General features: G+C 64.9%; 53 protein-coding genes and 1 pseudogene (1 of these 54 running past the window's edge). 16 read left to right on the top strand and 38 right to left on the bottom strand.

What is annotated here, in order from left to right; translation table 11 throughout:
- Window positions 1–269 carry the final stretch of a TIGR01777 family oxidoreductase gene (locus NQJ30_RS04160; RefSeq protein WP_255768479.1) on the top strand. It extends 622 nt beyond the left edge of the window, so only the last 269 of its 891 coding nucleotides appear in the window; the start codon falls outside the window, past its left edge; it ends in the stop codon at window positions 267–269.
- A 44-nt stretch (window positions 270–313) separates the two neighbouring features.
- Here NQJ30_RS04160 and NQJ30_RS04155 read toward each other — a convergent pair whose 3' ends face one another.
- Window positions 314–2173 (bottom strand): protein kinase domain-containing protein, encoded by a 1860-nt coding sequence (locus tag NQJ30_RS04155; protein ID WP_255768478.1) that lies wholly within the window; start codon window positions 2171–2173, stop codon window positions 314–316.
- Window positions 2174–2316: 143 nt separating this feature from the next.
- On the opposite strand from NQJ30_RS04155, the gene lipB reads away from it, so the two are divergent.
- The 4 genes from lipB (at window position 2317) to NQJ30_RS04135 (ending at window position 5285) form a co-directional block, all read left to right on the top strand.
- Complete coding sequence (lipB, locus tag NQJ30_RS04150; protein WP_255768477.1) at window positions 2317–2985, top strand: lipoyl(octanoyl) transferase LipB; 669 nt, start codon at window positions 2317–2319, stop codon at window positions 2983–2985.
- Window positions 2982–3989 carry a lipoyl synthase gene (gene lipA, locus NQJ30_RS04145; protein ID WP_255768476.1) on the top strand — a complete coding sequence of 336 codons (1008 nt, stop codon included), beginning with the start codon at window positions 2982–2984 and terminating at the stop codon, window positions 3987–3989. Before lipB ends, lipA begins: the two co-directional genes overlap by 4 nt.
- An 87-nt stretch (window positions 3990–4076) precedes the next feature.
- Window positions 4077–4829, top strand: coding sequence for a DUF4191 domain-containing protein (locus NQJ30_RS04140; protein WP_255768475.1), 753 nt, complete (start codon window positions 4077–4079; stop codon window positions 4827–4829).
- Between the two features lie 99 nt (window positions 4830–4928).
- Window positions 4929–5285, top strand: coding sequence for a DUF3817 domain-containing protein (locus NQJ30_RS04135; protein ID WP_374113214.1), 357 nt, complete (start codon window positions 4929–4931; stop codon window positions 5283–5285).
- Window positions 5286–5306: 21 nt separating this feature from the next.
- Here the strand turns inward: NQJ30_RS04135 and NQJ30_RS04130 are convergent, their stop codons facing one another.
- Window positions 5307–5744, bottom strand: a complete 438-nt coding sequence (locus tag NQJ30_RS04130; RefSeq protein WP_255768473.1) for an RDD family protein — start codon at window positions 5742–5744, stop codon at window positions 5307–5309.
- Window positions 5745–6005: 261 nt separating this feature from the next.
- On the opposite strand from NQJ30_RS04130, the gene glnA (NQJ30_RS04125) reads away from it, so the two are divergent.
- Window positions 6006–7430: a type I glutamate--ammonia ligase gene (gene glnA / locus NQJ30_RS04125; protein WP_255768472.1), complete on the top strand. Its 1425-nt coding sequence runs from the start codon at window positions 6006–6008 to the stop codon at window positions 7428–7430.
- Window positions 7431–7793: 363 nt separating this feature from the next.
- On the opposite strand, the gene NQJ30_RS04120 is transcribed toward glnA (NQJ30_RS04125), so the two are convergent.
- Window positions 7794–8099: a hypothetical protein gene (locus tag NQJ30_RS04120; protein ID WP_255768471.1), complete on the bottom strand. Its 306-nt coding sequence runs from the start codon at window positions 8097–8099 to the stop codon at window positions 7794–7796.
- 651 nt (window positions 8100–8750) lie between these two features.
- On the opposite strand from NQJ30_RS04120, the gene NQJ30_RS04115 reads away from it, so the two are divergent.
- Both NQJ30_RS04115 and NQJ30_RS19110 read left to right on the top strand, forming a co-directional pair.
- Window positions 8751–9128, top strand: a complete 378-nt coding sequence (locus tag NQJ30_RS04115; protein WP_255768470.1) for a hypothetical protein — start codon at window positions 8751–8753, stop codon at window positions 9126–9128.
- A gap of 276 nt (window positions 9129–9404) precedes the next feature.
- Window positions 9405–9746, top strand: coding sequence for an HNH endonuclease (locus NQJ30_RS19110; protein WP_374113216.1), 342 nt, complete (start codon window positions 9405–9407; stop codon window positions 9744–9746).
- Window positions 9747–9908: 162 nt separating this feature from the next.
- Here the strand turns inward: NQJ30_RS19110 and NQJ30_RS04110 are convergent, their stop codons facing one another.
- A complete protein-coding gene (locus NQJ30_RS04110; RefSeq protein ID WP_255768469.1) occupies window positions 9909–10637 on the bottom strand; it encodes a hypothetical protein in 729 nt (242 codons plus the stop codon).
- A 1654-nt stretch (window positions 10638–12291) separates the two neighbouring features.
- Here NQJ30_RS04110 and NQJ30_RS04105 point away from each other — a divergent pair.
- Window positions 12292–12855 (top strand): annotated as a pseudogene (locus NQJ30_RS04105) (polysaccharide deacetylase family protein); the annotation flags it as partial.
- Between the two features lie 221 nt (window positions 12856–13076).
- On the opposite strand, the gene NQJ30_RS04100 reads toward NQJ30_RS04105, so the two are convergent.
- The 5 genes from NQJ30_RS04100 to glnA (NQJ30_RS04080) all read right to left on the bottom strand — a co-directional run bounded on the left by NQJ30_RS04100 (window position 13077) and on the right by glnA (NQJ30_RS04080) (window position 20380).
- Complete coding sequence (locus NQJ30_RS04100; protein ID WP_255768468.1) at window positions 13077–13634, bottom strand: GNAT family N-acetyltransferase; 558 nt, start codon at window positions 13632–13634, stop codon at window positions 13077–13079.
- Window positions 13631–14380 (bottom strand): amino acid ABC transporter ATP-binding protein, encoded by a 750-nt coding sequence (locus tag NQJ30_RS04095; protein WP_255768467.1) that lies wholly within the window; start codon window positions 14378–14380, stop codon window positions 13631–13633. Before NQJ30_RS04095 ends, NQJ30_RS04100 begins: the two co-directional genes overlap by 4 nt.
- Complete coding sequence (locus NQJ30_RS04090; protein ID WP_255768606.1) at window positions 14377–15816, bottom strand: amino acid ABC transporter substrate-binding protein/permease; 1440 nt, start codon at window positions 15814–15816, stop codon at window positions 14377–14379. Before NQJ30_RS04090 ends, NQJ30_RS04095 begins: the two co-directional genes overlap by 4 nt.
- A gap of 202 nt (window positions 15817–16018) precedes the next feature.
- Window positions 16019–19030, bottom strand: a complete 3012-nt coding sequence (locus NQJ30_RS04085) for a bifunctional [glutamine synthetase] adenylyltransferase/[glutamine synthetase]-adenylyl-L-tyrosine phosphorylase (protein ID WP_255768466.1) — start codon at window positions 19028–19030, stop codon at window positions 16019–16021.
- Between the two features lie 9 nt (window positions 19031–19039).
- Entirely contained in the window at window positions 19040–20380 is a 1341-nt protein-coding gene (gene glnA / locus NQJ30_RS04080) for a type I glutamate--ammonia ligase (RefSeq protein WP_255768465.1), read from the bottom strand.
- Between the two features lie 277 nt (window positions 20381–20657).
- Here glnA (NQJ30_RS04080) and panB point away from each other — a divergent pair, with 277 nt between their 5' ends.
- On the top strand, window positions 20658–21563 hold the full coding sequence (gene panB, locus NQJ30_RS04075) for a 3-methyl-2-oxobutanoate hydroxymethyltransferase (RefSeq protein WP_255768464.1): 906 nt from the start codon (window positions 20658–20660) through the stop codon (window positions 21561–21563).
- A 26-nt stretch (window positions 21564–21589) separates the two neighbouring features.
- Here panB and NQJ30_RS04070 read toward each other — a convergent pair whose 3' ends face one another.
- Entirely contained in the window at window positions 21590–22165 is a 576-nt protein-coding gene (locus NQJ30_RS04070) for a YceI family protein (protein WP_255768463.1), read from the bottom strand.
- A 132-nt stretch (window positions 22166–22297) separates the two neighbouring features.
- A complete protein-coding gene (locus NQJ30_RS04065; RefSeq protein ID WP_255768462.1) occupies window positions 22298–22462 on the bottom strand; it encodes an SPOR domain-containing protein in 165 nt (54 codons plus the stop codon).
- Window positions 22463–22581: 119 nt separating this feature from the next.
- Here NQJ30_RS04065 and map point away from each other — a divergent pair, with 119 nt between their 5' ends.
- Window positions 22582–23460, top strand: coding sequence for a type I methionyl aminopeptidase (map, locus tag NQJ30_RS04060; protein ID WP_255768461.1), 879 nt, complete (start codon window positions 22582–22584; stop codon window positions 23458–23460).
- A gap of 63 nt (window positions 23461–23523) precedes the next feature.
- A complete protein-coding gene (ppgK, locus tag NQJ30_RS04055) occupies window positions 23524–24327 on the top strand; it encodes a polyphosphate--glucose phosphotransferase (RefSeq protein ID WP_255768460.1) in 804 nt (267 codons plus the stop codon).
- Between the two features lie 36 nt (window positions 24328–24363).
- On the opposite strand, the gene nrdR is transcribed toward ppgK, so the two are convergent.
- The 3 genes from nrdR to NQJ30_RS04040 all read right to left on the bottom strand — a co-directional run bounded on the left by nrdR (window position 24364) and on the right by NQJ30_RS04040 (window position 26936).
- Window positions 24364–24870 carry a transcriptional regulator NrdR gene (gene nrdR, locus NQJ30_RS04050; protein WP_255768459.1) on the bottom strand — a complete coding sequence of 169 codons (507 nt, stop codon included), beginning with the start codon at window positions 24868–24870 and terminating at the stop codon, window positions 24364–24366.
- Window positions 24871–24998: 128 nt separating this feature from the next.
- Entirely contained in the window at window positions 24999–26375 is a 1377-nt protein-coding gene (hisD, locus tag NQJ30_RS04045) for a histidinol dehydrogenase (protein WP_255768458.1), read from the bottom strand.
- Window positions 26376–26384: 9 nt separating this feature from the next.
- The gene (locus tag NQJ30_RS04040) at window positions 26385–26936 is read right to left on the bottom strand and encodes a hypothetical protein (RefSeq protein ID WP_255768457.1); all 552 of its coding nucleotides are present in this window, start codon (window positions 26934–26936) and stop codon (window positions 26385–26387) included.
- A gap of 133 nt (window positions 26937–27069) precedes the next feature.
- Here NQJ30_RS04040 and NQJ30_RS04035 point away from each other — a divergent pair, with 133 nt between their 5' ends.
- Window positions 27070–27567, top strand: a complete 498-nt coding sequence (locus NQJ30_RS04035; RefSeq protein ID WP_255768456.1) for a flavin reductase family protein — start codon at window positions 27070–27072, stop codon at window positions 27565–27567.
- Window positions 27568–27590: 23 nt separating this feature from the next.
- On the opposite strand, the gene dnaE is transcribed toward NQJ30_RS04035, so the two are convergent.
- The 23 genes from dnaE to dinB all read right to left on the bottom strand — a co-directional run bounded on the left by dnaE (window position 27591) and on the right by dinB (window position 54657).
- A complete protein-coding gene (gene dnaE / locus NQJ30_RS04030) occupies window positions 27591–31148 on the bottom strand; it encodes a DNA polymerase III subunit alpha (RefSeq protein ID WP_255768455.1) in 3558 nt (1185 codons plus the stop codon).
- Between the two features lie 30 nt (window positions 31149–31178).
- Window positions 31179–32105, bottom strand: coding sequence for an RluA family pseudouridine synthase (locus NQJ30_RS04025; protein ID WP_255768454.1), 927 nt, complete (start codon window positions 32103–32105; stop codon window positions 31179–31181).
- Window positions 32098–32670 carry a signal peptidase II gene (gene lspA / locus NQJ30_RS04020; protein WP_255768453.1) on the bottom strand — a complete coding sequence of 191 codons (573 nt, stop codon included), beginning with the start codon at window positions 32668–32670 and terminating at the stop codon, window positions 32098–32100. Before lspA ends, NQJ30_RS04025 begins: the two co-directional genes overlap by 8 nt.
- A gap of 91 nt (window positions 32671–32761) precedes the next feature.
- The gene (locus NQJ30_RS04015) at window positions 32762–33454 is read right to left on the bottom strand and encodes a DivIVA domain-containing protein (protein WP_255768451.1); all 693 of its coding nucleotides are present in this window, start codon (window positions 33452–33454) and stop codon (window positions 32762–32764) included.
- Window positions 33455–33632: 178 nt separating this feature from the next.
- Window positions 33633–33920, bottom strand: a complete 288-nt coding sequence (locus tag NQJ30_RS04010; protein ID WP_255768450.1) for a YggT family protein — start codon at window positions 33918–33920, stop codon at window positions 33633–33635.
- A 121-nt stretch (window positions 33921–34041) separates the two neighbouring features.
- Window positions 34042–34572, bottom strand: a complete 531-nt coding sequence (locus tag NQJ30_RS04005; protein WP_255768449.1) for a cell division protein SepF — start codon at window positions 34570–34572, stop codon at window positions 34042–34044.
- Between the two features lie 90 nt (window positions 34573–34662).
- Window positions 34663–35403, bottom strand: a complete 741-nt coding sequence (locus NQJ30_RS04000) for a YggS family pyridoxal phosphate-dependent enzyme (protein ID WP_255768448.1) — start codon at window positions 35401–35403, stop codon at window positions 34663–34665.
- Entirely contained in the window at window positions 35396–36088 is a 693-nt protein-coding gene (locus tag NQJ30_RS03995; protein ID WP_255768447.1) for a polyphenol oxidase family protein, read from the bottom strand. Before NQJ30_RS03995 ends, NQJ30_RS04000 begins: the two co-directional genes overlap by 8 nt.
- Window positions 36089–36096: 8 nt before the next feature.
- On the bottom strand, window positions 36097–37329 hold the full coding sequence (gene ftsZ, locus NQJ30_RS03990; protein ID WP_255768446.1) for a cell division protein FtsZ: 1233 nt from the start codon (window positions 37327–37329) through the stop codon (window positions 36097–36099).
- Window positions 37330–37532: 203 nt separating this feature from the next.
- Entirely contained in the window at window positions 37533–38444 is a 912-nt protein-coding gene (locus NQJ30_RS03985) for a cell division protein FtsQ/DivIB (protein WP_255768445.1), read from the bottom strand.
- On the bottom strand, window positions 38437–39813 hold the full coding sequence (gene murC / locus NQJ30_RS03980) for a UDP-N-acetylmuramate--L-alanine ligase (RefSeq protein ID WP_255768444.1): 1377 nt from the start codon (window positions 39811–39813) through the stop codon (window positions 38437–38439). The genes NQJ30_RS03985 and murC overlap by 8 nt, the downstream gene beginning before the upstream one ends.
- On the bottom strand, window positions 39810–40910 hold the full coding sequence (gene murG, locus NQJ30_RS03975; RefSeq protein WP_255768442.1) for an undecaprenyldiphospho-muramoylpentapeptide beta-N-acetylglucosaminyltransferase: 1101 nt from the start codon (window positions 40908–40910) through the stop codon (window positions 39810–39812). Before murG ends, murC begins: the two co-directional genes overlap by 4 nt.
- Window positions 40911–40916: 6 nt before the next feature.
- On the bottom strand, window positions 40917–42290 hold the full coding sequence (gene ftsW, locus NQJ30_RS03970) for a putative lipid II flippase FtsW (protein WP_255768441.1): 1374 nt from the start codon (window positions 42288–42290) through the stop codon (window positions 40917–40919).
- Window positions 42291–42292: 2 nt separating this feature from the next.
- Entirely contained in the window at window positions 42293–43870 is a 1578-nt protein-coding gene (gene murD, locus NQJ30_RS03965) for a UDP-N-acetylmuramoyl-L-alanine--D-glutamate ligase (protein WP_255768440.1), read from the bottom strand.
- Window positions 43852–44961, bottom strand: a complete 1110-nt coding sequence (gene mraY / locus NQJ30_RS03960; RefSeq protein ID WP_255768439.1) for a phospho-N-acetylmuramoyl-pentapeptide-transferase — start codon at window positions 44959–44961, stop codon at window positions 43852–43854. The genes murD and mraY overlap by 19 nt, the downstream gene beginning before the upstream one ends.
- On the bottom strand, window positions 44958–46439 hold the full coding sequence (locus tag NQJ30_RS03955) for a UDP-N-acetylmuramoyl-tripeptide--D-alanyl-D-alanine ligase (RefSeq protein WP_255768438.1): 1482 nt from the start codon (window positions 46437–46439) through the stop codon (window positions 44958–44960). Before NQJ30_RS03955 ends, mraY begins: the two co-directional genes overlap by 4 nt.
- A gap of 6 nt (window positions 46440–46445) precedes the next feature.
- Window positions 46446–48083 carry a UDP-N-acetylmuramoyl-L-alanyl-D-glutamate--2,6-diaminopimelate ligase gene (locus NQJ30_RS03950; RefSeq protein WP_255768437.1) on the bottom strand — a complete coding sequence of 546 codons (1638 nt, stop codon included), beginning with the start codon at window positions 48081–48083 and terminating at the stop codon, window positions 46446–46448.
- Between the two features lie 81 nt (window positions 48084–48164).
- Window positions 48165–49967 carry a peptidoglycan D,D-transpeptidase FtsI family protein gene (locus NQJ30_RS03945; protein ID WP_255768436.1) on the bottom strand — a complete coding sequence of 601 codons (1803 nt, stop codon included), beginning with the start codon at window positions 49965–49967 and terminating at the stop codon, window positions 48165–48167.
- Between the two features lie 94 nt (window positions 49968–50061).
- A complete protein-coding gene (locus NQJ30_RS03940; protein WP_255768435.1) occupies window positions 50062–50736 on the bottom strand; it encodes a hypothetical protein in 675 nt (224 codons plus the stop codon).
- Window positions 50733–51725 carry a 16S rRNA (cytosine(1402)-N(4))-methyltransferase RsmH gene (rsmH, locus tag NQJ30_RS03935; RefSeq protein ID WP_255768434.1) on the bottom strand — a complete coding sequence of 331 codons (993 nt, stop codon included), beginning with the start codon at window positions 51723–51725 and terminating at the stop codon, window positions 50733–50735. Before rsmH ends, NQJ30_RS03940 begins: the two co-directional genes overlap by 4 nt.
- 167 nt (window positions 51726–51892) lie before the next feature.
- A complete protein-coding gene (gene mraZ / locus NQJ30_RS03930) occupies window positions 51893–52321 on the bottom strand; it encodes a division/cell wall cluster transcriptional repressor MraZ (RefSeq protein WP_190988940.1) in 429 nt (142 codons plus the stop codon).
- 479 nt (window positions 52322–52800) lie between these two features.
- Window positions 52801–53169 (bottom strand): DUF3040 domain-containing protein, encoded by a 369-nt coding sequence (locus NQJ30_RS03925; protein ID WP_255768433.1) that lies wholly within the window; start codon window positions 53167–53169, stop codon window positions 52801–52803.
- A 264-nt stretch (window positions 53170–53433) separates the two neighbouring features.
- Complete coding sequence (gene dinB / locus NQJ30_RS03920; protein ID WP_255768432.1) at window positions 53434–54657, bottom strand: DNA polymerase IV; 1224 nt, start codon at window positions 54655–54657, stop codon at window positions 53434–53436.
- A 74-nt stretch (window positions 54658–54731) separates the two neighbouring features.
- On the opposite strand from dinB, the gene NQJ30_RS03915 reads away from it, so the two are divergent.
- Together NQJ30_RS03915 and NQJ30_RS03910 are read left to right on the top strand one after the other, a co-directional pair.
- The gene (locus NQJ30_RS03915) at window positions 54732–55259 is read left to right on the top strand and encodes a hypothetical protein (RefSeq protein WP_255768431.1); all 528 of its coding nucleotides are present in this window, start codon (window positions 54732–54734) and stop codon (window positions 55257–55259) included.
- On the top strand, window positions 55256–56350 hold the full coding sequence (locus NQJ30_RS03910; RefSeq protein WP_255768430.1) for a polyprenyl synthetase family protein: 1095 nt from the start codon (window positions 55256–55258) through the stop codon (window positions 56348–56350). The genes NQJ30_RS03915 and NQJ30_RS03910 overlap by 4 nt, the downstream gene beginning before the upstream one ends.
- Window positions 56351–56444: 94 nt before the next feature.
- On the opposite strand, the gene NQJ30_RS03905 is transcribed toward NQJ30_RS03910, so the two are convergent.
- Window positions 56445–56798, bottom strand: coding sequence for an Rv2175c family DNA-binding protein (locus NQJ30_RS03905; protein WP_255768429.1), 354 nt, complete (start codon window positions 56796–56798; stop codon window positions 56445–56447).
- A 261-nt stretch (window positions 56799–57059) separates the two neighbouring features.
- Between NQJ30_RS03905 and NQJ30_RS03900 the strand changes: the two genes are divergently transcribed.
- Window positions 57060–57671: LysM peptidoglycan-binding domain-containing protein (locus NQJ30_RS03900; RefSeq protein WP_255768428.1), on the top strand; the 612-nt coding region annotated here is incomplete at its 3' end.

Genomic DNA, 57671 nt, shown 5'->3' with positions numbered 1-57671 from the left:
TGGCCGGGACGGAGATCAGCGGTCCGGTCAATGTATGCGCCCCCGAACAGGCTGATGTGAATACGCTGACCGCGGCACTGGCTTCGGCCCTCCACCGGCCGGCAATCCTGCGCGTGCCCGCACCGGCGCTGCGCCTGGTGCTGGGGAAGCTCGCCGACGAACTGTTGCTGCCCAGCCAGCGGATGGAACCTGCAGTGCTTAAGGCAGCCGGATTCCAGTGGCAGCACCCCGCACTGAACCAGGCCGCTGCATGGCTTGCGGGACGCTAACCGGGTCACCCGGCGCGTCGCCTGGCCCGCCTGGAGGACCGACGTCAGGATCCCGGGAGCACATCGGCCAGCCGCCACTGCCCGTCCAGGGCCACCAGCACCAGCCGCAGAGCCTGCTTCGTGCCGGCCCCGCCGGCGGCCACCACCGCCCCGGAGCTGTCCTGTTCCACGTACGGTGACGTCTCCGACGTGACTCCCACTATTGCCTGGCCGGCGGGACTGCCGGGCTGAACCTGGACGTCGGCAACGGTGCTGGTGAAGCCCGCGAGGAGGCGACCGGTCCCCTGGAGTTCATCCTTGAGGCGTGCGTCAGTGGCCGCCGCCGCGGAGCCCGGGGCGTTGACCAGGTCCAAAAGCTCCAGCCGGCCCGAACTGAACGCCATGGCACGGACGGCCGCGAGTCCATGGACTGCCTCGGCCGGGTCCGTTGACCCGAGCCGGGCGGCAATGGCAGCCGGAATCCCGCTGTTGCCGGCACCTTCGAGGGCCGGCACGTCCGAGCCCTGGTCGAAGCCCTTCGGCACTGCCCGGGCCGAATCGCTGCCGGTGCCCTGTTCTTCGACGCCCGCCAGAGCCGCGAACGGTCCTCCTGGCCCGAAGGCCCCTGCCGTCCAGATGGCGCCTGCCACCATGGCCGCCGCTCCCGCGGCCAGCAGAACGGTCCCGCGGCGCCGCACCGTCTTTGGCACCCGCCTGCCGCGTCCTGCGGGACCGGAGCGCCGCCGGGCTGTGGGTTGCGGGGCCGTGGGTTCAAGAGCCGTGGGTTCAGGAGAATTGTCCGGCGGCCGGCGCTTGGCCGCCGACTGTCCGGCGTGCTTGCCGCGCGGGCTGGATTGTTCCTCCTCCGGGCTCAGCAGCAAACGTGCGGGCAGGGACGCGTCCGCCGGCTGGGGGTGCGGCCCGGGCTGTTCCTCATCTGCAGGGAACGGAAGCGCCTGCCGAACGCCGATAAGACCGGACCAGCGCGACGTCGAGAGTTTTCTGTACCAGGCCCGCAGACCGTTCCGGACAGCGCCGTCCGGCCGCTCCGGGATCCGGCGCCGGGTCAGCAACTGCGGGATGACCGTGGCATGCACAGAGGACGCGAGATCGATGGGCAACGGTGGCGCACTGCGGTAGATCGCCGTCGCCAGTTCCACGGCGGTAGGGCGCTGCCGCCGGTCTTCGTTGAGGCCCGCCTCGAGTGCTGCGGTCAGTTCGAGCGGGACGTCGGGCAGCAGCAGCGGTAGCGGCGGGCGGTCCGCACTCCGGCGCGGCGGCTCACCGGTCAGGCAGTACCATCCCAGGGCTGCCACCGAATACACATCCCGTTCCGGCTGCAACCCGGCCCGCACCGCGTCTACCGGCGACGGGTCCGTAAACCCCTCAGTCCCCTGGTCCGCCACAGCTGACACGTCCCCCACCATCCGGGCGATGCCGACGTCGGCAAGCATTGGTTTGCCGTGCCCCGTGAACAGGACGTTCCCGGGCGAGACGTCGCCGTGCGTAAATCCTTTAGCGTGCAGGTAACCCAACACCTGGGCAATAGGGGTCAGCACCGTGACAGTCTCCCCGACGGGGAGTTTGCGGCGGCTGCCAACCAGGTCGGCCAGGGAACCGCCGGGCGCATAGTCCAGGAGCAGGCCAATTCCGCAGCCGACGGCTTCCGCGGCCTCGTCCCACGGCGCAGCGAAGCGGATGGCATCGTGGGCTTTGATGAGGTGCTGGTGGTCCAGCACCGACAGGATCCGAATTTCACGGCGGACGTCGTCTTCCCCGGCGCCGGGCTCCCGGCCGAGGCATTTCAGCGCAAACTCCCTGCCGGTCCTCTCCTCGGTGACCAACCACACCGTTGAGCTTCCGCCGCGGCCCAACATGCGTCCCACCAGGAATCCCGGAAGCTCCGGCGCAGTGAAATGATCCATGAGTCATGTCTAGCGGAATCCGGGCAGGCCTGCAGAAGTTATCCACAGGCTGCCCCGGGCGCCAAATGCAGGCAAAGCACGAGGGTGAGAGGTCCGCCACTTTATATCGGCCCCCTCGCGGAGCGGGGTCTAAGCTGGAAGGCATGACTCTTCAGTTTTCACAGGTAGGTCTCGCCCCGGACTTGGTCGAATACATCCACGGTTGGGACCTGCAACGCGAAATTCATGCGAAGGTCGTCGCAGCTGAAGCACCCAGCACGGTCCTCATCCTTGAACACGCCGCGGTATACACGGCCGGCAAACTCACCGAAGAGCACGAGCGCCCCCTGGACGGAACACCCGTTGTCCCTGTGGACCGCGGGGGCAAGCTCACCTGGCACGGCCCGGGCCAACTGATCGCCTACCCCATCCTCAAACTGAAGAACCGGTCCGGCATCCGTGACTACGTGGAACGGCTCGAGGCCGTCATGATCGCTGTCATGGCCGACTACGGCATTAATGCAGAACGCATCAAGGGCCGCGCCGGCGTATGGATCACAGCCGATGACAAAGGCCCGGACCGCAAGATTGCCGCTATCGGCATCCGCGTCCTGGACGGCGTCACCATGCACGGCGTGGCCATCAACTGCAACAACGATCTGGCCCCTTATGACCAGATCATTGCCTGCGGCATTACCGATGCCGGCGTCACCACGATGTCCATCGAAGCCGGCAGAACCATCAATCCCAGTGACATTGCAGACCGGTTTATGGACGAGTTCCGCAAACACGAAGAAGCACTCGTCGCAAACCCCGAAGGAGCGCTCCTGTGACATTGGCACCAGAAGGCCGGAAGCTGCTGCGTGTTGAGCAGCGGAACTCGGCTGTCCCCGTGGAGCGGAAGCCGGAGTGGATCAAGGCCAAGGTCCAGATGGGTCCTGAGTATGTCCAGCTCAAGAACCTGGTCAAAAAAGAGGGCCTGCACACGGTGTGTGAGGAGGCGGGCTGCCCGAACATTTTCGAGTGCTGGGAAGACAAGGAAGCCACGTTCCTGATCGGCGGCTCCGAGTGCACCCGGCGCTGTGATTTCTGCCAGATCGATACCGGCAAGCCCTCCCCGGTGGACATGTTCGAACCCACCAAGGTGGCCCGGAGCGTGCAGGCCATGCAGCTGCGCTACGCCACCGTGACCGGTGTGGCCCGTGACGACCTCGAGGACGAGGGCGTGTGGCTGTACGCGGAGACGGTCCGGAAGATCCACGAGTTGAACCCGGGCACCGGGGTGGAGCTGTTGATCCCGGACTTCTCCGGCAAACCCGAGAACATCGCGGCGATCTGCGATTCCAAGCCCGAGGTCTTCGCGCACAACGTCGAGACCGTGCCCCGGATTTTCAAGCGGATCCGGCCGGCGTTCCGCTACGAGCGGTCCCTGGATGTGATCACGCAGGGCCGGAAGCTGGGCATGGTGACCAAGTCCAACCTGATCCTGGGCATGGGCGAGACCCGGGAGGAGATCTCCGAAGCGTTGCGGGACCTGCACGAGGCAGGGTGTGACCTGATCACCATCACCCAGTACCTGCGTCCGTCCGAGCGGCACCTGCCGGTGGACCGCTGGGTCAAGCCGCAGGAATTCGTGGACCTCCAGCAGGAGGCGGACGAACTCGGGTTCCTCGGCGTCATGAGTGGCCCGCTGGTCCGTTCCTCCTACCGTGCCGGGCGGCTCTGGGCCACCGCGATGCGGAAGAAGGGCTGGGAAATCCCCGCCGAGCTCGCGCACATCGAGTCCTCCGGCAGCACCCGCCAGGAAGCCAGCTCACTGCTCGCCGCACGATCCTGAGCCGTAATTCAGTTGTGCCCAAGGGCCGGCACCGGACAAGCTCCGGCGTCCGGCCCTTGGTCATAAATCACGTAGAATTGAGGCACTATGGCGAAATCCCCTGATTCCAGTAACACTGCACCGGCGGCCGGCGACGCCCCGAAGCGTGGCCTCTTCTCGCGCAAGCCGAAAGAAGCGAAGGTCAAGAAGCCCAGCCGGCTTAAGCAGATCGGCGAGGTCTTTAACATGACCCGCCGCCATGACCCAATGGTTCCGTGGCTGATGCTGCTGGTCTTCCTTGGCGTTGTGGCCATCAGCTTCCTCGTGGGCTTTGTGCTGGAAAACTGGATCACCGGTTTGCTGATCGGCATTCCGCTGGGCCTCCTGGGTGCCACCCTGATCCTCTCCCGCCGCGCTGAGCGCGCTGCGTTCGCGCAGATCGAGAACCAGCCCGGTGCCTCAGGCGCCGCCCTGGGCACCCTCAAGCGCGGCTGGGTCACCGAAGAGCAGCCCGTTGCCGTCAACCCGCGCACCCAGGACGCCGTGTTCCGCGCCATCGGCCGTCCCGGCGTTGTCCTGGTCAGCGAAGGCCCCACCGTCCGCGTCAAACCGCTTCTCGATGCGGAGCGCAAGCGGCTGGCACGGATCCTTCCGAACGTCACAGTCCATGTGATCGAGAGTGGCCGCGGTGATGGCCAGGTTCCCATCAGCCAGGTTGCCAAGAAGATGGGCAAACTCAAGAACGAACTGACAAAGCTCGAGGTCAACGCCGTGTCCAAGCGCATCTCGTCCCTGGGCAACCGCCTCCCCATCCCCAAGGGAATCGACCCCTACAAGGCGCGTCCCAACCGCGGACGCTAAGAACCTGGAACCGCCCCGGTACCGGCTCAGGCCGGCCACCGGGGCGGCCTTTTTTGTGTCGCCCGCGTGGCGCAACGCACCCTGAGATCGGAGAAGCCCATGAAAATGCCGTTGAAGACTGTTGTCATCCGTACATTCCGGATCCTGGCGGTGGCCGAGGCGTTCAGCTGGGCGGCCCTGCTGACCGGCATGTACTTCAAGTGGATTGCCAAGACCACCGAGCTGGGAGTAGAGATCGCCGGGCCAATTCACGGCGCACTGTTCGTCGGCTACGGCATGGCGGCCCTCGCGCTGTGGCGGCTCCAGCGGTGGCCCTTCGCTGTGGCGCTGTTTGCTGGGCTTTCAGCCGTCTTCCCGTTTGCCACCATCGCCTTTGAGCGCTGGGCCGTGAAGCGCGGGCTCCTCACCGACAGGGCAGCACACCCCGTCGAGGCCAAGGAAACTGCAGGCGTCTAGGACACCCTGCGGCGGCGGGTGCTAGCGCCGCACCAGAACCGTGTTCATGGCTTTGTCGTGCAGTCCGCGATGATCCGGGTCGAAGATGACGGCAGGGATCACAAGGCACAGCAGCACGCTGCGGACCACCCCGGCAAGCAGGCCGGCAGGCGCCCCGCCCAGCCGGACCACGTGGATCCCCATGATCCGGTGCCCGATGCTGTAGCCCAGGGTGCCAACCAAGACCATCTGTTCGGCGGCAAAAACGGCCAGTGTGGCCCACGAGTCAGCACTGAAGGCGAAGTTGCTGATGAGCAGGGCGATCCCCCAGTCGATCATGATGGCCACAATGCGGCGTCCCGCCCTGGCAATCGAACCTGGTCCGGATTCGGGCAACCCCAAACGTTCGCCGGGATATTTTGAAATGCCGGAAGTGTCCGGACCGGCGAGCCAGGAGCCAATGTCTTTACGATCTACCACCGTCCAATCTTACCGACTCGTCACCGCACTCGGCGTGGAACCCGCTGGACCGCACTGTGGTCAGCCGATAGCGTTGCGTGGGCAGGGCATTCTGTAACCTGCCCGAAACAATGCGGACACTGTCGGGAAATGACATGTCCATAAGGTTGGTAGCAGTTTCAAGCAATTGCCCGAGCGGGGAAACGCTGTTTCCCTGCCCTTCGGATTGCGCTGGACCAGACGGCTTGCAGCCAGATATTTACATATGCGATAGGAGCATAGATGTTCAAGAACGCGGACGAAGTCCTCAAGTTCATCAAGGACGAGGATGTTAAATTCGTCGATATCCGCTTCACCGACCTCCCCGGCGTCCAGCAGCACTTCAACGTGCCGGCCAAGAGCGTTGACGCTGACTTCTTCGTCAACGGCCAGCTCTTCGACGGGTCCTCCATTCGCGGCTTCCAGGGCATTGCCGAATCCGACATGCAGCTGATCCCGGACGTCACCACCGCATTCCTGGACACCTTCCGCATGGAAAAGACCCTTGCGTTGAACTTCTCCATCGTGAACCCGCGCACCGGTGACCCGTACCACCGCGACCCCCGCGGCGTGGCCGAAAAGGCTGAGGCCTACCTCGCCTCCACCGGCATCGCCGACACCGCGTTCTTCGCTCCCGAGGCCGAATTCTTCGTCTTCGACAACGTCCAGTACCAGTCCTCCCCGGAGGGCAGCTTCTACAAGATCGACTCCGAAGAAGCCCACTGGAACTCCGGCCGCGAAGAAGAAGGCGGAAACCTCGGCTACAAGACCCCCGTCAAGGGCGGCTACTTCCCCGTCTCCCCCACCGACAAGCAGGCTGACCTGCGCGACGCCATGTGTGTCGCCCTGGACGAGGCCGGCCTTGAGGTCGAGCGCAGCCACCACGAAGTCGGTTCCGCCGGCCAGGCTGAAATCAACTACAAGTTCACCACGCTGACCCACGCCGCGGATGACCTGCAGAAGTTCAAGTACGTCATCAAGAACACCGCTGACGCCTGGGGCAAGTCCGTGACGTTCATGCCGAAGCCGGTCTTCGGTGACAACGGCTCGGGCATGCACTGCCACCAGTCGCTGTGGAGCAACGGCGATCCGCTGTTCTACGACGAAAAGGGTTACGCCGGCCTGTCCGACACTGCCCGCTGGTACATCGGCGGCCTGCTGAAGCACGCCGACGCCGTACTGGCCTTCACCAACCCGACGGTGAACTCCTACCGCCGCCTGGTCAAGGGCTTCGAGGCCCCGGTCAACATGGTCTACTCGCAGGGCAACCGCTCCGCCGGTATCCGCATCCCGATCACGGGTTCCAACCCGAAGGCCAAGCGCATCGAGTTCCGCGCTCCGGACCCCTCCTCCAACCCGTACCTGGCCTTCGCTGCCCAGCTGATGGCCGGCATTGACGGCATCCGCAACCGCATCGAACCGCCGGCCCCCATCGATAAGGACCTCTACGAGCTCCCCGCCGAGGAAGCCAAGGATATCCCCAAGGCTCCGGGATCGCTGGAAGAAGCCCTCGAGGCACTCCGCGAGGACAATGAGTTCCTGCAGGCCGGCGGCGTGTTCACCCAGGACCTGATCGACACCTGGATCGAGTACAAGTACGAGTACGAGATCCGCCCGCTGTCCCTGCGTCCGAACCCCTACGAGTTCGAGCTCTACTACGGCGTCTAGCATGAGTTTGCGGCAGAAGCGGCCCTAACCGCGGACAGCCGGAAAGTATCGTTTCAGCAAAGGCCGGTCCCGGGTTTCACCACCCGGGGCCGGCCTTTGCCGTGCCCGGATGTGCTCAGCCGTGCCGCTCTGTCCGCGAGCTCAGCCGTTCACGCAGCACGCCGGGTCACGGCCGCTCGCGCTGAGTCTTCCTTCTCCGGCCACATATGCCCGTATGTGTCCAGCGTCGTCTCAGCTGAAGAGTGCCTGAGGCTCTTCTGCAACTTTCACGTCAAGGCCCTGGGCATGAGCAGCGAAGCGAAATAGTGCCTGAGGTCATGGAACCGGAATCCTTAGGGAAAATCCTTGACCGTGGCCCGCGCTTCACGGAAATAGTGTTCCAGCCGGTGGGGAGAGATCCCCCGGCCCCAGGCGTTGGTCACGAGCGCGCTCCCCCACTTTGTGATTCACCGAGAGCTCAAAGCTGAGGTCCTGCGGGATCAGGGTGGGCGTCATGGATTCCTTGGTCTTGAGCTCCACACCCGGACATTGAACAGCTGGCGCCACAATTCCGCGCCCGAAATCCACGTCAGACGGCCAGAGCGCCACGGCCTCAGCAACACGCAACCCGGCGAACGCCAGCAGCACCGCAGGCTGTAACCCGTCCGGCATCGCGTCGTGGAGGGCCACACCTGTTCCGTTGTCGCGACATAGGGCCGCTACTCGCCCGCCTTGGGCGCCGTGCGCCCACACTCCACCTACAAAGCAGGGATCACACGATGGGCCTATCCCTTGGACCGGTCAGCGGGCGCCAGGAGCCCGCAGGTACCCGAGGATCCTGGAATCATTCACGCGGTCAGGCCCGTCGCTAGCGAACTCAGACTTCGTGAGCCGTACTTCATCGAAGATACAGGCGACTACCGCGCAGCCATGTGCGGCGCGAAGGTGAAAGTAATCATGCCGACTAGCTTCAAGCACGATGAGGAAGGAGCATGCGGGGACTGCATCGCAGAGTCCCGCGAGCCCCAACCTTCGCGATTAACGAGACCCGGAGGAGGTGGGCTCGCCCACCACTTCGGCGACAGGTGGAGCCCAGGTGGGTGGCGCCGGCTACGCAGACAGCGCGGCAAATGACACGGATGTAACCTTCTCTGAAACTCAATACACTGGAGTCACAGCGAACAGCTGCACCCGCAACCTTACGAAGCCCCGGAGCCTCCCACTCCGGGGCTTCACTGTGTCAGGAAAACCGCGCCCTGAGGAGCTCTGCTACCCTCGTCGTGGGGCGGGCACGGTGCAGCCCTGGGGCTGGCGCCGCCGACGGGGAAATGAAGTGCACTTATGACACCAGAACAGGCCGAGTATTGGGCCAACGCCCAAGAGCAAGTCCTCGCTAACTTCAACCTGGCCGGGGCTGCGTTTGTTATCGTCGGAGCAATCCTCTGCTTCGTAGGCCCTGGCCTACGCAATGTGATGTTCCTAAAACGCAGGGATGCCATTCAAGAGCAATCCTTCCTGCAACGAGGCGACCAAGTCCTGCCCGAAACGCCGCAGTGGGAAGAAGCAGAGATCCTTCTCAGAGTGGAAATTCTTGAGGCCAAGGCCGAACCGACACGCAAGGAATCATTCGCAGAACGTCTCGGACTCGGGCTCCTCTTCCTAGGGGCACTCGTTGTATTGCTCTCCTCCTACTTCCAGTGGGTACGGGTAGGAAGCTAGGCTGAACGGCCAGGGGCACGCCGACTAACCATCGCGAACGGCGGCCGTCCATAGGGAACGAGGGATTGTCTTGGACCGCACTTTGGGAACCTGCCCGGTACAGGCCTGCGGTCTCCATGCAGGAGAGTGTTGGATCTACTTGCGGCGGTTAAACCCGCACGTCGTGCAGAATTCGTCACCGGTTCGACTGGCGAAGAGGACCTCTGCCGTGAAGTCTGGGTGATCGCATGGATTGTTGCCGGCCGCCGCCCATGCTTCACGGAGGGCGTTTGCCTCATGGTAATCCTTCATCAGCCTAGAGTCGCTGCTCATCAAAGTAACTCCTTCAGTCCCATGGCAGGTGAGTCTACCGGCCACATCACGCACCGGCACCTCCCAATGGAAGAAAGTCCGGAAGCGCGCACTCCATCTCGCCAAGCCCAAGGCATCGAGCGCTGCCCCTACTGCAAGGTCAAGCTCGACTACCTTATGAGCCGGACACCAGCGAGCGCAGAGCCCGACCACGTCTATGCACACGCCAACGACGGCCAAGACCCGCTCGACAACCTCCAAGTGTGCTGTCGGAAGTGCAATCAATCCAAAGGGAACCGCCCGGCACCAAAACCGCGACCGTTCTGAAAGCAAAACCCCTCAAAACCAGTCGGCTATGGTGACTGTGGATAACCCGGATAAGACTTTTCCTCATCCCCTGACCCCAAAAAACGGGGGTGGGGGAGGACCCTCCTCGGGGCACGGTTTCTCGCACCCCAGGCATAGCGAAAAATACCCCCCGGGACTACGTCAGGCGCTGGCAGCCACCAAATTCCGTATATCGATCTCGGCCTGACGGACGGACATCAGCGCCCGTTCCCGGCCCTCAGAGGAGTCTGATTGAAACCAGACAATAACTGCCGCGGAAACCTTTCCCGTAATCTGCAGCAACTTTTTCCGAGCGGGTTCACTTGCAGCGACCACCTCGGGGGAGGCCTCAAGCTCGCCAAGCATCGCCATCAGCGCCTGAGCAAGCACATCATGCTGATGTTCAAGCCGGAGGGTGTGGGCAGCAAGAATTATGGAGTCAATCTGCTGTCGCATCTCGTCCGGGGACGTTTTAGATGTCCTGTTGACGAGCCACAAGCCGGACATGAGGGTCGCAGCAGCGGTGTGTGACCGTTCCCTGGTCGCTTCTGTTTGATGAGCCGATAGCTGATCGGAGTGGAGGTCTTGGGCCTGTCTTAGTTGCTTCGCATGGAGGTCTGCAGCCTGCCCTAGCTGAAGTTGATGGTTAGCTTCTTGATGTTCGATGGTCCTTCTTAGGACCCAGACAGCCACGGCTCCGCCGGCCACGGAGCCGAAGAATCCGGACAGCAAGACTCCCCACTGGTGCGGTCTTACGCCGTAGACGTTCCCAAGGGCTCCGGCGTCAACCCGGAATCCGATGTTTCCGACCACGACGCCAAATCCGAAGATGAACGTTAGTGCCGCCAGAAGTGCAACCCATCGTTCGCGTCGCGTGTTGTTGTGGTTCACCCTCAAATCTCATCACATCGAATACTTGGAGCTGTGCCACGGATGAACCTGAGGGCCTTGGTGACCGTGGCGCCGCTATCTGGCAGGCCTTGTCGACGGCGGATATCCCCCGGTGCCCTTGTGGTGGCAGGCTGTGTGGCCCTTGCAGGCATTTTGGCGAAGCTCTCGCCCGCTGAGTCGAAAGCGGCCGCTCAAGCGGCGCCTGCGCCCGCGAACCTCCCGTCCAATGTTTCCCCTCTCGATAGGTGCACAAAAAACTGCAGGCCTAGGTGGTGCGGCGTGCTGATGGGTTCGCAGGTCGCACGCTTCAACACCGCCGCATCTCCCCGCGGGTACTCGATGCAGCATGCGGAGAATGCGCTCGGGTTCGCTGAGGGTTACGACTACAACGCCGATCCTTGGAGCCGGGTGCCTTGCTGGTGCGAGTGGCATAGGTTTGTGACATGAAGAAACTTGGTCTCGCGCTCATGGTCAGTCTTCTGCTGGTGGGATGCCACGACTCTCCTGCCCCGCCGGAAGCGCCAACCAGCACGGCCCCAGCACCTAACCCGACACCCTCGACACTGACCCCCGTCAAGTGAACGTGGGCCTCTTCCGATAGGCTGGCTCCGATCCTCTGCTCTCCCCCAAACCCCAGAGGATCGAATGGGGTGGACTCGTGCGGAGCCTCGCTCGGCCCACATAGGGGTCTTCTTTAGGGAGCGCCGTCCACTTCGGTGGGCGGGCGCTTTCGTGGTTAAGTGGGCGCGTGGAACGCATCGAGAAGCGCCGGCGGAGCCGCAGCTAGCCGCAAGGCTATGCCACCGACTACGTCCAGGAGTGGGCCGGTGTGGTGTGGACGGGAATTGCAGCAGTGATAATCTGCCGTTCCAGCCGAGGCCGTGGCAGGCGAATGGAGGAACGGGCTTATGGCTATCTGCACTTGCATCCGCAACTGGCAGAGGGAGGCCCTGCCGACGTCCGCCGACAACTCGCCGGGGTGTCGGCGGAAGAGCTGCGGGAGCGCGTGGCTTCGTTTCCCCATGAGCGACTCGGGTCACTCACTGCAGGGGAACTCAGGGACGAAATTTACCAAGTTATATGCCCGGTAGGAACCGGAGCATCTCTATGGTCAGGAGTAGCGTCCCTGTATACCGAGAAACTCGCTTCTTCCGCGGACGAAGAATTTTAAATGTCGAGTTGGACCTACGAACCACCTCAGATGTTTGGGCGCCGGCCCCCGACAAGGTCAGTGCCCTCGGCAGACTCAACAACGTCGGCGAGCCCACCCTTACACCTCCATCGGAACTCCGAAGACCGCGGTTCTGGAATGCCGGTTCAAAAGGGAGACACCTTCGCGATCAGCCGGTTTGAAGCTAAGTCAGACTTACAGGCAACGCTTGTCGGCCAGGACCCTCAAATGCCAGGCCGCCGGGACGAAGACAGTCAAAAGCTTCAGGTGATTCAAGGCTTTTTAGACGAAGCGTTCAGGGCCCAAGCCGGGCCGTGAAATCCCGATCCGTACCAGCTGTCTCGGTTTCTTGCCTTCGAATTGTGGGACCTTCCGCCCCAGATTTTCACTGGATGGGCATACCGATCGACGGTTGACCTCACGGGACTCGAATGGAACTTTCCTTCCGCCCGGCAGCGGGCCGGAAGGTAGGGTGTTAAGGCCACCTTCTTCCTCGAGGGTTCCCACGCACAGCAAAACCCCGACCTCGTGCAACGGATCGCGGCCGAGGGCCATGTGATCGGGAACCACTCATGGGACCACGCCAACTTCCCGGATATAACCCAGGCGCAGCAGAAGCAGCAGATCGACCTCACCAACGATGCCATTAAGGCCATCACCGGCGAGACGCCCACACTCATGCGCTTCCCGTTCGGCAACAGCACCCCGTACGCGACGGATTACCTCACGAGCCTCGGCATGAGCGGCGGGGTTCTTTGGCACTGGGACGTCGGCAACCCCGGCGACTTTGAGTGCCCGGGTGCGGCCGGCGTCCAGCAGTACGTCATGGCGGAAGCGGCCCCCGGCGCGATCATCCTGCTCCACGACGCTGAGGACGTCCTGTCCTGCCCCGCGACCCAGTGGACGTACCTGGCCGCCACCATCGACGCGCTGCGGGCCGAGGGCTACGATTTTGGCGTGGTAGTCCCGTCCGCCACGGCCAACACGGTCAACCAGGGTTCGCTCGCCGTCGTTGCCGCACCGGACGGCTCCCAGCCGCCGGCATAAACAACGGCTGCCCGCCCCTCGCGCAGGACTCCTGGCCCCCGGCGCAAGGTGGGGGCCGGCTCCAGACGTGCTGAGACCAAGAGCCAGCCCCCTGACATGTGCTCCCCCGGACGAAGACTTTTCAAGCCTTCCCCCCAACAAGGACTGAAGAACACCGCCACCCACATGATGTGTCAATGTGCGCCCCGAGGCAACCGCCGTGACGCCCGTGTCCGGCAGAATCAGCTGGTGAAGCGGCTGTACATGATCCGCTGCGGCCCGGAAGTGCCGCCGAGGTACTGTCCGTGGTCCACGAATCCGGCATGCCGGTAGGCGGCAAGCCCCGCCGGGTTGGCCTCGTTGACCGAAAGTACGACGCCGGCCTCCCGTCTTCCGTGCGCGGCCGTCAGTTTCGCCGCGGCCACCACCGCCTTGGCAGCAGCGATCCGGCCCAGTCCCCTGCCCTGGCGGTGACGGTCGATGGCAAACCCGCGCAGCAGCCAGGCCGTGTGGTCGTCGGGCCACCCGGCGAGCGTCGCAGCGCCCGCCTGCAGGGTCAGGACACCCACGGCGGTGCCGTCGGAGTCAATGACGTACGGATACCGGCCGTCTTCCGCCAGACCCGTGAGTGCCATCCGTAGCGGGTCGCCGACGAACATCCGGTGCTCGGCACTGACTTCAAGTCCGGCGATCTCACCGAGCTTGACGGCGCGGGCGTCGCCGTCGAGGTCCTTCAGCGGCAACAGCCACACGTTGTCAGCCACCACAACACCCGGCCCGGCGTTGCCGGCCCGGATCACAGGACCTTGGACAGGAAGTCCTGGGTGCGCTGCTGTTGCGGGTTTCCGAACAGCTGCTCGGGGTTTCCCTGCTCGCAGATGACGCCGTCCGCCATGAAGAGCACCCGGTCGGCGACCTCCCGGGCAAAGCCCATTTCGTGTGTCACGAGGACCATGGTCATACCTTCGCCGGCCAGGTCTTTAATGACCTGCAGCACCTCGCCCACCATCTCGGGGTCGAGCGCGGAGGTGGCTTCATCGAAGAGCATGATGTCCGGGTTCATGGCCAGCGCCCGGGCTATGGCGACGCGCTGCTTCTGGCCGCCGGAGAGCGACGCCGGGCGGGCATCGGCCTTCGCGGCCAGGCCGACGCGTTCCAGCAGTTTCAGGGCGCTGGCCCGGGCCTCGTCCTTACTCTGTTTCTTCGATTCCACCGGCGCCAGCATAATGTTCTCAATCACCGACATGTGCGGGAACAGGTTGAAGTGCTGGAACACCATGCCGATGTGGCGGCGGACCTCGTTGATGTCCACTTTGGGGTCTGACACGTCAAAACCATCGACGGTGACGTGACCGGCGGTAATGTCCTCGAGCTTGTTCAGGCAGCGCAGGAACGTGGACTTGCCCGAGCCGGAGGGGCCGATAACACAAACCACCTCACCCTCCGCTACTTCGGCACTGATGCCCTTGAGGACCTCATGTGCCCCGAAGGACTTCTTGAGGTCCCGGACCGAGATCTTGCTGGCGGCACTGACTGCTGTGCTCATTTGTTGAACCTCTTATCTGCAACGTTGGCCAGTTTGGTCAGGAGCATGATCACCACGAAGTACAGAACGGCCACGATCAGCAGCGTTTCGGTGATCCGGAAGTTGCCTGCGTAGATCTGCTGGCCCTGGTAGAGGAGTTCGGCGAAGCCGATGGCGAGCAGCAGTGAGCTGTCCTTGAGCATGATGATCAGCTGGTTGATCAGGGACGGCGTCATGATTTTGAAGGCCTGCGGAACAACCACCTTCTGCATGGACTTGGCGTAGCCGAGGCCCAGGCTGCGGCTGGCTTCGAGCTGGCCCGGATCCACGGACTGGATGGATCCGCGGACAATTTCGGTGATGTAGGCACCGGAGTTAAGGCTCAGGGTCAGCACACCCGCCACCCAGATGTCGATCGGCTGGCCCGTCAGCTGCGGGATGCCGAAGTAGAAGAAGAAGGCCCACACCAGCAGCGGGGTCCCGCGGAAGACGCTGACGAAGGTCGTGGCGATGCCACGGAGCAGCACGCTGGTGGAGATCTTCAGGAAGCCCATGAAAAGACCGATCAGCATGGCGATCGCGAAGGAAATCGCCGTCACCAGCACGGTGTTGCCAAGGCCCTTCATGAGGGCGGGGAAGCTGTTGACCAGCAGGTCCCAGAAGCTGGAAGGGGTGGCCTGAGTGGGGTCTTTCAGGTACTTATCCAGGATTTCCTGGTACTTGCCGCTGGACTTCAGCTCACCCAGACCGGTGTTGAACGCCTGCAGCAATTCCGGGTTCTTGCCTTTGTTGACCGCGAAGCCGTAGGAGCCGCCCTTTTCCTTGTCGGTCACGGCCTTGAGGCCGTTGTTCTGGCTGATGCCGTACGCCAGCACCGGGTAGTCGTCGAAGACAGCGACGGCGTTTCCGGACTTTACGAACTCGTACATCGTGGCCGACTGGTCCAGGGACTTGACCGTGAAGCCGTATTGGTCGGCGATCGACTTGGCGAACGTCTCGCCCTCACTGCCGGTCTTGGCCGTGACCGTCTTGCCCTTCAGGTCGCTGTAACTCTTGATGTCCGAGTTGGCCTTGGCCACTGCCATCTGGACGCCCGACTCGAAGTACGGGTCGGAAAAATCGTAGATCTGTTTGCGGGGCTCCGTGATGGACATGCCGGCGATCACGCCGTCCACCTGGTTGGAGGACAGTGCCTGGAGGGCCGCGTTGAAGCCGAGCGACTTGATTTCGACGGCGAATCCCTGCTTCTTGGCGATCTCCCGGATGATGTCCATGTCGATGCCCGTCAGTTCACCCCCGGCGTCGCGGAACTCGAACGGAGCGAACGTGGTATCCGTCCCAATGACGAAGGTCTTACCGGAAAGGCTCGACGGCGCGGCGGCCGGATGCGCTGATCCGGCGGTGACTGCCGGTGCGTCCGTCGGAGCCGCGGCGGCGCCAACGGCACCGAAGAGCATCGCGGCAAAGGCCAGCAACGCTCCGATGACTGTGGCCCGCCGTGGCCGGACGGCCCCGGTCTGCTGGAGTCTGGACAAGTTCTAACAACCCCTAGGTAAAGTGCGGCGACCGGTCCTTGGGCCGGCAAAACTGACCCCTAGAGGTTACCCGCATTTGGCGGCTGTGATCACGTGCGCGCCTGCGGGAGGGCCCCGTTACCCGTTAATGACCGTAGAAAACCCGCTCAAAGACCGCACGGGCCCGCCGGCTAAGGCGCAGGTAATCTTCCTCCAGCGCTGCAGCGTGGCCAGGTTCGTAGCCGCACCAGCGGGCAACGGCTTCCAGGTCACGGCGTGAGGACGGCAGGAGGTCCGAGGCCCTGCCGCTCCAGATGACGTTGGCGGACCGGATCCGGCTCGCCAGGCGCCATGAGTCCGCCAGGAGTTTCGCGTCAGCCACGTAGAGCAGCCCCAGGGACGCCGCCGCGTCCAGGGCCGCCACGGTGGAGGTCGTCCGCAGTTCAGCGTGCTGGCCCGCGTGCTGGAGCTGGAGGAGCTGAACCAGCCATTCGACGTCGCTCAGTCCCCCGCGCCCCAGTTTCAGGTGGCGTGCCGGGTCCGCCCCGCGGGGCAGCCGCTCCGCCTCCACGCGGGCCTTGACCCTGCGCACCTCGCGGACGTCGTGCTCCGAGATCTCTTCCGGGTACCTGATCGGATCGATGAGGGCCACGAAATCGGCCGCCAGGGCGTCGTCGCCGGCCATCGGGCGTGCCCGCAGCAGTGCCTGCGCTTCCCAGACCAAGGACCAACGGCGGTAATACTCGGCGAAGGAATCCAGCGAACGCACCATGGCGCCGTTCTTGCCCTCTGGACGGAGGTCCGCATCCATCTGCAGGACCCGCTCGGCCATAATCGCGGGTTTCAGCGGCTGCGTCAGGAGGCTGGAGACCTTGGAAACGATCCGGGCGGCCTGTTCCTGGGCTTCCTCGTCCGTGTAGCCGGGGAGGGCCCGGTGGACGTACATCACATCGGCGTCCGAGCCGTACCCGATTTCGCGTCCGCCCTGCCGGCCCATGGCAACGATGAGCATGGCGGTCTTCAGGGGACCCTTCGCAGATACAATCCCTTCGGCCACCCGCAGGGCGCCCAGCACGGCCGCCCGGTCCGTGTCCGCCAGGGCTGCGCCCACCTCGTCCTGGTTCAGTAGGCCCGCAGAATCGGCGATGGCGATCCGCAGGATCTCGCGGCGACGGATCAGCCGGATCAGGCGCATGGCATTTTCGGGGTCTGAATGGCGCGACATCTTGGCCGTAATCTCCTGCCACTGGGCTTCAAAAGCCAGCGGCGCGAGGTCCTTGTCGTTGCCCAGCCAGGCCACGGACTCCGGCGACACTTCCAGCAGGTCCGCAATCAGGCGTGAGTTGGAAAGGACGTGGCACAGCCGCTCCGCGGCGGCCGTGGAGTCACGGAGCATGCCCAGATACCAGTGGGTGGTTCCGAGCGCTTCGCTGACCCGCCGGAACGCCAGGAGCCCGGCGTCCGGATCAACCCCTTCGGCGAGCCAGTCCAGCAGGATCGGCAACAGCTGGCGTTGCAGGGCGGCCCGCCGGCTGACACCCGCGGTCAGTGCCTCGATGTGCCGCATCGCGCCCTTCGGGTCAAGGTAACCGAGGGCGGCCAGCCGGCCCTGGGCTGCCTCCGGCGTCAGCTTGGCGTCTTCGGTGCTGAGCTTGGCGGCCGTGTTAAGGAGCGGGCGGTAGAAGATGCGTTCATGCAGCTCCCGGACGGACCGCTTGGTTTTCTGCCACTGCGCGAGCAGCGCGTCCGAATGCGGGCGGTCCGTGGAAGACGGGCCAAGCACTGCTTTGGCGAGTGCGCGCAGGGCCGTTTCGCTGACGGGCATGAGGTGCGTCCGGCGGAGTTGGAACAGCTGGATCCGGTGCTCCAGGAGCCGGAGATAGCGGTAGGCCCGGTCGAAGGCAGCGGCGTCGGACCGGCCAATGTAGCCTCCGGCTGAGAGCGCCGCAATGGCGGAGGTGGTGTCCCTGCGACGCAGTGACTCGTCGGATTTGCCGTGCACCAACTGGAGGAGCTGGACGGTGAATTCGACGTCGCGCAGGCCGCCCCGGCCCAGCTTGATCTGGCGCTGCTCCTCGGCGGCGGGAATGTGTTCGGTAACCCGACGCCGCATCGCCTGCACTGATTCGACGAAGCCCTCCCGCCCCGCGGAAGTCCAGATGAGCGGAGCCACCGCGTCTTCGTAGCGTTCCCCGAGCTCCCTGTCCCCCGCGATGGTGCGGGCCTTCAGCAGGGCCTGGAACTCCCAGCTCTCCGCCCAGCGCGCATAGTAGCTCTCGTGGGAGGCGAGGGTCCGCACCAGTGGCCCGGACTTCCCCTCCGGCCGGAGGTTGGCGTCCACTTCCCACAGACCCGGCTCCCGCGCCACCGAGGAAATCGCTCGAGAGATCCCGGCGGCCAACGCTGTGCCGATGGTGCTGGCCCGGGCATCGTCCAGGTCCCCGGCGTCGATCACATAGATGACATCGACGTCGGAAATGTAGTTCAGCTCCCGCGCTCCGCATTTGCCCATGCCGATGACGGCGAGGCCGACGCCGGCAACTTCCACGGCACTGAACTTGTCTGCGGCTTCCGCCCGGGAAACGGCCAGGGCAGCCTCGATGGCAGCTCCTGCCAGATCGGCAAGTTCAGCGCCGACGGCGGGCATGAAGTCCAGCGGGTCCGCCGCGCACAGGTCCTTGATGGCCAGGTCCACCACCCCGCGGCGGTATGCCGTCCGCAACGCGGCATAGGCTTCGGAGCCGGTGATCCCGGCCAGCGGCCTGGAGGACTTCGAGTCAGCCCGGACGGAGGAGAGCAGGGTGGCCCGAAGCTGCTCCGGATCCGCCTGCAGCGGTTCCGGGCTGGCAGTGACATCAAAGGCCACCAGGTGTTCCGGATGCCGGATCAGGAACTCACCCAGGGCCTCCGAGGCGCCCAGGACGCGGTACAGCGGTTCGCTGGTTTCCGGGTCGGCGGCAGCCAGCTCCCTGAGGGCCGGATGCTTCTCGATCAGGCGGACCAGGGACTGCAGCGCGATGTCGGGGTTCGCGGCCATCTGCAGTCCCGCGAAAATCCTCTCCTGGTCCAGGCCTTCCAGTTCGGGGGCAGCCAGAAACCTCTCGCCCTTCTCCAAGTCGCTGAAGCCGGCCGAGATGAGGCGGCGGGCGAGGCTCACCGCTGCCGCCTAGAGGATGCCGAGATTGCGCTGCAGTTCGTAGGGCGTCACCTGCAGCCGGTAGTCCTGCCACTCAGCCCGCTTGTTGCGCAGGAAGTGTTCGAAGACCTGTTCGCCCAGAATCTGCGGCATCAGTTCCGAATCCTCCATGGACCGGATGGCGTCGTGGAGGCTGGCCGGCAGCGGATCATGCCCCATGGCGCGCCGCTCAGCCGAGCTCAGCGACCAGACGTCGTCCTCTGCTGCTGCGGGGAGCTCGTACCCTTCTTCGATGCCCTTCAGGCCCGCGCCCAGCAGGACCGCGTAGGCGAGGTAGGGATTGGCTGCGGAGTCGATGCCGCGGTATTCGATCCGGGCTGACTGGCCCTTTCCCGGCTTGTACAGCGGTACGCGGACCAGTGCCGACCGGTTGTTGTGGCCCCAGCTCAGGTAGCTGGGTGCTTCACCGCCGCCCCACAGGCGCTTGTACGAGTTAACGAATTGGTTGGTCACCGCCGTGAACTCGGGGGCATGCTTCAGGATGCCGGCGATGAACTGGCGCGCCGATTTAGACAGCTGGAACTCTGCGCCGGCCTCGTAGAACGCGTTGGCGTCGCCTTCGAACAGCGAGAAGTGGGTGTGCATGCCGGAACCCGGGTGCGCCGTAAAAGGCTTGGGCATGAAGGTTGCATACGTACCCTGCTGCAGGGCCACCTCCTTGATGACCGTCCGGAACGTCATGATGTTGTCAGCGGTCTGGAGCGCATCGGCGTAGCGGAGGTCGATCTCGTTCTGTCCCGGGCCGCCCTCGTGGTGGCTGAACTCCACCGAGATGCCCACCGACTCCAGCATGGTCACCGCGGTGCGGCGGAAGTCCTGGGCCACGCCGCCCGGAACGTGGTCGAAGTAGCCGCCCTCGTCCACCGGCACGGGCGCGCCGTCAGGGCCGGGTTCCTGGGACTTGAGCAGGTAGAACTCGATCTCCGGATGGGTGTAGCAGGTGAAGCCCATGTCCGCGGCTTTGGCCAGGGTGCGCTTAAGCACGTTGCGCGGGTCGGCGGTGGAGGGCTCGCCGTCGGGGGTGAGGATGTCGCAGAACATGCGCGAGGTCTGTTCCGTCTCGCCGCGCCACGGCAGGATCTGGAAGGTTGCCGGGTCGGGCTGCAACAGCATGTCGGACTCGAAGACGCGGGCCAGTCCCTCAATGGAGGAACCGTCAAAACCCAGCCCTTCCTCGAAGGCGCCTTCCACCTCGGCCGGCGCCAGGGCCACTGACTTGAGTGATCCCACGACGTCGGTGAACCACAGGCGCACGAACCGTACGTCGCGCTCCTCGATAGTGCGCAGGACAAACTCTTGCTGGCGGTCCATGATGGCCTCTTCTCCGGTCAACGTTCACGCTCCGGGTCCGCGGAAGCGGCAGCCGGCAGCAGTTCACCATCACTTTACTAAGCAATCCACCCCGATGCGGGAGCCGCGGCCCCGCGTAACACAGGGTTAACATGGCAACCGGGTGAGATCGTGTCCCCTGCGGCAGAATCACCCTGCGCTGCGTCGCCCTGTCCGCCGATAGGCTATGACGCGTATCACAGCACACGGGGCGGCGGCCGGGTGGCTAGGACCGTCCGTGCCGCACTACGCTCTTGGCATGGCGACCTCCAATAATCCGGACCCGAGCGTGTCCGCTGAAGTACCCGCACCTTACGGAAACGGCCCCGCACGGGAGGAAGCGCCGTCGTCCGCGGCTGCTGCGAAACCTCCAGCCAAAGTCCGCGTCCACCACCTGCAGCAGGCCAAGCGGGACGGCACCAGGTTCGCCATGCTGACCGCCTACGAGCAGTACAGCGCCGAGATCTTCGACCAGGCCGGCATTGACGTACTCCTGGTGGGAGACTCCGCCTCCAATAATGTTTTCGGCAACGAGACCAGCCTGCCGGTGACCGTGGATGAACTCCTCCCGCTCTGCCGCGCAGTGGCCCGTTCGGCCAAGCGCGCCATGGTGGTGGCGGACCTGCCCTTCGGCAGCTATGAGGTCTCCCCCCAGCAGGCTGTTGCCACGGGCGTCCGGTTCCTCAAGGAGGGGCTGGCGCACGCCGTCAAAATCGAGGGCGGCAAGTACTACGCGGAAACCGTCCGGGCCATGGTGCAGGCCGGCGTCCCGGTCATGGCCCATATCGGGTTCACCCCGCAAAGCGAACATGCCCTGGGCGGCTACCGGGTCCAGGGGCGCGGCGACGACTCCCGGCGCCTGATTGACGACGCCGTCGCGCTGGCTGAAGCGGGTGCGTTCAGTGTCCTGATGGAAATGGTCCCCGCGGAGACCGCCGCAGCCGTCGACGCTGCCGTTGACGTGCCAACGGTGGGCATCGGCGCCGGCAATGCGACCACTGGACAGGTTCTGGTGTGGCAGGACATGGCGGGGCTCAGGGGTGGCCGGATGGCGAAGTTCGTGAAGCAGTACGCCGATCTCCGCACCACTCTTAGCGACGCTGCCAAAGCCTATGGCGAGGACGTCCGGTCAGGCCAGTTCCCGGGCGCTGAGCACTCGTTCTAGCCTGCGGCGCCCTCCAGGCCGGAGCCTTATCCCCCTTGCCTGGAAGCGGCGTCGTCGACCTTGATGGCGGAGACCTCGAATTCCAGGGTGATCTTGTCCGACACCAGGACTCCGCCGGAGTCCAGCGTGGTGTTCCATTTAAGGCCAAAATCCTGGCGGTTGATGCGGCGGGATCCTTCGAAACCGGCCCGGAGGTTGCCCATCGGGTCCCGTTCGACGCCGACAAAGTCGATCGGAATCGAGATTTCCCGTGTGACGCCCCGAATGGTCACGCTGCCGCTGACGATGAAGTGTCCCTCGTCCACCTGGTCAACGCGGTCGCTCGCGAACGTGATCTCCGGGAAGTTGGGAGCGTCAAAGAAGTCGTTGGTCCGCAGGTGCTGATCGCGGTCCGCGTTGCGGGTATCGATGCTCGCGACCTTGATGGCCAACTGCACGGCTGAGCGTTCGGGGGCATCCGGGTTGACGGTGATGGTGCCCTCGAAGTCATTAAAAGCGCCGCGGACTTTGGTGACCATGGCATGCCGGGTAGAAAAGCCGATGCGCGTGTGTGCCGGGTCGAATCGCCACTGACCTGCGTATTCGGGCTTTATCTCAGCCATGTTGTGCCTCCTTGCGGTACCAGCCGGTCCGTTGCACCGACATATTGTAGTAACTCTCGCAGACGGAGACCGCATTGGGGAATGCCAGCGGATCAGAAAGTGGCCGCGCACCCCGGTGCGCGGCCCTTCCGTTCAGTCCTCTTCGCCCTTATCCCAGGCTTCGTTGCGGGCACGGACCTTCTCCAGCGCGTGCTCCGCCTCTTCACGTGTCTTATACGGGCCGATCAGCTGGCTCCAGTCAGAGAGCGCGTCCTCTTCCACTTCGTGGGTGTTCACGTTGTACCAGTACTCAGTCATCGATGCTCCTCGTTCCGGCTTGAAGAATGCCCCGCTGTGATCCGCGTAACTTAACAGCCGATGCGGACAGGTTGGGACTTCCATTACTTGCGTTCTGCAGCGCCTTATATGATCAATGTATGCCTTCCCTCACCACCACTGCACCTACCGGGACCCTGACCAGGGGAACCGTCAGCCCGCAGCTCCCGGTTCCTGCGTCCATACCGCGGCCGGAGTATGTGGGCAAGCCCGGCCCGGCCAAGTTCACCGGCTCCGAGGTCAAGTCGGCTGAAACTGTCGAGAAGATCCGGATCGCCGGCAGGATCGCTGCCCAGGCCATCGTGGAGGTGGGGAAGCATATCCGGCCGGGAGTCACCACAGACCAGCTGGACAAGGTGGGACACGAGTTCCTGTTGGACCACAACGCCTACCCGTCCACCCTGGGCTACCGGGGGTTTCCCAAGTCCCTGTGCTCATCGCTGAACGAAGTCATCTGCCACGGCATCCCGGACAGCACGGTGGTCCAGGACGGCGACATCATCAACATCGACATCACGGCCTTCATTAACGGCGTGCACGGCGATACCAACTACACGTTCCTGGTCGGGGATGTCGACGAGGAATCACGCCTCCTGGTGGAACGCACCCGGGAGTCGCTCAACCGGGCCATCAAGGCGGTGGCTCCGGGCCGCGAGATCAACGTGATCGGCCGTGCCATCCAGTCCTACGCGAAGCGCTTCAGTTATGGCGTGGTGCGGGACTTCACCGGCCACGGCGTGGGTGAAGCGTTCCACACGGGCCTCATCATCCCGCACTATGATGCCGCTCCTGCCTACAGCACCGTGATCGAACCGGGAATGGTGTTTACGATCGAACCCATGCTGACCCTCGGCACCGTGGAGTGGGACATGTGGGAAGACGACTGGACAGTTGTCACCCGCGACCATAAGAGGACGGCCCAGTTTGAGCACACGCTGCTGGTGACTGACTCCGGCGCCGAAATCCTGACGCTCCCCTAATTTTCCTTGACCCCGGGTCAGCCGCCCGGCCTGCCCGCCCGACCTGCCACGAACGGAACAACATTGGCCAAGAAGGACGAGAAGTCGCACAAGAAATCCCCGCTGATCGGCATCGACATCGGCGGTACCGGGATCAAGGGCGGCATCGTCGACCTGAAGAAGGGCAAGCTGCTGGGTGAACGGTTCCGCGTTGCCACTCCCCAGCCGGCCACCCCCGAGGCCGTGGCGGACGTGGTGGCACAGGTGGTGGCGGAGCTGTCCGGCCGCCCGGAGGCTCCGGCCGCCGATTCGCCGGTGGGGGTCACGTTTCCCGGCATCATCCAGCACGGAGTGGTTCATTCCGCGGCGAACGTTGACAAGAGCTGGCTCAACACGGACATCGATGCCCTGCTCACGCACCGTCTGGGCCGGCCGGTGGAGGTCATCAACGACGCCGACGCCGCCGGGCTGGCTGAAGCGCGGTACGGTGCCGGCGCCGGGGTTGACGGCACCGTCCTGGTCATCACCCTGGGCACCGGAATCGGGTCGGCCTTTATCTTCAACGGCAACCTGGTGCCCAATGCCGAACTGGGCCACCTGGAAATCGACGGCTTCGACGCTGAGACGAAAGCTTCAGCGGTGGCCCGCGAGCGGGACGGCCTGACCTGGGACCAATACAGCGTGCTGCTGCAGCGCTATTTCTCCCATGTCGAGTTCCTGTTCTCCCCCGAGCTGTTCATTGTGGGCGGTGGCATCTCCAAGCGCGCAGACGAATACCTGCCCAACCTGAAGCTCCGCACCCCCATCGTCCCCGCTGAGTTGAAGAACGAGGCAGGCATTGTGGGCGCCGCCGTCGAAATTGCCGTCAAGCACAAGCTCACCAAGTAGCCGCTGCTGACCCGGCGCTGACCGCGGCGCCGGGTCCTACAGCGGGCTCTTCTCGGAGCTTCTGCCGCCCTTCGCGGCCGGACCGCCGGTTTCTTCCACCGACTCGTGGCGAAGCAGGGCAATGGCAGTCTCGAAGTCTTCCAGGGATTCGAAGGCCTGGTACACGCTGGCGAAGCGCAGGTATGCCACCTGGTCAAGCTTCTGCAGCGGGCCCAGGATCACCAGGCCCACTTCGTGCGCCTCGATCTCCGCTGCTCCGGAGGCGCGGATTTGCTCCTCCACTTCCTGGGCAAGGAGCGCGAGGTCATCTTCGCTGACGGGCCGGCCCTGGCATGCTTTGCGGACACCGTTGATGACTTTGCTGCGGCTGAATGGTTCTCCGACGCCGGAGCGCTTGATCACCGAAAGGCTGGTGGTCTCCACGGTGGTGAACCTGCGGCCGCACTCGGGGCACTGACGGCGGCGGCGGATGGCCGAGCCGTCATCCGCCATGCGGCTGTCCACGACGCGGGAGTCCGGGTTACGGCAGAACGGACAATACATGGTGGCGCCTCCCTCTATCTCAGCCTGCGGCCTACCACTGCATCTTACGCCACTGCAGGCCGCAGACCACCATATGTTGTGTCACATAGGACTACATATGGTGGTTGGCCGCCCGGGCAGGTCCGGATCTAGGCGTGGCCCGCGAAACGTGCCGTGACTGCCTCACCGTGGGCCGGCAGGTCCTCAGCACCGGAAAGGCTGACGATGTGGGCACTGACTTCCCGGAGTGCGTCCCGGCTGTAATTGACCACCTGGATGGCGCGGAGGAACGTGGTGACGTTCAGGCCGGACGAGAACGCCGCCGTACCGCTGGTAGGCAGCACGTGGTTGGAGCCGGCACAGTAGTCCCCCAGGCTGACGGGGCTGTAGTCCCCCACGAAGATGGCGCCCGCGTTCCGGATTCTGGCGGCCACCGCGGCGGCGTCGGCGGTCATGATTTCGAGGTGCTCGGCGGCATACGCGTCGCACGCTGCCACGCCTTGGTCGAGGTCCTCCACAAGGACGACGCCGGACTGGGGCCCTGACAGTGCCTCGCAGACCCTGGCGGAGTGCTTGGTGGCGGCCGCCTGCCGGTCCAGTTCGCTGCGGACCGCGGCCGCAAGATCCTCCGAATCGGTGATGAGTACCGAGGCCGCCCGGGGGTCGTGTTCGGCCTGGCTGATCAGGTCGGCGGCCACCAGGTCCGGACGTGCTGACGAATCGGCAAGAATGGCGATCTCCGTGGTCCCGGCCTCGGAGTCGATGCCCACCACGCCCTTGACGAGCCGTTTCGCCGTGGCCACAAAAATGTTGCCGGGCCCCGTGACCACATCAACGGGCTCAAGGGCCGGGCCGGCGTCGGAGGCGTCCACACCGTAGGCGAACGCCGCAATGGCCTGCGCGCCGCCGATGGCGTAGACCTCGCTGATGCCGAGCAGGGCGGCCGCGGCAAGAATGGTGGGGTGCGGGAGCCCGTCGAAGTCTTTCTGCGGAGGCGATGCCAGGGCGATGGATTCCACGCCCGCAGCCAGCGCGGGGACCACGTTCATGATGACCGAGGACGGGTAAACCGCCAGGCCGCCGGGAACATACAGGCCCACACGTGAGACCGGCACCCAGTTCTGGCTCACCAGGGCGCCGTCGCCAAGTTCGACGTCGACATTGCGCGGCCGCTGCCCGTCAGCGAACCGCCGGGCCCGGCTGATGGATTCTTCCAGCGCGCTGCGCACGGCCGGGTCCAGGTCCGACAGGGCCTTCGCCAGCGAGTCGGCCGGAACCCGTGGATGAACCTGGTCAACCCCGTCGAACCGCCGGGCAAAATCGCTGAGGGCAGAGAATCCCTGCTGCCGAACCGCGTCGATGATGTGCAGGACCTTTTCTTCCGCGTCCGCCACGGTGTGCTGCGTGGCGCGGGGCACGGCGGCGCGCAGGCCGGCCAGGGTCAGTCCCCGGCCCCGCAGGTCGACTGTCCGGAAGTTGACGGTTGCGGTTGGCGCGGCTGCTGGAGATTCAGGAGAAATGGTCACCGGTTCATTTTACGCGCCCCGCACCGTACCCCCGGCGACAGGTGAGCTCCCCGTGTCCGGTTCGCTCCCGGCGTCGCGCCCCTTCCTGAGCAGGTTCAGCAGGCTCAGGGCAAACACCGACACGGCGGTAGCGGCCGGCCACAGGAGAAGGACGGACAGTGAGCGGAGGGAAAAAGCCACACTGGCATTGAACGCCGGATCCACTGCCGGTCCCCACAACCGGCCGGACAACAGGCCGGTCTGCCACGCAATGACGGCGCCCGCGAGGCCGCCGGCCAGGCTCAGCAGGAAGGCCGGCTGCGCGGCACGGCCGTGCTTATCCGCAACGAATACGGCCACCAGGCACCCGGCGAAAACCAGGAGGCCACCAAGGGTCAGGTCCCGCGGCAGCCAGACCGCCGGATTGGTTCCGTCGCCCAGGGCGGGATTGCGGGTGATGAGGTTCAGCCCGCCGGGAGCAAGCAGCCACCACAGCAGCCCCACCGGGACTCCGCCGGCGGCCGCCGCAGCGAACCATCTCCAGGGCAGCCGGCCGGAAGGGTGGCTGAAGTGTTTTTTCATGAAACAAACCTTAACAAACGTAGCTGCGTGCGGCCGCATGACGTGGGTGGTCAGCCGATTCCGCTGTGCCCGGGCGGAGCAATACGCTTATGGGAGGGTCCATTTCAGCATGATTTGTAGGGAGCAGTCTTAGATGTCAGATGCAGCGCCGTTTGAGGGCACGTTCAAAGAGATGTTCCGGCGCCACGCGGCCGGCGTCGCGATCATCACGGTGAACTACCAGGGTGAGCCATACGGTTTCACGGCCACCTCCGTCGCTTCGCTCTCAGCCCAGCCGCCGAGGTTCACCTTCAACATGGCCCGCAGCTCCAGCTCCTGGCCGGCCGTGGCCAATGCCACCCATCTCGGCGTCCACATGCTGGGCCTGGAGAACCAGGCCCTGGCCGACAGGTTCGCCCGGACCAAGGACCGTTTCGGCGGCGATCACTGGGAAATGGGACCGCATGATGTCCCCATCCTCAAAGACGTCGCAGGCTGGCTGATTGGTAAGATCCAGATGCGGCTCTCCTTCGAGAACAACGCCGTGGTGGTGGTCGAAGTGGTGGAGGGCGCCGTGGGCGCCGACGGTTCGCCGCTCCTGTACCACTCAGGCAGTTACGGCCAACCCGTCCCGCTCGACTACGAAATCTAGCCCCGGGCCGCCACCTGCCGCCCTCAGTAGTCCAGGCAGGTGGGCCCCAGGAGCACTTTGAGGTCCCCGAACAGCGAGGGGCTCGGGTTGACCCTGAGGTGGACCGGCAGCGCCATGACTTCGGTCCGGGTGTCACCCTGCAGGTGCAGCCGCACTTCGGAATTCCCCCGGTGGTTCCGCAGGACGTCGCCGAGCTCGGTGACCACGGCCTCGGTGGCCTTGTGGGTGGGCATCGAGATCTGCAGCGGACCGTTTGTTCCCTCGCTGAGGTCCGGGACGCTCAGCTCCATGCAGTTCAGTGTCACCGCACCGTCGTCGCGCCGCTGCAGGCGCCCCTTCACCACCACAATCAGGTCCTCGGCCAGCACCGATGCGATCGGCCCGTAGACCTGGCCGAAGAACATCACCTCCATAGAGCCGCCGAGGTCTTCGATCTCTGCGCGTGCGTAGGCGTTGCCGCTCGCTTTGGCGATCCGGCGGCTCAGTGAGGTGATCATGCCGGAGATAGTGACGATGGCGCCGTCGTGGGGCCCGTCGTCGGCAATGATCGAGGTGATGCTCTGGTCAGCGTGCTGGCTGAGGAGCCCTTCGAGTCCCTGCAGCGGATGATCTGAGACGTACAGTCCCAGCATGTCCCGTTCGAAGGACAGCTTGTCCTTTTTCTCCCACTCGGGCAGGTCAGGAATCTCGATGCTCAGCGACGCCTCCGATTCGGCCTCTTCGAAGCCGGCGAAGAGGTCGAACTGGCCGATCGCCTCGTTGCGTTTGAGCGTGATGACGGAGTCGATGGCCTCTTCGTGGATCATCGCCAGCGCGCGCCGGTGGTGGTTGAGCGAGTCGAAAGCGCCGGCCTTGATCAGCGATTCAATGGTGCGCTTGTTGCACACCACTGCAGGAACCTTGACCAGGTAGTCCTTGAAGGACGTGTAGGCACCTTCGGTTTCGCGCGCAGCCACCATGGCTTCGACGGCGTTGACGCCCACGTTGCGGATGGCGCCCATGCCGAAGCGGATGTCGTTCCCCACAGGGGTGAAGTTCAGTGCGGACTCGTTGACGTCCGGGGGCAGCACGGTGATTCCCATACGCCGGCATTCGTTGAGGTAAATCGCCGATTTGTCCTTGTCGTCGCCCACCGAGGTCAGCAGGGCCGCCATGTACTCCGGCGCATAGTGCGCCTTCAGGTAGGCGGTCCAGTAGGAGATCACGCCGTAGGCCGCCGAATGCGCCTTGTTGAAGGCGTAGTCGGAGAAGGGAAGCAGGATGTCCCAGAGGGTCTTCACGGCTTCCATGGAATAGCCGTTGTCCTGCATGCCCTGGGAGAAGCCGGCGAACTGCTTGTCCAGCTCGGATTTCTTCTTTTTGCCCATGGCACGGCGGAGGATGTCTGCCTGGCCCAGGGAGTAGCCGGCGAGCTTCTGCGCCACGGCCATCACCTGCTCCTGGTAAACGATCAGGCCATACGTCCCGCCGAGAATTTCCGCAAGGGGTTCCTTCAGCTCCGGATGGATCGGAATGACCTCCTGGATCCCGTTCTTTCGCAGCGCATAATCCGTGTGGGCGTTGGCGCCCATGGGACCGGGCCGGTAGAGCGCCAGGACAGCGGAGATGTCTTCGAAGTTGTCGGGCTTCATCAGTTTCAGGAGGCCGCGCATGGGGCCGCCGTCGAGCTGGAAGACGCCCAGCGTGTCGCCGCGGGCCATCAGCTCGTACGAGGCAGGGTCGTCCAGGGCGAGGCCGTCCAGGTCAAGGTCGTGCCCGCGGTTGAGCTTGATGTTCTCCAGGGCGTCGGAGATGATCGTCAGGTTCCGCAGTCCCAGGAAGTCCATCTTGATCAGCCCCAGGCCTTCGCAGGTGGGGTAATCGAACTGCGTGATCACCTGGCCGTCCTGGATGCGGCGCATGATGGGGATGACGTCGATGATGGGGTCCGAGGACATGATGACGCCTGCGGCGTGGACACCCCACTGGCGCTTCAGCCCCTCGATGCCCAGCGCCGTCTCGAAGACCTTCGCCGCTTCGGGGTCGGTGCTGATCAGCTGGCGGAAATCCCCCGCCTCGCTGTACCGCTTGGAGTCCTTGTTTTGGATGTCCGCCAGCGGAATGTCCTTGGCCATGACGGCGGGCGGCAGCGCCTTGGTGAGCTGCTCGCCCATGCTGAACGGGTAGCCCAGCACACGGGAGGAGTCCTTGAGTGCCTGCTTGGTCTTGATGGTGCCGTACGTGACGATCATGGCCACACGCTCGTCACCGTACTTGCGGGTGACGTAGTCGATCACCTCGGACCGGCGGCGATCATCGAAGTCGACGTCGAAGTCAGGCATGGAAACGCGGTCCGGGTTGAGGAAGCGCTCGAAAATCAGGCCGTGGTGCAGCGGATCAAGGTCGGTGATACGCATCGCATAGGCAACCATTGAACCCGCACCCGAGCCACGGCCCGGACCAACACGGATGCCGTTGTTCTTCGCCCAGTTGATGAAGTCGGCCACCACCAGGAAGTAGCCCGGGAAACCCATGGACGTAATGACTTCGAGCTCATAGTCAGCCTGGGTGCGGACCTTGTCCGGCACCCCGCCCGGATACCTGTACTCCAGGCCCTTGGCTACTTCCTTGACAAGCCACGAGGTTTCGTCCTCGCCCGGCGGGCAGGGAAACCGCGGCATGTAGTTGGCGCCGGTATTGAACGAGACTTCGCAGCGTTCTGCGATCAGCAGCGTATTGTCGCACGCGTCCGGATGGTCCCGGAACAGCTCCCGCATCTCCTGCGGCGACTTGAGGTAGTAGCCGCTGCCGGAGAACGCGAAGCGGGAGCCGCCATTGTCGTACGTGGGCTCCAGCAGGGTGGAACCGGACTGGATGGCCAGCAGGGCCTCATGGGCCTTGGCGTCGTGCTCGTGGGTGTAGTGCAGGTCGTTGGTGGCCACCAGGGGCAGGTTCAGGTCCTCGGCGAGCCGCAGCAGGTCGCCGGTGACCCTGCGTTCGATGTCCAGGCCATGGTCCATCAGTTCGCAGAAGTAGTTTTCCGCGCCGAAGATGTCGCGGAACTCCGCCGCAGCTTCGACGGCCTCCCGGTACTGGCCGAGCCGCAGCCGGGTCTGGACCTCACCGGAAGGGCAGCCGGTGGTCGCAATCAGGCCTTCCGAGTACGTGTTCAGCAGCTCACGGTCCAAGCGCGGCCACTTGCCGAAGACAGCGTCCAGCGACGCGATGGACGAGGCCCGGAAGAGGTTCCTCATGCCGGCGTTGTTGTAGCTCAGCAGTGTCATGTGGGTGTAGGAACCACCGCCGGAAATGTCGTCCTTGCGCTGGTTCTCCTCGCCCCAGCGCACACGGCTCTTATCAGTGCGGGCCGTGCCGGGGGTCACATAGGCTTCGACACCGATGATCGGTTTGATGCCTTGGTCCGTGGCCCGCTTCCAGAAATCGAAGGCGCCAAACAGGTAGCCGTGGTCGGTGGTGGCGAGGGCCGGCATGCCGAGGCGTTCGGTCTCATCGAAGAGCTCCCCCAGACGGGCGGCGCCGTCCAACATGGAGTATTCGGTGTGGTTGTGAAGATGGACGAACGAGGCATTGCTGGAAGTCACCGGACCATTCTAAGCGCTGGCGGCCGGCTGCTAGGCCTCGCCCGACGCCAGGACTTCCAAAGCGTAGGCCAGGTCCTGGGGGTATTCGCTGGTGACTGTCACGCGCTCACCCGTGACCGGGTGGTCAAAGCCGAGTTGGCGCGCATGCAGCCACTGCCGGGTCAGGCCCAGCGTCGCGGCAAGCCGGGGATCGGCGCCATAGGTCAGGTCGCCGGCGCACGGGTGGCGGAGGGCCGAAAAATGCACCCGGATCTGATGGGTGCGGCCTGTTTCCAAGTGAACTTCCACCAGTGTTGCCTTGCCGAACGCTTCAAGCACCTCATAGTGCGTTACGGAGGGGCGGCCGTCCTCAATCACCGCGAAGCGCCAGTCGTGTCCCGGGTGGCGGCCGATCGGTGCGTCGATGGTGCCTTCCAGCGGGTCCGGGAGTCCCTGGACCACTGCGTGGTACACCTTGTCCACGGTGCGTTCCTTGAAAGCCCGCTTCAGCGCCGTGTACGCCCGTTCCGTCTTGGCCACCACCATCACCCCAGAGGTGCCGACGTCGAGCCGGTGGACGATGCCCACCCGTTCGGCGGCCCCGGAGGTGGAGATACGGTAGCCGGCTCCGGCGAGACCGCCCACCACGGTGGGTCCCACCCAACCGGGCGACGGATGCGCGGCGACCCCGACCGGCTTGTCCACCACAACAAAATCGTCGTCGTCAAGCAGGATTTTCAGGCCTTCCACAACTTCCTCCACCACTTCCAGCGGGTCCCGTCGTTCAGGCACCGTCACGTCAAGGACGTCCCCGGCCACGAGGCGCGCGGACTTTCCCAGCTTCTTACCGCGGCTGAGCACGTTGCCTTCGGCAATGAGCATCGCCGCCATGGAACGGGAAATCCCCATCAGGCCCGCGAGCCCCGCGTCGGCACGGGTTCCGCCGAATTCCTCGGCCACCACCACCCGCTCAGGCATCGTCGGACGTCTCTTTGGCCGCCGGGACATGCCGCGAGCCGTCCAGTGAAATCCCCCGCAACGTCAGGATACAAATGATGGACACCGCCGAGACCACCGCCGAATCGGCGATGTTGAAGATCGCGAAGTTGGGCAGTTGAATGAAGTCCACCACGTGCCCCATGCCGAACGAAGGTTCCCGGAAGAGCCGGTCGGTCAGGTTGCCCAAGGCACCGCCCAGCAGAAGACCGAGGGCCAGCGCCCACCACTTCGAGCCGAGTTTACGCACCTGGAACAGGATGGCGATGGACACGCCCGCCATGATGAGGGAGAAGATCCACGTCACGTTCTCGCCGATGGAAAATGCGGCACCGGAATTCCGGATGAAGTACCAGTGCAGGAGTGGCGGCAACACGGGGATGCGCTCCCCCTCCACCATGGAGGTGGTCACCCACATTTTCGTTAGCTGGTCAAAGGCATAGGCGAAGACGGCGAAGCCTGCAAAAAGCGACAGCAGGAACCTCTTCCCGGGACGGGGAGAGGAAGGAGCAGGGGGCGCGGCGTCAGCGGCAAGATCGTCAGTCATGGTGCTTTCATTTGGCAAACCGGTCTTAATCACAAAAGCCGGCGGCCGAGGAATCCTCAGCCACCGGCTTTCAGAATACGTGCTTGACGGACTAGTTCGCTTCGACCTCGGGCGCCGCGACGGAACCGCGGGCATCAAGATCGCGCAACTGGCCTTCAATGTAGGCCTTCAGGCGCGAACGGTAATCGCGTTCGAATCCGCGGAGCTGTTCGACCTTGCGCTCGAGGACGGAACGCTGCTGCTCCAAGGCACCGAGGATCTTGCGGGACTTCTCCTGGGCGTCGTTGACCAGGCTGCTGGCCTCGATCTGGGCCTCGGCGATGATCTTGTCCTTCTGGGCCTGGCCGTCGGCCACGTGACGGTCGTGCATCTGCTGTGCCATGGCAAGCAGGCCGGCTGCTGATTCCGCGGAGACGCTGCTTCCGGCGGCGGGTGCGGGGGCTGCGGCCGGGGCAGCAGCAACGGCGGCGGGCTCGGCTTCCTTCTTCTTCGGAGCTTCGGGAACCTTCGTCTCGGCCTCGGGCTTCGCCGGGGACTCGACCTTGTCGGCCTTGACGGGAGCGGGGACCTTCTCAACCACGGGTGCGGCTGCAGCGGAGCTGGCCGGCACGGCAGAACCTGATTCGGCAAGCTTCTTACGGAGCTCGTCGTTCTCCTGGTTCAGGCGCCTGAGTTCCACAACGATTTCGTCCAGGAAGTCGTCAACTTCGTCCTGGTCGTAGCCTTCGCGGAACTTGGTCGGCTGAAAGCGCTTGTTGACAACGTCTTCTGGCGTCAAAGCCATCTGGTCACCTCATTGGTCTAGTTAGTCAGTAGGCCTTCCGGCCGTCAAAACTACGGTACCTAAAATTTGTCTGGTTCCTCTAATTCAACACTGGGTGTCAAACTGGAGATTTCTTTCGCTACCCAGGGGGAAAGTTCCTTTCCGGAACCGCCCCTGAACTGCTAGGTCTTGTCGAAGATTACGCGAAACCCCTGGTCACCGCCATTGCGATGCTCACCGCGATGAAGAGAACCAGGAATCCGAGGTCCAGGGTTACCCCGCCGAGCCTCAGCGGCGGGATGACCCGGCGCAGCCCCTTCAATGGCGGGTCCGTCACCGAATACACCGTGTGGGCAGCCACGAGGGCGGCACCGCGGGGGCGCCATTCCCTGGCGAACATCTGCACCCAGTCAAAGACCAGGCGGATGATCAGGGCGACAAAGAACAGCAGCAGGGCTATATAGAGAAGTCCGAAAACAATTCCCATGACTTAACTCATATCTCCATGTCCATTCCGGATACCGCAGTGCCCTGCCAACGTTTCTTGTCTATTTCAGCACAGATGCCAGACAGGTGTCCCTGCCTGGCATCAGCAATAAGCTTGGTGGCTAGCTTTGGTTGAAAAAGCTGGCCTGGGTCTCACTGACCTTCTTGTCATCGCCGATGACCTCAATGTACGACGGCGAGAGCAGGAACACTTTGTTCGTGACCCTTTCGATGCTGCCGCGGAGGCCAAAGACGAGGCCGGCAGAGAAGTCCACGAGCCGTTTGGCGTCGGCCTCGCCCATGTCGGTGACGTTCATGATGACGGGAATGCCGTCGCGGAAACTCTCACCGATGAGCTTGGCGTCATTGTAGGACCGCGGGTGGATCGTGGTGATCTGCCGGAGTCCGGACGTTTCTTCGCGGCTCGAGGCCGCACGCTTGATGGGGGTCACGGGTGCGCGGTATTCCTCTTCGGGGGCGTGGACGGATTCACGGCTGACTTCGCGAACCGGTGCAGGGGCACGGCGTTCCTCGCGCTCAGCTTCCATTGACTCGTCCTCGTCCTTACGTGTTGTGGTGGGCTCGGACTCGTAGTGTTCGTCGCCGTCGGCGAGCCCAAGATAGATCATTGTCTTGCGCAGAGCGCCGGCCATGGTCGACTCCTAATCGTGTCCGTTAGGCGGGCCGCCCAATAACTTGACAGCACTGGAATCCCCCGCCACTCGCTTCCTATGTTGTCGACGCTACCCCACGTCAGGACGCGATCCGAGAATATCGGAACCGATTCGCAGGTGTGTCGCCCCGAACCTGATTGCCGCTTCCATATCCTGGCTCATGCCGGCAGAGATGGAGGTTGCAGCCGGATGCACGGCCACCAGGGACGCAGAAATGGCGGCGAGTTTTTCGAAGGCCGCCTCGGGATCGGCCCCGAGGGGGGCGACGGCCATGACGCCTGCCAATTCGAGCCCGTCTGCCGCGGCCATCCGGTCAGCCAGGAGCGGGATCTCACCCGGCGCGGCGCCGCCGCGGTGCGCTCCGGCGTCGTCATCGAGGCTGACCTGGATGAAGCACTGCAGGGGGCCGCGGCCGGTCAGGTCCTGCTCCACGGCGATGGCGCGTTCCAGTCCATCGATCAGGGCAGGCCGGTCGATGGAATGGACGGCGTGCGCGTACCTGGCCACGGACTTGGCTTTTTTGCTCTGCAGCTGCCCGACGAAATGCCAGTGCAGCGGGAGGTCGGCCAGTTCCGCCGCCTTGGCTGAGGCTTCCTGATCACGGTTTTCGCCGACGTCGCGTACGCCAAGGGCGGCCAGGCGCCTGATGTCCGCGGCAGGATGGAATTTGGTGACCACGATCAGGGTGGGCAGCTCATGGCCGCGCCCTGCCTCAGCCGTGGCCGATTCGATCCGACGCTGAACCTTCGCCAGCCGTTCAGCCAGTTCGGCTACGCGTGCGGCGTCGTCCACCGCCACCCCGTCACTCATCGCACCACACCAGACCGGCAAAGCGCCCGGTGGTGGCGGACTTGCGGTAGGAAAACAGCTGATCGCTTTCGAGTGTGCACGGCCCGGCGTATTCAACAACAACCCCGGCGGACTCCAGCTGGCTGCGGGCTCCGGCCGGCAGGTCAAGCGCAGGAGTCCCCCAGGATGTTTCAGACCACGTTGCCGGCACGCGCTCGGCCACCTGCGCACGGAGGTCGGTAGGAACCTCGTAGCAGTTGCCGCAGATTGACGGCCCGAGCCAGGCCCGGATGCCGGTGGCACCCGCGGACCGCATGCGTTCCACCGCGGCGGTGAGGATGCCGCTGGCTACGCCCGGCCGGCCTGCGTGCACGGCGGCCAGGACTGGCTCCCCGCCGGGGCCCTGCCCCACCAGCACCGCCGGGATGCAGTCAGCCACCATTACGGCGAGAGGCAGCCCCCGGGACACCATGCCGTCCGCGGTGGGCGTGGCGGAGCCTGCGTCCATCATTTCCACCGCTGAGCCGTGGACCTGGTCCATGAACCGCAGGGACTGCGGGGCCAGGCCGGCGGCGTCCTCCAGCTCTCCGCGGCGCCGCCGGACCTCGGCAGCGTCGTCACCGACGTGCAGGGCGAGATTGCCGGCATGGATGTCCGTGAAGGCCACATTCACACCAGGTGAGACTTCAGCCCGCCAAAGGAACAAGCCGTGCCCTACTTCAGGAAGTCGGGGACATCCAGGTCATCGGCGCGGTTCCCCGAAAGATCCGGCTCCACCACTGAAGGGAGGTCGACGTCGAAGCCCGAGTCCGCCGGAACGGCGGACGGGCGCTGCTGCCCCCAATTGCTCAGCCCGGACGCGCCGACACCGGCGTGGATGGGCTGCGCGTTCAGCTGGTGGCTGCCGCCGGACGTGGGTGCCTGGGCCGGTGCAGGGGCCGCGGCGGGCCTCTGCGGTGCAACCTGCGGCTGCGACTGGTCCATGGAGGGCGAGGTGGCTTTCACGTCATCGAAACCGGCCGCAATGACCGTCACGCGGGCCTCGTCGCCAAGGGCATCGTCAATGACGGCACCGAAGATGATGTTGGCTTCCGGGTGGGCCACTTCCTGGACGAGGCGGGCCGCCTCGTTGATTTCGAAGAGTCCGAGGTCGGATCCGCCTTGGATGGACAGCAGCACGCCGTGGGCGCCGTCGATGGACGCTTCGAGCAGCGGGGAGGCGATGGCCAGCTCCGCCGCCTTCACGGCACGGTCTTCACCGCGTGCGGAGCCGATGCCCATGAGGGCCGAGCCGGCACCCTGCATGACGGACTTGACGTCGGCGAAGTCCAGATTGATCAGGCCGGGGGTGGTGATGAGGTCCGTGATGCCTTGGACACCGGACAGCAGGACCTGGTCAGCGGAACGGAAAGCGTCCAGGACGGAGACGTTGCGGTCGCTGATGGAAAGGAGGCGGTCGTTGGGGATCACGATCAGGGTGTCCACCTCGTCGCGGAGGGCGTCGATGCCCGCCTCGGCCGAGCCGGCACGGCGGCGGCCCTCGAAGGTGAAGGGACGGGTGACCACGCCGATGGTCAGGGCGCCGAGGGAACGGGCTATCCGGGCCACCACGGGAGCGCCGCCGGTTCCGGTGCCGCCGCCTTCGCCGGCCGTCACGAACACCATGTCGGCGCCGCGGATGACCTCTTCGATCTCGTCAGCGTGGTCCTCCGCGGCCTGCTTGCCCACCTCAGGGTTGGCCCCTGCACCAAGCCCGCGTGTCAGCTCGCGCCCGACATCGAGCTTGACGTCGGCGTCACTCATCAACAGTGCCTGGGCATCTGTGTTGATGGCGATGAACTCGACACCCCGAAGGCCGACCTCGATCATGCGGTTGACTGCGTTCACGCCACCGCCGCCGATGCCGACGACCTTGATGACGGCCAAGTAATTCTGCGGAGCTGCCACGTTACGTGTCCCTTGTTCGTGTCCTATTGCGAAAACTGTGGAGTCGGGCTTGAAGCTTGCAACCTTAACCTTCGAGTTGAAGGTTATAGTTATGTCAAGTAACTCATGTCTGGAACGCTATTTCCTCTGGTTCTGACATTCAATAACCGGCGCCGCGTGTCGCGGGAATACCGGGAAAGTTTGCAGGTGCCGGGAGAGCAGGTTCAACGCGTCACCGGATGCCGGGGCGCGCTCACATCGTACACGCGCACGGGGTTCTTCGGGTCCGCCGGCACCTTCAGCAGCGCGGCGAGGACTTTGGCCTTGAGCTCCTTCTCCCCCGCGTTGCCCCAGATGATCGTCTGACCGTCCACCAGCTTCAGCTCCACGGCATCCACCGATTGCGCGGATGCGTTGGAGAGCTTGGACAGCACATCGGGCGGGAGTGCGCCGAGCACCTGGGCGGTGGCTTGGAAGAGGTCCTTGCCGATGGTGCCGGCACCGCCGTCGATCACGGGCAGGGCAACCGATGCGGGATCCGCTGTGGTGCCCAGCACCACGCCGTCCACGTCCACCAACTGGTACTGCTCCGCCTGCTTGACCAAGGCCACCGGGACGCGTTCGAGCACCTGCACCACCAGTTCCGACGGCGGGCGTGCCTTTGTGGACACGGACTTTATCTGGACCAGCGGCTCGAGCATGCGTCGGACCTCGTCGTCGTTGACCTGCGGAAGCGGTTTCCCCTTCAACGGCTCCAGGGCAGCCCGGACCTGGTCCGTTGTGACCAGTTTGGTGCCCGTCACCGAAATGGTGCCCACTGCCAGGACGGGCGAAAAGATGGCGATGGCCAGGAGCGCCGCAACCAGCCCCAGGACCGTACCCGCGGCGACCAGGAGGTGGCGCTTCCGGCGCTTTGCCGGCGGTTCGGGAAAAACGAGGACGTTGTCGCTGGCCGGCGGCGTCTTCCCGCGGGAGGGCCCCGGCCCCGGATTCTTTCCCTTTTTGGGCCCGGGCGTGGAAGGCGCGTCCGGCGCGCTCTTGGAGGCGGAGATGGTGTCCGGTTCTGCCGACGGCGTTCCGGCCGCAGCCTGCCGCCGGGCCGGTGAAGCGTAGGTGGGGCGGCGCGGGCTACCCACCGAGTGCCTGCACGATCTGCGGCCCGAAGCCTGTTACATCGCCCGCTCCGACGGTCAGGATGATATCGCCCGGACCGGCAGCCCGTGCGAGGGAGGCCACCGCTTCCGCGGGGTCCACCCGTCGACCGCCCGGTCCCAGATGGTCGGCAATCAGCTGGCTGGTCACGCCGGGGATGGGATCTTCACGGGCAGGGTAGATGTCCAGCACCAGGGCAGTGTCTGCCAGGTTCAGGGCGTCGGCGAATTCATGGGCGAACTCCCGGGTGCGTGAGAACAGGTGCGGCTGGAACAGGACGTGGACGTGGTGCCCGCCTGCCACGGACCGGGCCGCGGTCAGGGCTGCGCGGACCTCGGTGGGATGGTGGGCATAGTCATCGAAAACCCGCACGCCCCGGGCTTCCCCCTTCAGTTCGAAACGCCGCGACGCACCCGAGAAGTGGGACAGTGCCCGCGCGGCAGCATCGGCGTCGACGCCCAGCTCCAGGGCCACGGCAACGGCAGCGGCGGCGTTGAGCGCGTTGTGCCGGCCGGGGACCTGCAGCTGCAGGGCGAACCGGCCGGCCGGAGCAGATACCGCCACGGCTCCGGGACCGTCGTCGTGCAGGACCAGATCGGAGGTGTCCGAGGTTCCGTAGAGGACCACTCTGGTGTTCCCGCGGGCCCGCGTGCGCTCCGCGAGGGCGAGGGCACCGGCGTCATCCGCGCAGGCGATCAGGACGCCGTCGGCGGGCAGCAGCCCGGTGAAGCGGTCAAAGGACTCATACACGGCTTCGGCGGTCCCGTAGTGGTCCAGGTGGTCGGGTTCGACGTTGGTGACCACGGCGATCCTGGGCCGGTAGTTCAGGAAGGACCCGTCGGATTCATCCGCCTCGGCCACAAAAATGCCGGACGTGCCGTGAGCCGCGTTGACTCCCAGCGACGGCACATTGGCACCGATGGCGAAGGAGGGGTCGAGCCCGGCTTCCTGCAGGAGGACCGTGATCATGGAGGTGGTGGTGGACTTCCCGTGGGTTCCCGCGATGGTCACCACGAGGTCATCCCCCATGGTCGCGGCCAGGGCCTCGGACCGGTGCAGCACGGGCAGGCCGGCCTCGCGTGCAGCCACCAGTTCGGGGTTGTCAGCCCGGATGGCCGATCCCGCCACCACCGTCTGGGCGTCGCCCAGGTTGGCTGCGCCATAACCGACGGCGATGCGGGCACCGGCGGCCGCCAGCTCCGCCATGACCGGCAGGTCTTTGGCGTCGGAGCCGCTGACGGTGACTCCCCGGGCCACCATGATGCGGGCCACGGCGGACATTCCGACGCCGCCGATGCCGATGAAATGGACGCGGCCCAGGGACTCCTGGCTGCGGACGCTTGCGGGGGTCATGCGGACACCGCTTCCAGGACAAGACCAGCCATGCGCTGGTCGGCGTTTCTGATTCCGAGCCGGCGGGAATTGGTGGCCATTGCGGCCAGGCGGCCGGAATCGGTCACCAGCGGGATCAGTTCCCGCATGATCCACTGCGCGGTGAACTCCTTGTCCTGGACCAGGACCGCTCCCCCGGCGTTGACCAGTCCGGCGGCGTTCAGTGCCTGCTCGCCGTTGCCGATGGGCAGCGGGACAAAGACGGCCGGGACTCCAACAGCAGCGACTTCGCAGACGGTGGCGGCCCCGGACCGCGCCAACAGGAGGTCCGCGGCAGCGTAGACACACTCCATGCCATCCACGTACTCAACCTGCCGGTACCCGTCAGCGGTGAGAGGGCCGCCGTCGGGCCCCATCACGGTTTTGCCGCGGCCGGTGATGTGGAGCGTCTGGATTCCGGCAGCGCCCAGGTCCCGTGCCGCTTCAGCCACCGCCCGGTTGATGCTCTGGGCGCCGGAGGACCCGCCGGTCACAATGAGCGTGGGCTTGTGCGCGTCCAGGCCCAGTGCTTCACGCCCAGCTGCCCGTGCCGCGTCCCGGTCGAGGCCGGAGATTTCGGTCCGCATGGGCATGCCGACGTGGCGGGCATGCCGCAGGCGTGTGGTGTCGAAGGCGGTGGCCACGTGGCGGGTCAGCAGTGACCCTACGCGGTTGGCCAGCCCTGGCCTGGTGTTGGCTTCGTGGATCACGATGGGGATCCCGCGCCGGCGGGCCGCGAGGTACAGGGGTGTGCAGACGTAGCCGCCCACACCCACCAAAACGTCAGCTGATGCCTCGTCCAGGATGCGCCCGGACTGGCGCACCGCCCCGGCCAGTCGGGCAGGCAGCTTCAGCAGGTCCACCGAGGGTTTGCGCGGAAAGGGCACCCGGTCGATGGTGGCGAGTTCCACTCCGGCCGCGGGCACAAGGCGGGTCTCCATGCCCGCGGGTGTGCCCACGGCCAGCAACCTGGCCCCCGGCGAGGCGGACCTGAGGGCAGCGGCGATCGCCAGGAGCGGGCTGATGTGGCCGGCGGTGCCGCCACCCGCCAGGACAATGGACAGGTTCTGGGAAGTCATCTGGTGCTAGGTACGCTTTCTTGCGGTTTTGGTGCGCCGGGTGGATTTCCCGGCCTTCTTGGCGCCGAACTTCAGCATTCTCTTGGGCCGCAGGGCGGGGGCCATCTGTTCCCGGGCCAGCGACAGCACCACCCCGATGGCACAGAGGGACATCAGCAACGCCGAGCCGCCGTAGGAAATGAACGGCAGGGGCACCCCGATGACGGGCATAAGCCCCGTCACCACGGCCATGTTGACAGTCGCCTGCCCCAGCAGCCACACCATGATGGTGCCGGCCAGGACACGGTGGAACATGTCCTCCTGCGCCACCACCACACGGTAAATGGCTGCTCCGAGGATGGCAAAAAGGACAAGCACGACGACGGTGCCTACCAGGCCGAGTTCCTCGCCGATGATGGCAAAAATGAAGTCGTTGTGGGCTTCCGGAATCCAGCTGTACTTCTGCCGGCTCTGGCCAAGGCCAACGCCGAACCAGCCTCCGGACGCGAGTCCGTACAGCCCGTTGGTGGCCTGGTAGTTGGCGTCGATGCCGTCGGCGCAGGACTGCCCGGTCCACCAGGAGGTGATGCGGCACATCCGGTTGGAGCTGGTGATGGCCATAACGGCTGTACCTGCCGCGGCCGCCACGGCCGCAAAACCGAAGAGGTACAGCGGCACGCCGGCAAAGAACAAGGCTGCAGCCGTGATCATCATGATGATCATGGCGGTGCCGAGGTCATTGCCCAGCAGCACCAGCACGATCACCAGGCCTGCCGCCGGCACGGCGGGAATCAGCACATGCTGCCAGCGGCGAAGCAGCTTTCCTTTCCTGGCAAGTACCGTGGCCATCCAGAGCGCCAGGGCAAGCTTTGATGCTTCGGACGGCTGGAAGGTGATGCCGCCCAGGTCGATCCAGTTCTTGTTGCCGTTGACCTCGTCACCCACCAGCTGGACCAGCGCCAGGACCACCAGAGTGGCGCCCAGTACCGGCCACGCCAGGCGTTTGAGCCACACCACGTTGATCCGGGAAAGGACAAACATCACAAAGATGCCGAGGGCGGCGAACATGCCCTGCTTGAGGGCGTCGCCGTACGGCGACTTTCCGGCCGCGATGGATTCAACGCTGGAAGCCGAGAGCACCATCATGATGCCGATGGCCGTGAGGGCCAGCGTGGAGCCCAGGATGAGGTAGTACGTGGAGCCGTTCCGTGATGTCCCGTTGCCTTCCAAGGCAGACCAGAAGCCCCGGTACCAGCCCCTGATCCGGGCCGGCAGGTTGGGCCGGTTCCCTTTGGCGCCGGAGGAGGCGGGCCTGGCTGCTCCCGGTCCCGTTGCCCCGGGCGACGCGGGTTTCCCGGCGCGGGGCCTGGAAGCCTTCGGCCGGGTGGGCGTGCTGACCATTGTTACTCCTCGCCGGTCTTGGCCTGCCCTTCCACCAGCTCGCGGACAGCTTCGATAAAGGCGTTGCCGCGGTGAGCATAGGAAGAGAACTGATCCATGGAAGCAGCCGCCGGTGCCATCAGGACGGTGTCGCCTGATGCGGCCAGCTGCGCCGCTGACGCAACGGCCCGGCGCATCACGTCGTCTCCGGAAACCGGAGAGCCGGCCGGGATGGCTCCGCCCGTTACGGCAGCCTGCATAGTCTCAGTTTCGCCCGCCGGAGTATGGATCACGGGGACATCCGGCGCGTGTCGCCGCAGGGCGTCCGCCAAGGGATTGGTGTCGAGGCCGATGAGCACCACAGCTTTGAGCCGTGCCGCCTGCGCGCGCACCAGGTCGTCGTAGCTGACCCCCTTGGAGAGTCCCCCTGCGATCCAGACGACATTCTCGAAGGCAGTCAGCGATGCCGCGGCCGCGTGCGGGTTGGTGGCTTTGGAATCATTTACCCAGAGGACACCGTTGAGGCGGGCCACTTGCTGGATCCGGTGGTTGCCGGGCACGTAGTCCTGGATGCCCCGGCGAACCGCCTGCGCGTCCACTCCGTAGGCTCGCACCAGGGCCGCTGCGGCCAGGGCGTTCGCCACCATGTGGCGGGGAGCGATCTGTCCGAGGTCCGTGATCGAGGCGAGCTCCGCGGCGCTGTCCTTGCGCTGCTCAATGAAGGCGCGGTCCACCAGGAGGCCTTCCACCACGCCGAGCATGCTGATGGCCGGGGTGACCGTGGTGAAGCCGACGGCCCGGCAGCCCTCAACCACGTCGGCGTCCTCCACCATTCTTTCGGTTTCGATCTGCTCGGCGTTGTAGATGCACGCCTTCTGCGTCCGCGCGTAGACCTTTGCCTTGTCGGCCAGGTAGGAGTTGTAGGAACCGTGCCAGTCGACGTGGTCTTCGGCCACGTTCAGGCACACGCTGGCCACGGGAGACAGGGATTCAGCCCAGTGCAGCTGGAAGCTGGACAGCTCAACAGCGAAGACGTCGTAGTCAACGGGGTCGCGGAGAGCATCCAGGATGGGTGTGCCCACGTTCCCTACGGCAATGGCCTTCAGTCCTGCGGCCTGCAGCATCGACGCCGTCAGCCCCACCGTGGTGGTCTTGCCGTTCGTACCGGTGATCGTCAGCCAGTCCGCGGTTTTGTGCCCTTCGCGGACGCGCAGCCGCCAGGCAAGTTCGACGTCGCCCCACACAGGGATGTGCGCGCGTGTGGCAGCGGCGAGGAGCGCCTGGTCGGGACGCCAGCCCGGCGAGGTGACGATGAGGTCGGGGAAACTGCCCTCCACCTTCGGAATCCTGCTGACGGCTTCCTCACCGAGGAGAACGTCCACGGCACCGACGATCTTCAGGGTGTCTGCCTGGGCCTTGGCAGTGTCCGTGGTGGCGGCGTCGACCACCACCACGCGGGCGCCGAGTTCAATGAGGGTATCCGCAGCGGCGAACCCCGAGACTCCGATGCCCGTGACCACGACCCGCAGGCCTGCCCAGTCTGAGTCCCAGGTGACAAGGTTTTGCAGGCGGGCGGAAACAGTCACAGGAGCACAACCCATTCAGCGTAGAAGACGCCCAGGCCCACGGCCACAAAGAGCCCGCCCAGGATCCAGAAACGGACCACCACGGTGACTTCGGCCCAGCCTTTAAGTTCGAAGTGGTGTTGCAGCGGTGCCATCTTGAAGACCCTTTTGCCGCCGGTTAGTTTGAAGTAGCCCACCTGGATGATCACCGAGAGGGTAATCAGGACGAACAGGCCGCCAACAATGCCCAGCAGGAGTTCGGTGCGGGACAGGATGGCGAAGCCTGCAATGGCGCCGCCGATGGCCAGGGAGCCGGTATCGCCCATGAAGATTTTGGCGGGTGAGGTGTTCCACCACAGGAAGCCCACCAGGGCAGCACTGAGGATCGCCGCGAGGAGGGCCAGGTCCAGGGGGTCGCGCACGGTGTAGCAGCCGCTGCCGGCTTCACGCGGCGATCCGCAGGCCTGGTTGTTCTGCCAGATTCCCATCAGGGTGTAAGCGCCGAAGACCATAACCGAGGCACCGGCGGCGAGCCCGTCCAGGCCGTCCGTCAGGTTGACGCCGTTGGTCGCCGCCGTCACGATCAGGTTGGACCAGAGGACAAACAGGATGGCGCCCACCACCGTGCCGCCGAAGGCCAGGTCCAGCCACGGAATGTCCCGGACCAGGGAGATCTTTGTGGACGCGGGGGTGAGTCCCTCGGGGTCGGGAAAGTTCAGCGCCAGGATGGCGAAGGCGATGCCTACGGCGGCTTGGAGGATAAGTTTGGCCTTGGCGTCCAGACCGAGGCTGCGCTGGCGCGAGATCTTGATGAAGTCGTCGAGGAAGCCCACCAGCCCCATGCCGACCATCAGGAACAGCAGGATGAGTGCCGATGCCGTTGGGCCGGCGGACGCCGGGTTCATCATCCACATGATCAGGTGGGTCAGTCCATAACTGAGGAGGACTGACCCCACCACCACTGTTCCGCCCATGGTGGGCGTGCCGCGTTTGGTGTGGTGCGACGTGGGTCCGTCATCGCGGATGAATTGGCCGTAGCTCTTGCTGACGAGCAGGCGGATAAACAGAGGAGTCCCCACCAGGGCGAACAGCAGTGCAAGTCCAGCGCCGATCAAAAGTGCAATCACAGCAGCTCGCTCCTTTCTTCGGCAGGTTCCGTGGATTGTGGGGGTAATGCTATCCGATCACCCAAGTGCCGAAGCCCGACGCTGTTGGAGGACTTGAACAGCACCAGATCCCCGGGTTCGAGTTCGGCCTCGAGGAGCGAATAGGCGTCCTCGGCTGTTTCGACAAACACGCATTCGTCGCCCCAGGAGCCTTCCTGGACGGCGGAAACGTAGAGGGCCCTGGCCTCGCGGCCCACAACCACCAGCCGCGAAATATTCAGCCGCACCACCTGGGTTCCCACGGCGGTGTGCTCGCGGATGGAGTCGGGCCCCAGCTCAAGCATGGCTCCCAGCACGGCCCAGGTGCGGCGACCGCGGCCCAGATCGGCCAACGTCCGCAGGGCAGCGCGCATGGACTCCGGATTGGCGTTGTAGGCGTCATTGATGACCGTGACGCCGTCGGCCCGTTCGGTGCGTTCCATCCGCCAGCGGCTGGCGGGTGTCTGGGCGTTGAGGGACGCAACGATGGCTTCCCCGGCTACACCGGCCGCGTGCGCGGCCGCTGCGGCGGCCAGGAGGTTGCCCGTATGGTGGGCGCCGATCAGGCCGCTGCTCACGTGCAGGCCTGTTTCAGCGCCGGTCAGGTCAGCACCGGGGAGGACAAGGTCGAATTCCGGGTGGCCGAAGGCGTTTGTGTCCGGGTTGACGGCCCGCACGGCCGCTTCAGGGCGGTCCTCGGCCGAGAATCCAAGGACGGTCGCCACCGTGCGGGGCTGCATGCCCGCGACGCGGTCGTCGTCAAGGTTGAGGATGGCCGTGCCCGAGGCCGTCAGCGCCTCCACCAGTTCGCCCTTGGCAAGCACAATGTTTTCGACGCCGCCGAACTCCCCCGCGTGGGCTGTGCCGACGCACAGGACAACCCCGATGTCCGGCTTGACCATGTCGGCCAGGTAGCGGATGTGCCCGATGCCGGTGGCACCCATTTCGATCACGAGGTAGCGCGTCTCCGGCGTGGCGCGGAAGACCGTCAGCGGCACGCCCACTTCGCCGTTGTAGGAGCCCTGCGGCGCCACGGTGTTGCCCTGTGTGGTGAGGATCCCTGCGAGGAGGTCCTTCGTGGTGGTCTTCCCTGCCGAGCCCGTGATACCGACGACGGTCAGGGTTTCGCCGGCCGCGGCGCGGGCGGCACGGAGCCGGCGGACGGCTTCTGCAGCCAGCGCGCCCATGGCCAACACTGCGTCCTGGACCAGGACTGCGGGATAGTCCACGCCGTCGGGCCCGGCAACAGGACGCTCCGCGAGGGCCAGCACGGCCCCTTGGTTGAAGGCGGCTGCGACGAAGTCGTGCCCGTCCGCGTGCTCGCCGGGTTTTGCGACGTAGAGCGCCCCGGGGATCGCATCGCGCGAATCAGTGACCACCGATTGCGGGGTGACCCCCGGGTCGGCGTCCAGGCGGCCGTTTGTGATTTCGGCGATTTCCGCCGCAGTAAATGCAATCATCTCGGTCTAGGACTCTATCCGCTCGTCTTGGAGAACCGTGAATCCCCTGGCTGTCAAGGCGTTCCGGAGTTCCACCCGGTCATCGAGGGCCAGGTTGACGCCTTTCACCTCTTGCCAGACCTCATGTCCCCGGCCGGCCACCAGGATGGTGTCCTGGAGCCGGGCCAGCTCGACGGCACGTTTGATGGCGGCATCACGGGGATGGATTTCCTCGATGACGCAGTCAAGACTTTCCTCTTCCCGGGCGGCGCGGGCCCCGGCGAGGACATCCGCCCTGATGCTGGCCGCATCTTCATCATGGGGGTCGTCATCCGTGATGATGACAACGTCAGCGAGCCGGGCGGCCACAGCCCCCATGGCCGGCCGTTTCCCCTGGTCCCGCTGTCCGGTGGCACCGAAGACCACGATCACCCGGGATCCCGGAACCGGTGAACGGACAGCCTCGAGCGCACGGGCCAGCGCGTCGGTGTTGTGGGCAAAATCGACGACGGCGGCCGGTCCCTCGGAGATTAGCTGCATGCGGCCCGGTACGGCCACGGTGAAGGGATCGTGGTTTGCCAGGGCGGCCTGGACAGCGGCGGTGTCCGCACCGCCGGCCAGGACCATCACGGTGGCCAGCGCCGCGTTGGCGACGTTGAAGGCGCCGGGCAGGCCTGTGTGGACCTGCAGCCGCGCGTCCCCGGGACCGCTGAGCGTGAACTCGGTACCAAGCCCGCGGGCTTGGGTGGCGGTGACGGTCCAGTCAGCGGGACCGCTGCCGGTGGTGGTTGCGAGGGTGATGACCGGGATCCCGGCCGCAGCTGCGAGCCTGCGTCCCCACTCGTCGTCGACCGTCACCACAGCCGCACGGGAGCGGCGGGAGGTAAAGAGTTCCGCTTTGGTGGCGAAGTATTCGTCCATGGTGCCGTGCAGGTCCAGGTGGTCCTGGGTCAGGTTGGTGAACCCGGCGACGTCGAAGACCACCCCGTCGACGCGCTGGAAGGAAATGGCGTGGGAGGACACCTCCATGGAGGCGGCGTCAAGGCCCCGCTCCCGCATGAGCGCCAGCAGGCCGTGAACGTCCGTCGACTCAGGCGTGGTGAGGAGGCTGGGAATGGGGTCACCCCCGGCGAGGATTTCGATTGTTCCGATCAGGCCGGTCCGTTGTCCCAGTGCGCGGAGGAGCGCATTGATGAAGTACGTCGTGGTGGTCTTGCCGTTCGTTCCGGTCACTCCGAACAGGTGCGGAGGGTGGCCTGCGGGCGGCTGGCTCCGGTAGATCATGGCGGACAGGGGACCCACCACGTTGCGCGGACCGTCCACCACGAGCACAGGCACCGAAGCGTCGGCCGACAAAGCCAGCAGGCGGGCCCCGGCGTCGTCGGTCAGGACCGCCACTGCACCCCGTTCCACCGCCTGGTGGGCAAAGTCGGCCCCATGGCGGGAAGCACCCGGGAGCGCTACGTAGAGGTCGCCGGGTTCCACCGTGCGTGAATTAAGCGAGATTCCTGTGACACCCACTGCGGCCGAGACACCCGGGACCGGCACTCCAACGGCTTCCCCGATGCTGTCCAGGTGGACGGCAGCCACCGCCGTCGGCCTGAACCGGGCGGCCGACTCCCCTGCGGCCCCGGTGGTGCTGCCTGGTGTGTTCTGCTCTGACAAAGAAAATCTCCGATGGTGCTAGTGGATCAAACCCGCGCGAAGAGAACCCCGGTGCGGGCGGCGAAGTGTGACTGCCTGGCATTACTTGGCGAACTGCGCCAGCCTTGCCGGCTCGCCGGTGGACGGCTGCACGTTGAAGGTGCGCAATGTTTGGCTCATGACCGACCGGAAGACCGGACCATTGGTGATGCCGTAAATGCTGCCCTTGGGACGCTGCAGGACCACCTCCACAATAAACCGCGGATCATCCATCGGCGCCATCCCCACCATGGAGGCCGTGTAGCCGCAGAAGCCGGACTTGCCGTCGTCGCACGGAGACTCTGATGTTCCGGTCTTGGCGCCAACACGGTAGCCGTCAATGGCGGCGTCCTTGATCTGGCCCTCGGTCACAGCGCTTTCCAGGATGTCCCGGACCTGCCGGGCGGTGTTGTCCGAGACCACCTGCCGTGTCGGCTGCGGGGCGACTTTTTCCTCGGTGCCGTCTGCTGAAACGTATGAGTCGATCAGGCGGGGCTGAAGCATCACGCCGTTGTTGGCGATGGTCTGGAAGGCGCGGACCGTCTGCAGTGTGGACTGGGAGACGCCCTGGCCGAAGAGCACCGTGTACTGCTGGCGGCTGTCCCACTGGTCCGCCGGCGCGAGGATGCCGGACGCGGTGGCAGGGAGTCCGATGTCCGGCGCCTCTCCTATGCCGAACTTCCGCAGCCAGTCGTAGCGCTGCTCCTTGGTCAGGCGGGAGCCGGCCGCAACGGTTCCCGTGTTCATGGAGTAACCCAGGATGCCGGCAAGCGTGCGTTCCTCGGTCCCGTGGGTGAAGGCGTCCGTGAAGGTCTGGCCGTCAATTGTGTACGACGGCGGGAGCGTGAAGGTGTCCAGGGGGCTGGATTTTCCCTCATCGATGAGCGCCGAGGCAGTGATCATCTTCTGCACGGACCCCGGCTCGTAGGCTGCCGTCACGGTGCGGACCCCGCGGTCCTTGGCGGCCACCCGGCCGGGATCATTCGGGTCAGGCGAATTGGTGTCGGCCATGGCCACAATGTTCCCCGTCTTGACATCCATGACCAGGATGCTGCCCCACTCCGCACCGAGTTTGTCGCTCTGGCTTTGGATGGCCTGCTGGGCGAAGTACTGAAGGTCCGAGTTCAGCGTGAGTTTGACGTTCTTGCCGTCTTTCGGCGGCGTCAGTTCATCCACACCCACGGGGATCCTGAGGCCGTCGGCACCGATTTCGAAGAGCCGTTTGCCGTCTTCGCCGCGCAGCAGGCCGTCCTGGGTCTGCTCGATTCCGGCCGTACCGGTGGTGCCGTCCTGCAGGAACCCGATGATGCCGCCGGCCACGGAGCCGTTCGGGTAGACGCGCTTGCTGACGCCCACAGTGTCCACGCCCGGGATACTGAGCTTCGAGACTTTGAGCTCGACGTCCGGTTTCAGGTCCTTGGCCACGATGTAGTACCGCTGTTTGCCGGTGACGGCTTCGCGGATGGCATCCTGGCTCATGCCCAGGACCGAGGCCAGTTCGGTCAGCCCCTGCTCGCGGCTGACGTCCACGAGCTTGTCTTTGCCATCGACTTTTTCGAAGCGCTTAAAGGTCTCGGTTTTGGTATTGACGGTCTGGTCCACCACCACGTTGTACCGGATCACACTGTTGGCGAGGACTGTGCCGTTGGCGTCCAGGATGCTGCCGCGCTCTGCGGGCAGGGTGGTTTCGCGCATGCGGTAGTCAAGGGCGGCCGCAGCCATCCCCCCGATGTCCAAGCCCTGGACCATAAAGAGCTTGCCGCCCACCACCAACAGCAGCGTGAGCATGACCCCCAGGCCGAGGCGCAACCGCTTGGTGGCGTTCGGCGCCTTGACATCCCTTGCGTTGCCGGTCGTCTGCGCCACCGTAATCCCTTGCTGCTCGCCTTGATGCCTGCTGCGGTGCCCGGCCGGACACCTGGCCTTCCTGCCTGACCGGCTGCTTTTCAGCGGCCGCCAGTTACTGCCCCGGCACCTTCTGCTCCGGCGCCGGGACCGAACCGCCGTGGAGATCGACGGCCGGTACCGGAGGTGCCGGGGCCGCCGTCGGCGCTGCAGCGGGTGCCGCCGCAGCTGCTGCGGCAGCCGCAGCAGCATCTTCAGTGGCGGGTTTGCGGCTCGCGGACGGTTCGGAGGCTGTCACCGGCGGAACGACGGTCAGCACCCCGGCGACTGCCGGCGCCGGAATGACGGCTCCGGCAGCGGCGCCCTTCACGGCAGGTGTTGCCTTGCCCGTGACGGTCAGGGTGGAGAGGTCGATCTGTCCCTTGACGGTGGAAGCTACCATTCCCAAGTCTGTAGCCTTGGCGGCGAGATTCTGGGGAGCTTCGAAGTTCTGGAGCTGCTGTGTCAGATCCTGGTTCTGCTTGGTGAGCGTGCTCTGCTTGCTCCTGAGTTCCACAAGCTGGTACTGGGAGGTGGACACCGAGATATTGAGGACCAGCACGGCCACCAGGGCCACGGCCAGCAGGGCGAAGCACATGACCACAAACGGGGCACGGCGTTTCTTGGGCGCGGAGCGCACCACGGAAAGCGGTGTGCGTTCCTTGCGGCCCGGCCCGGCAGGCTGGGTCCTGAGGGCAGGCGCGCTGCTGCCGGAGAGGACCGGGAAGTTCTTGACAGCGGCGGTGCTCATGCTTCTCTCCTGGCTCGGATGCGTTCCACGGCGCGCAGCCTGGCGGAAGCTGCGCGGGGGTTTTCGGCGATTTCGACGGCGGTGGGTACCTCAGTGCCCTTGGTCAGGGTTTTGAGGGCTGGTTTGTGTTCTTCCAGTTCCACCGGGAATCCAAGCGGAGCCGAGGATTTGGAGCCGGCCTGGAAGACGGACTTCACGATCTTGTCCTCGAGGGAGTGGTAGGACATCACCACGATGCGTCCGCCCAGGGCCAGGGCTTCCACGGCCGCGGGAATTGCCCGTTCCAGCACGTCGAGTTCCTCGTTGACCTCGATCCGCAGAGCCTGGAAGGTCCGTTTCGCCGGATGGCCGCCGGATTTGGCAGCACCGGCGGGAACCACCGAGCGGATCTGCTCCACGAGTTCGCCGGTGGTGGTGAACGGTTCGAGGGCCCGTGCGGCCACGATCCTGTTGGCGATCCGGCCGGCGAACTTCTCCTCGCCCCACTTCCGGATGATCCGGACCAGGTCCTCTTCGCTGTAGTTGTTGACCACATCCGCCGCCGTCTGTCCGCGGCTGGTGTCCATCCGCATGTCCAGGGGCGCGTCGAACGAGTAGGCGAAACCGCGTTCACGCTCGTCGAGCTGGAGTGATGAAACCCCGAGATCCATCAGGATGCCGTGGACCTCGTCCACGCCGAGGTCCTCGAGGACGTCGGCAATTTCGTCGTAGACGGCGTGCACCAGGTCCGTGCGGTCAGCGAAACGGGCCAGCCGCTCCCCCGCCAGCGCCAGGGCCTCTTCGTCGCGGTCGATGCCGATCAGGTGGAGGTCCGGGAAACGCTCCAGCATCGCTTCGGAATGACCGCCCATGCCCAGCGTCGCGTCAATCGCGATGGGAGTTTCGCCCCGGAGGCGCGCCGCCTCGAAACCTGGCGCCAACAAATTGATGCACCGGTCCTTGAGGACCGGCACATGGCGTTCGGACGTCGGCTTCGGGTGGTCATTCATGCCTTCGTCCTCTCAGTCGGCGGGTATCCGGGATGCTTCTTAAGCCAGATCCCCATCCGCGCCTATCGTCCTGTCCGCCTGGCTCCGGGGAAGTGAGCCAGGTTGACTGCGCCGATGGGCGGCTGGAGATCTCGTTCAAGAAGCGGTCTGCAGTGCCGTTCAGGTGATTAGAGAATCCCCGGAATGGCGTCGTCGGTTTCAGAGAAAGCGGTTTCCTTCTCTGCCAGGTACTCGTTCCACGCCTGGGCGTCCCAGATCTCGGCGCGGGTTCCTGCGCCAATGACGGCCAGTTCCCTGCCGAGGCCTGCGTACTCCCGGAGCGCCGCCGGAATGGTCACGCGCCCCTGCTTGTCAGGTACCTCGTCCGAGGCTCCAGAGAGAAAGACACGAATGTAATCACGGGCCTGCTTGGAGGAGATGGGCGCCTCCCGCATTTGCTCGTGGACCCTCGCAAATTCCTGCTCACTGAAGACGTAGATACAACGCTCCTGGCCCCGTGTGAGAACCAGCCCGGCGGCAAGTTCCTCGCGGAACTTGGCGGGGAGGATAATTCGTCCCTTTTCGTCCAAACGCGGCGAGTGCGTGCCAAGAAACACTGGCCCACCGCCTGTCTGCCGTCAGGAACTGCACATCCCCTAATGTTGCAACTACCCTCTTATGTCCTCCACATTACTCCACTTTCCCCCACAGTCAATGCAAAATGGGCTCCTTCGGCCCCCTTTTGCTGAACTTTTCCGCCACCTGGCGCGGAACCGCGCGGTGGATGGAAGTGGAGGGCCCGGGGAGCGAAAATGCGCCTGCCTGAAGGCGAGCGGCCGACGGCGGTCCGCGCCGCCGTCGCGCCCTCCCCTGCGGCGTCCCCAACCGCCGTCGGGCCCTCCCCCAAGTGCGCACTCCCCCAAGTAGGTAGCAGCAGGTGTCGTTAAAAGGCCTCAGACGAACATCTGCTGCTACCCACTTGGGCGGCTGGTGCTGCCGTTAAACGCCGAAGACCCGCCGGAGCGGGTCTTCGGTGGCGGCCCCACCCAGCAACAGGAGCCGGGTGGGAGAGAAGTGGAGCGGTTGGAGGCGGGCCTTAGGAGTCGTCGCGGCGACGCTCGTCCCAACGCTCCTCGAGGCTGGACATAAAGGAACTCCGCGGCTTCCCGGACTTGCCGGCGGCGGAGGCCGCCTTGGAGCCGGACGCGTTGCGCATGGTGGCGAAGTAGACGCCGCCGCCCATAACCACAAAGCCCAGGACGCCAACAATGATGATCTGAGTGGTAACGCCAACCAGGAGCAGCGCGATGCCCGCCAAAGCGGCAAGGACACCGATGACAAGGTGCCGGGTGGACCATGTACGTCCAGGATCCGATCCCATGCTGTTTGCGAACTTCGGATCGTCCTCGTGCAGCTGCTTCTCCAGCTGCTCGAGCAGCTTCTGTTCGTGCTCCGAGAGCGGCATCACGACCTCCTTATGTAGGCCAACGTCCGGGCTGGTCCCATCCCGTACTCCTGCTCCAATAACGACCCACATGCCCTGGAGGTTCCCAACCGCCAACGGTGGCGGATTGCGAACACCGGCATGAGGGTGATTGGAACGGCAGCGCGTCCAAGAAGTCCGGCAGTAACTGAAAACTATGTACATATAAGGATAGTTTGTCGGAGCCTGTTCTGAAAGACGGCCATCCCCCTCCCCGGCGCCATGAAAGCGGTCCCGAAATGCCTCTCAGCGCTGGCCGCCGGGGTCCAGCAGACTGGCGGGCAGGACCGATTTGTTGCCGAACTTCCGGCTGACCTGGTCCAGTGCCTGTTCAGCGGCGCGCCAGTTGTCATCCCTGCGGTCAAAGCTCAGCTGCAGCGAGGTTTGGGCAGCCTCTTCCAGCTGCTCCGCCCGGATTCCGACCAGCCGCACGGTCATGGGGCGAGGCCCCAGGGATTCCAGGAGCTGAAGTGCCACCCCATGGATCAGCTGTGCACTGTCCACGGGTGTATGCACCGTGCGACTCCTGGTTATGGTCGAGAAATCGGCGTAGCGCAGCTTCAACGCCACCGTCCGTGCCACAGTTCCTGAACTCCGCAAGCGGCCGGCAGTGCGATGAGCCAGCCGCAGCAACTCGCGGCTGATGATGGCATTGTCCGCGGTGTCCACAGCGAAGGTCTCCTCCGCGCCGATGCTCTTTTCCAGCCGCACCGGGGTCACTGGTCGCGGGTCGATACCCCACGAGAGCCGGTGGACGTGCTCACCAGTGGCGCCGAGCACTTTCCTTAGGGAAGCCACAGGCGTGGCTGCCACATCCGCCACCGTCCGGATGCCCATCCGGGCCAGCACGTCTGCGGTCTTGGCCCCGATTCCCCACAAAGCCCCAACCGGCAGGCTGTGGAGGTAGGCCACCGTCTCATCCGGCCCGATCAGCAACAGGCCATCCGGTTTGCAGCGCGTGGACGCAATCTTGGCCACGAACTTGCTGGCTGCTATCCCAACGGACGCCGTGATGCCCAGCTCGGCAGCAACGCGGCGTCGCACCAGTTCGCCGATTTCACGCGGGGGCCCCAGCCGCCTGATGGCACCTCCCACGTCCAGGAAGGCTTCATCAACGCTGAGCGGCTCCACGAGGTCCGTGATCGACTGGAAGATTTCCATCAGCTGGGCGGACACTTCGTAGTACAACTTATGGCGCGGCTCGATGATGACCGCCTGGGGGCACATCCGGGCTGCCACCACCATGGGCATGGCGGATTTCACGCCGAACGCACGGGCCTCATACGAGGCTGACAGGACCACGGAGCGGTCCGCCGGGAATCCCACAATGACGGGCTTCCCACGGAGTTCCGGCCGGGTCCGCAGCTCAACTGACACGAAAAACGCGTCCATGTCCACGTGCATGATGCAGTTGCGCCGGAGCTCGCGAAGGCCCGCTTCGGTGTACTGGTTATTCCGCTCAGGCCCCACGAAGGCAATTCTATCTGCAGGTACTGACTAAACTGGAGGCTGAGCCCGGCATCAACCCCAGGAGGAAAGTCCCTGTGACGGTCACGAAAAATCTTAAGCCAACAGGATTAGCGGTCCTCGCCGCCGGCGCAATGCTGGCCCTTGCCGCCTGCAGTCCCGCGGCCCCCGACGTGACCTCATCGTCTGCCGGCACGTCCGCTGCCGCGTCCAGCACGTCTACCGTCACGGCATCGGCGAGCCCGACGCCGTCACCCGGAACCTCTGCCACGGTGGGAAAGATCGTGGAAGGATTTCCCGAATCGCTGATACCCGTGATGCCCGGCGCCACGGTGATTTCCAGCAGCCTGGATAAGGCCAAACAGCCCGCCACCGCGGCTCTGGTTGCGAGCATCACCGCTCCCACCGCCGCGGTCATGGACTTCTACACCAAACACCTTGAGGGCCAGGGGTTCAAAGCCGTGCCCGGAGATGCGGTGGGAACGGTGGCTTCCAAGGATTTCGTCCGGAACGACAATGAGACCGTCAACGTTGCGGTAGTCGAGGCGGCCGGCGTTTCGACGTTCACCATCGGCGCCAACGTGGCAGTTGAGTCAGCCAAGTGACGGTTTCGGAGCAGCTAAGGCTTGAGCAGACCGCCTTCGTCGCCGCAGTTGCCGGCGAACTGACAGATTTCCTCACTACGCGGCAGTCCCTCGTCGCCGGGATTTCGCCGGACATCGAACCGCTCATGGGGTCAATTTCCAACCTTGTGACCGGTGGCAAGAGGCTCCGGGCCCTCATGTGCTACTGGGGTTGGCGGGCCGCCGGCGGCGAACCCGAGGCCAGGGAAATCGTCACGGCGGGGTCCGCGCTGGAACTGTTCCAGGCGGCCGCCCTCATCCATGACGACATCATTGACCGTTCGGACACCCGCAGGGGTGGCCCCAGCGTGCACCGCCGCTTCAGCCAGTTGCACGACGACCAGGGCTGGGCCCTGGACAGCGAACGGTTCGGACACGCGGCGGCCATCCTGACCGGGGACATGTGCCTGTCCTTCAGTGAAGAGGCCTTCACTGATATCGGCGGCCAGGCGGCGTCCGGAAGCAGGGCGCGGCTGATCTTCAACCTCATGCGCACCGAGGTGATGGCCGGCCAATACCTGGACATCCTCGAAGAAGTCGCCGGCCCCGTCCGGGACCGGGCCGGGGCTGTGACACGGGCCCAGTCGATCATCCGGTTCAAGTCCGCGAAGTATTCCACCGAACATCCGTTGGCGCTCGGCGGCGCCCTGGCCGGCGCCTCGGATGACCTTCTCCGCGGCTATTCGGCCTTTGCCCTGCCACTGGGTGAGGCGTTCCAGCTCCGTGACGACGTTCTGGGCGTCTTCGGCGACCCCGTCACCACCGGCAAGCCTGCCGGGGACGATCTCCGCGAAGGCAAAAGGACCGTGCTGATAGCCCTCGCGCTGGAACAGGCGTCGGCACCGGAATCTGCGTTTATTGATTCAAGGCTCGGGAGTCCGGACCTGGATGATGCAGACGTTGCCGAGATCCGCCGGATTATTGAAGAATCCGGCGCGCTGCAGGCCACCGAACTGCTGATCGACCAATACGGCGCGGCTGCGTATGAGGCCCTGGACGGGCTGCCGCTCGACGAACTGCCTAAGACGGCCCTGCGACGGCTGGCCGAAGCCACTGTGAGCCGCGCCGCCTGACTCCTGCTTCGGGAAGGGCCGCGCCACGCGGAGCCATCACGGCGCCGGGACCCGGCAGCGCTGACTCATTCCAGCGCGGCCGGGATCCCCAGCATTACCAGGCGAGAGTCTGCGCCCTGCGCCTGATTTCGGTTTTTCGGCCTTCCCGGAGGGCATCGATTGGCCGGCCGCGCAGGGAATCATCAGCGGTGAACAGCCACACAATAAGGTCCTCGTCCGAATAGCCGGCATCGGCCAGGACCACAATGGTTCCGCGCAGGCTATCGACAACCTGTCCGTCCTGAATGAATGCTGCCGGAACGGACCGAATCCGCCGTTCCCCCACGCGCAGCGCCGCCAGCGCACGTTCATCAATAAGGCTGTGGACTTTCGTAATCGAAACGTCCAACAACTCCGCGACATCAGGCAGGGGCAGCCACTCGCCCACAAGGCTTTCTACGTTACTCACGGATCAAGGTTGCCACGACCGAAGCCTTGCCGCCTAGTCGTCTGGCAGCGCATGCAGGGGGAATCGGCCGACACTCCGGAAAAGGGCATATACCGGACCGCGCCACTTCTTGTGCTATGGGAAAATTCGTGAGAGATTCACATAGATCACATTTGTAACAGCAATAACTTAAGTAACACTAGTATCAATAGTCACACGTATTACCGTTCCGGCAATTACAGCATCACCGTCCCCCGGCAGTTAAAGAAGAGGATTCTTTCCATGACGACGTCCCGCTCGCCAAAACTGGCTCCCCGGCCGAGTCTGCCCATCATTGCGGCCACCACAGCGGCGCTTCCAGCGGTTGTGTTGTCGTCCCTGGCCATTGCCCAACCGGCCTCGGCTGAGGCACCTGCCCGGGCCATCCCGGCAACACTTGCGGCAGCCATGAAAGCCCAGGCTGCGGAAGCCAGGGCAGCAATCATTCCGGCGGCTTCAGTTTCCTCGAGCATTCCGGCGTCCTTCAAGCCGGCCCAGCCATCCGCCCCGGCCGAATACACCATTGCCCGCGGTGACACCATCAGCGCCATCGCCGGGAAGTTCGGCCTGAACACCGGCGAAGTCCTGGCCTTGAATAACCTTCAGCCGAATACGATCATTTACCCCGGCCAGAAGATTAAGTTGACCGGGTCGGCCTCAGCTCCGGCGGCACCGGCCCCTGCTGCAGCCCCGGCCGCCCCGGCGCTGGCCAGCACCGGCGGCAGCTACACCGTGAAGTCCGGGGATACGCTCGGCGCCATCGCGGCCCGCCACAATGTCAGCCTCTCCGACATCTTCAGCTGGAATGGCCTGAACATGCGCTCCATCATCTACCCGGGCCAGAAGGTCAAGGTT

Origin of the sequence: Pseudarthrobacter sulfonivorans (genome assembly GCF_024391045.1) — a bacterium.
Classification (GTDB): Bacteria; Actinomycetota; Actinomycetes; order Actinomycetales; family Micrococcaceae; genus Arthrobacter; species Arthrobacter sulfonivorans_B.
This window is presented reverse-complemented; position numbering and strand designations above follow the sequence as displayed.

Bases quoted from the DNA above. Each gene is read 5' to 3' on its own strand.
- panB (WP_255768464.1), top strand. From the start codon at position 20,658: ATGGCGACCTCCAATAATCCGGACCCGAGCGTGTCCGCTGAAGTACCC.
- NQJ30_RS03940 (WP_255768435.1), bottom strand. From the start codon at position 50,736: ATGAGCACCGCCGCTGTCAAGAACTTCCCGGTCCTCTCCGGCAGCAGC.
- NQJ30_RS04010 (WP_255768450.1), bottom strand. From the start codon at position 33,920: ATGGGAATTGTTTTCGGACTTCTCTATATAGCCCTGCTGCTGTTCTTT.
- NQJ30_RS04000 (WP_255768448.1), bottom strand. From the start codon at position 35,403: ATGAGTGACGGGGTGGCGGTGGACGACGCCGCACGCGTAGCCGAACTG.
- NQJ30_RS19110 (WP_374113216.1), top strand. From the start codon at position 9,405: ATGGTAATCCTTCATCAGCCTAGAGTCGCTGCTCATCAAAGTAACTCC.
- NQJ30_RS04155 (WP_255768478.1), bottom strand. From the start codon at position 2,173: ATGGATCATTTCACTGCGCCGGAGCTTCCGGGATTCCTGGTGGGACGC.
- NQJ30_RS04035 (WP_255768456.1), top strand. From the start codon at position 27,070: ATGTCAGATGCAGCGCCGTTTGAGGGCACGTTCAAAGAGATGTTCCGG.
- NQJ30_RS04005 (WP_255768449.1), bottom strand. From the start codon at position 34,572: ATGGCCGGCGCTCTGCGCAAGACAATGATCTATCTTGGGCTCGCCGAC.
- NQJ30_RS04140 (WP_255768475.1), top strand. From the start codon at position 4,077: ATGGCGAAATCCCCTGATTCCAGTAACACTGCACCGGCGGCCGGCGAC.
- NQJ30_RS04070 (WP_255768463.1), bottom strand. From the start codon at position 22,165: ATGGCTGAGATAAAGCCCGAATACGCAGGTCAGTGGCGATTCGACCCG.
- glnA (WP_255768465.1), bottom strand. From the start codon at position 20,380: ATGGACCGCCAGCAAGAGTTTGTCCTGCGCACTATCGAGGAGCGCGAC.
- nrdR (WP_255768459.1), bottom strand. From the start codon at position 24,870: ATGTATTGTCCGTTCTGCCGTAACCCGGACTCCCGCGTCGTGGACAGC.
- murG (WP_255768442.1), bottom strand. From the start codon at position 40,910: ATGACTTCCCAGAACCTGTCCATTGTCCTGGCGGGTGGCGGCACCGCC.
- ftsW (WP_255768441.1), bottom strand. From the start codon at position 42,290: ATGGTCAGCACGCCCACCCGGCCGAAGGCTTCCAGGCCCCGCGCCGGG.
- NQJ30_RS04040 (WP_255768457.1), bottom strand. From the start codon at position 26,936: ATGAAAAAACACTTCAGCCACCCTTCCGGCCGGCTGCCCTGGAGATGG.
- murC (WP_255768444.1), bottom strand. From the start codon at position 39,813: ATGACCCCCGCAAGCGTCCGCAGCCAGGAGTCCCTGGGCCGCGTCCAT.
- NQJ30_RS03955 (WP_255768438.1), bottom strand. From the start codon at position 46,439: ATGATTGCATTTACTGCGGCGGAAATCGCCGAAATCACAAACGGCCGC.
- NQJ30_RS04090 (WP_255768606.1), bottom strand. From the start codon at position 15,816: ATGCTCTTCGGTGCCGTTGGCGCCGCCGCGGCTCCGACGGACGCACCG.
- map (WP_255768461.1), top strand. From the start codon at position 22,582: ATGCCTTCCCTCACCACCACTGCACCTACCGGGACCCTGACCAGGGGA.
- lipB (WP_255768477.1), top strand. From the start codon at position 2,317: ATGACTCTTCAGTTTTCACAGGTAGGTCTCGCCCCGGACTTGGTCGAA.
- NQJ30_RS04135 (WP_374113214.1), top strand. From the start codon at position 4,929: ATGAAAATGCCGTTGAAGACTGTTGTCATCCGTACATTCCGGATCCTG.
- murD (WP_255768440.1), bottom strand. From the start codon at position 43,870: ATGGGTTGTGCTCCTGTGACTGTTTCCGCCCGCCTGCAAAACCTTGTC.
- glnA (WP_255768472.1), top strand. From the start codon at position 6,006: ATGTTCAAGAACGCGGACGAAGTCCTCAAGTTCATCAAGGACGAGGAT.
- NQJ30_RS04065 (WP_255768462.1), bottom strand. From the start codon at position 22,462: ATGACTGAGTACTGGTACAACGTGAACACCCACGAAGTGGAAGAGGAC.
- NQJ30_RS03925 (WP_255768433.1), bottom strand. From the start codon at position 53,169: ATGCCGCTCTCGGAGCACGAACAGAAGCTGCTCGAGCAGCTGGAGAAG.
- NQJ30_RS04095 (WP_255768467.1), bottom strand. From the start codon at position 14,380: ATGAGCACAGCAGTCAGTGCCGCCAGCAAGATCTCGGTCCGGGACCTC.
- NQJ30_RS04015 (WP_255768451.1), bottom strand. From the start codon at position 33,454: ATGGCTTTGACGCCAGAAGACGTTGTCAACAAGCGCTTTCAGCCGACC.
- lspA (WP_255768453.1), bottom strand. From the start codon at position 32,670: ATGACTGACGATCTTGCCGCTGACGCCGCGCCCCCTGCTCCTTCCTCT.
- rsmH (WP_255768434.1), bottom strand. From the start codon at position 51,725: ATGAATGACCACCCGAAGCCGACGTCCGAACGCCATGTGCCGGTCCTC.
- NQJ30_RS04025 (WP_255768454.1), bottom strand. From the start codon at position 32,105: ATGCCTGAGCGGGTGGTGGTGGCCGAGGAATTCGGCGGAACCCGTGCC.
- NQJ30_RS04115 (WP_255768470.1), top strand. From the start codon at position 8,751: ATGACACCAGAACAGGCCGAGTATTGGGCCAACGCCCAAGAGCAAGTC.